We start from the raw sequence: 56705 nt of genomic DNA on the forward strand, positions 1-56705 counted from the left end.
GGGCTACACCAGCCAGAGCGAATACGACTCGGCCCAGGCCGCCCTGCGCAGCAGCCAGAGCGCCTTGAGCGCGGCCCAGGCGCAACTGGCCAATGCCCGCGAACAGCTGGGCTACACCGAACTGGTGGCCGAGGCGCCGGGGGTGATCACCGCGCGCCAGGCCGAAGTCGGCCAGGTGGTGCAGGCCACCATGCCGATCTTCAGCCTGGCTCGGGACGGGGAGCGCGACGCGGTGTTCAACGTCTACGAGTCGCTGTTGATGCAGCCGTCGGGCCAGGCAACCATCCACATCAGCCTGCTGGACAACCCCGCGGTCACCACCACCGGCAAGGTTCGCGAAGTGACCCCGGTGGTCTCGGCCCAGAGCGGCACGGTGCAGGTCAAGGTGGTGCTCGATGCACTGCCGGCGGGCATGGACCTGGGCTCGGTGGTCAGTGCCACTGCCCGGGCCAAGGGCAAGGCCAGCGTGGTGCTGCCCTGGTCGGCGTTGACCAAGAATCTCAGCGAACCGGCGGTGTGGCTGGTGGGCGAAGACGGCAAGACGGTGCTGCACAACGTCAAGGTCGGGCGTTACCTGACCGGCAAGGTGATCATCAGTGATGGCCTCAAGGGCGGCGATAAGGTGGTGGTGGCGGGTGGGCAGTTGTTGCATCCGGGGATGAGGGTGGAGATTGCCGCCAGCGGCGACGATCAGGGAGCGCAACCATGAAGCGCCTGCTGCCATTGTTGTGCGCCGCCGTCCTGCTATCGGGCTGTTCCAAGGAAGAGGCGGCGCCTGCGCCGGTGCGTCCGGTGCTGTCGATCCGGGTGGTGGCGCAGTCCGAGGAAAGCCTGGGGCGCTTTGCCGGCAACATCCAGGCCCGTTATGAAACCAACCTGGGCTTCCGGGTGCCGGGGCGCATCGCCAACCGCACGGTCGATGTCGGCGCCGAAGTCGGCCCCGGTGACCTGCTGGCGACCCTCGATCCCACCGACCAGCAGAACCAGCTGCGGGCCGCCCAGGGCGACCTGGCCAAGGTCGAGGCGCAATGGATCAACGCCCAGGCCAATGCCCGACGCCAGCAGGAACTGTTCGACCGTGGCGTCGGCGCCCAGGCGCAACTGGACATCGCCCAGACCGACCTGAAGACCACTGGCGCCGCCCTGGACCAGGCCAAGGCCGCGGTGCGCCAGGCTCAGGATCAGCTCAACTACAGCCAGCTGCACAGTGATCACGGGGGCGTGGTCACTGCCTGGAACGCCGAAGCCGGGCAGGTGGTGACGGCCGGCCAGCAGGTGGTGACCCTGGCCCGGCCGGAGATCAAGGAAGCGGTGATCGACCTGCCGGCGACCCTGGTGGACCAACTGCCGACGGACGTGGAATTCAAGGTCGCCGCGCAACTGGACCCGAGCATCAGCACCACCGCCACGGTGCGCGAGATCGAGCCTCAGGCCCAGAGCGCGACCCGCACCCGACGCGCGCGCCTGACCCTCAAGGACACCCCCGAGGCTTTCCGCCTGGGCACCGCCATCAGCGTGACCCTGAGCTCGGCCATCGAACCGCGCACCGAGTTGCCCCTGAGCGCCCTGCAAGAGGTGGATGGCCAGACCCGGATCTGGGTCATCGATCCGCAGAGCCAGACCGTCGCCCCGCGTGCAATCAAGGTGCTCAGCCGCGACGGCGATTCGGCGCTGATCGGCCAGGGCGTCAAGCCCGGTGAGCGGGTGGTCAGTGCCGGGGTCAACAGCCTCAAGCCGGGGCAGAAAGTCAAAATCGACGAGGATCGCGCGCAATGACGCCTGCCAGCAAAGCAAGCTTCAACCTCTCCGAATGGGCGATCAGGCATCAGTCCTTCGTCTGGTACCTGATGTTCGTCGCGCTGCTGATGGGGGTGTTTTCCTACCTGAACCTGGGGCGTGAGGAAGACCCGTCCTTCACCATCAAGACCATGGTGATCCAGACCCGCTGGCCCGGCGCGACCCAGGAAGAAACCCTGAAGCAGGTCACCGACCGCATCGAGAAGAAACTCGAAGAGCTGGATTCGCTGGACTATGTGAAAAGCTACACCCGCCCCGGCGAGTCGACGGTGTTCGTCAACCTGCGCGATACCACCGCCGGCAAGGACATTCCGGAGATCTGGTACCAGGTGCGCAAGAAGATCAACGACATTCGCGGCGACTTTCCCCAGGGCTTGCAGGGGCCGGGTTTCAACGATGAGTTCGGCGATGTGTTCGGTTCGATCTACGCCTTCACCGCCGACGGCCTGAGCATGCGCCAGCTGCGCGACTACGTGGAACAGGTGCGCGCCGAGATCCGCGAAGTGCCGAACCTGGGCAAGGTAGAGATGGTCGGTGAGCAGGACGAAGTCATCTACCTGAACTTCTCCACCCGCAAGCTGGCGGCCCTGGGCATCGACCAGCGCCAGGTCCTGCAAAGCCTGCAAGCGCAGAACGCGGTGACCCCGGCCGGGGTGATCGAGGCCGGGCCGGAGCGGATTTCGGTGCGCACTTCCGGGCAGTTCGCCTCAGAGAAGGACCTGGCCACGGTCAACCTGCGGCTCAATGACCGCTTCTATCGCCTGGCCGACATCGCCGATATCAGCCGCGGCTACGTCGACCCTGCCACACCGCTGTTCCGCTTCAATGGCCAGCCGGCCATCGGCCTGGCGATTGCCATGAAGAAGGGCGGCAATATCCAGGACTTCGGCAAGGCCCTGCATGCGCGCATGAATGAGCTGACCGCCGACCTGCCGATCGGCATCGGCGTGCACAAAGTGTCGGATCAGGCCGAGGTGGTGCAGGAAGCGGTGGGCGGTTTCACCAGCGCCCTGTTCGAAGCGGTGATCATCGTCCTGGTGGTGAGCTTCGTCAGCCTCGGGATGCGCGCCGGGCTGGTGGTGGCGTGTTCGATCCCGCTGGTGCTGGCCATGGTCTTCGTGTTCATGGAGTACAGCGGCATCACCATGCAGCGGATCTCCCTGGGGGCGCTGATCATCGCCCTCGGGCTGTTGGTGGACGACGCCATGATCACCGTGGAAATGATGGTCACGCGTCTGGAGAAGGGCGAGAGCAAGGAGCAAGCCGCGACCTTCGCCTACACCTCCACCGCATTCCCGATGCTCACCGGGACCCTGGTGACCGTGGCCGGCTTCGTGCCCATCGGCCTCAACGCCAGCTCCGCCGGCGAGTACACCTTCACCCTGTTCGCGGTGATCGCCGTGGCCATGCTGGTGTCGTGGATCGTCGCGGTGCTGTTCGCCCCGGTGATCGGCATCCACATCCTCAGCACCGAGGTCAAACCTCACTCCGAGGAGCCGGGGCGCGTCGGTCGGGCCTTCAATGGCGGCCTGCTGTGGGCCATGCGCAACCGCTGGTGGGCGATCGGCATCACCGTGCTGCTGTTCGTGGCTTCGGTGTTCGGCATGCGCTTCGTGCAGAACCAGTTCTTCCCGTCATCCGACCGGCCGGAGATCCTGGTGGACCTCAACCTGCCGCAGAACGCCTCGATCAACGAGACCCGCAAGGCCGTCGACCGGTTGGAAGCGACCCTCAAGGACGACCCGGACATCGAGCGCTGGAGCACCTACATCGGCGAGGGCGCGATCCGGTTCTACCTGCCCCTGGACCAGCAGTTGCAGAACCCCTACTACGCCCAGCTGGTGATCGTCAGCAAGGGCCTGGAGCAGCGCGAGGCCCTGAGCGAGCGCTTGCGCAAACGCCTGCGCGAAGACTTCGTCGGCATCGGCAGCAACGTGCAGGCCCTGGAAATGGGCCCGCCGGTGGGGCGGCCGATCCAGTACCGGGTCAGCGGCAAGGACATCGACCAGGTGCGCAAGCACGCCATCGACCTGGCCACCGAGCTGGACCGGAACCCGCACATCGGCGAGATCATCTACGACTGGAACGAGCCCGGCAAAGTGCTGCGCATCGACATCGCCCAGGACAAGGCGCGGCAGCTCGGGCTGTCATCGGAGGATGTGGCGCGGCTGATGAACAGCATCGTCAGCGGTTCCACCGTGACCCAGGTGCATGACGACATCTATCTGATCAACGTGGTCGGCCGCGCCGACGACAATGAACGCGGCTCCCCGGAAACCCTGCAGAACCTGCAGATCGTCACCCCCAATGGCACGTCGATTCCGCTGCTGGCTTTTGCCACCGTGGGCTACGAGCTGGAGCAGCCGCTGGTGTGGCGCCGCGACCGCAAGCCGACCATCACCATCAAGGCCGCGGTGCGCGACGCGATCCAGCCCACCGACCTGGTCAAGCAACTCAAGCCGAGCATCGAGCGCTTCGCCGCCAGCCTGCCCGCCGGTTATTCGGTGGCCACCGGCGGCACCGTGGAGGAAAGCGGCAAGGCCCAGGGCCCGATCGCCAAGGTGGTGCCGCTGATGCTGTTCCTCATGGCGACCTTCCTGATGATCCAGCTGCACAGCGTGCAGAAGCTGTTCCTGGTGGCCAGCGTCGCGCCCCTTGGGCTGATTGGCGTGGTCCTGGCCCTGGTGCCCACCGGCACGCCCATGGGCTTTGTGGCGATCCTCGGGATCCTCGCGCTGATCGGCATCATCATCCGCAACTCGGTGATCCTGGTGACCCAGATCGACGAATACGAGCGCGACGGCTATCACCCCTGGGACGCGGTGCTGGAAGCGACCCCCCCCCGCCGCCGGCCGATCCTGCTGACTGCCGCGGCGGCCAGCCTGGGGATGATCCCGATTGCCCGGGAAGTGTTCTGGGGGCCGATGGCCTACGCCATGATCGGCGGCATCATCGTTGCCACCTTGCTCACCCTGCTGTTCCTCCCGGCGCTGTACGTGGCCTGGTACAAAATCAAGGAGCCTAGCCAAGACACCCCCCGCCCCACGGCCATGTAGGCGCTGGCTTGCCAGCGAAGAGGCCCGTGAGCCGTGCACCTGACCCGCAATCGCCTTCGCCGGCAAGCCGGCTCCTACCGGGTTGGCGGTGTGGCGGGGGGGGGGTCAGGCCTTGCGCCAGACGCTGGCCAGCCAGGGTTGCTGTTCACGGGGCAGGCCGGCGGGGCGGTAGTAATGCTCCAGTTCGACAAAGCCTGCTTCGGCCAGCAGTGCCTGCCAGGCCGCGAGGTCGTGGTAGGCGCCGTAGCGCGGGCCGTTCCAACCTTCCTGGTTGTCGCCGCGTGGGTTGGAGCTGAACAGTACGCCGCCGTCCTTGAGGCTGGCGTGCAGTTGCTTGAGCACCCGTGGCAGTTCCTGGCGGGGAATGTGAAACAGCACCGCGTTGGCGAAGATGCCGTCGAAGTGGCTCGCCGGTAGATCGAGCTTGAGAAAATCCTGTTGCCACACCTCGCAGCCGCTGTCGTCCCGGGCCATCTGGGCGAAGCGTTCGCAGCCGTCGAGGCCGATGGCGATATGGCCGAGGCGGGTGAAGGTCTGTAGATCGCGCCCCGGGCCGCAGCCAAAATCCAGCACGCGGAACGGCGCCGGGCCTCGGATATGCCGCAGCAGCGCGTCGATGTTCTGGCTGACGTCGTGGTCGCGGGTGCCTTGGCGAAAGTCTTCGGCCACTTGCTGGTAGTGGCCGAGGGTTGTGGCGGTGATGCTGTCGAGATCGTCGGGGGCGAGTTTCATGGCGGGCTGCGGAGGTCGAGGGCAGGGTGGCCAATATAACGCCAATGGCGGCCTTGAGGGCCCTATCGCGAGCAAGCTCGCTCCTACACAGGGCATCCGAACGGACACCCCCGTCCCTCAACGCTTGTTCAGCACCCGCGCCAGGCGGTCGCCGCCCAGCTGGATCGCCGCCACCAGGATCACCAGCAGCACGATCACCGTGAGCATGATCTGGCTGTCGAAACGCTGGTAACCGTAGCGGTAGGCAATGTCTCCCAGGCCTCCCGCGCCAATCGCGCCGGCCATGGCCGAGGAGTTGATCATGGTCACCAGGGTGATGGTGAAGCCGCCGACGATGCCCGGCAGCGCTTCCGGCAGCAGCACATGCCAGACGATGTGCCAGCGGCGGCAGCCCATGGCCTGGGCCGCTTCGATCAGGCCGTGATCGACTTCCCGCAGGCTGACTTCGGCAATCCGCGCGAAGAACGGCGTGGCGGCGATGGTCAGTGGCACCACCGCGGCCCACACGCCGTAGGTGGTGCCGACGATCAGCCGGGTAAAGGGGATCAGCGCCACCATCAGGATCAGGAACGGGATCGAGCGGAACAGGTTCACGAAGGCCCCCAGTACCCGGTTCAGGTTCGGCGCCTCATAGATTCCGCCCTTGCCGCTGGTGACCAGGATCACCGCCAGGGGAATCCCCGCCAGCAGGGCGATCAGCGAGGACACGCCGACCATCAGCAGGGTGTCGAGAATGCCCTGCAACAAGCGATCAAACCACATAGCCCAGTACCTCCACTTGCTGTGCCCATTGCTCCGCGCGCTGGCGCAGTGCTTCGGCGTCCAGGGGCGATCCCTGGACCGCCAGCAGCAGTTGCCCCAGGGCGTGGCCCTGAATGCGTTCCACGCCACCTTGCAGCAGGCGCACGCGGCCCCCGAGGGCGCTGAACAGCGCCGCCAGGTCCGGTTCATCATGGCTGCTGCCGGTGAAGCGCAGGCTCAGCACCACGGCCGCCGCGGACGATTCGGGGTGACTGCGCAGGCGGTTTTGCAGCTCTGGCGGCAGGCCATGTTGCAAGGGCGCCAGCAGGGTCTTGCTGACCTCGTGCTGGGGGTTGCCGAAGACTTCCCAGACCGGCCCCTGTTCGACGATGCGCCCGTGTTCCAGCACCACCACGCGGTCGCAGATCTCGCGGATCACCGCCATCTCGTGGGTGATCAGGATGATGGTCAGGCCCAGGCGCTGATTGATCTCCTTGAGCAGGCCGAGGATCGACTGGGTGGTTTCCGGGTCCAGGGCCGAGGTGGCTTCGTCGCACAGCAGGATCTCGGGATCGTGGACCAGGGCCCGGGCGATGCCCACCCGCTGCTTCTGGCCGCCGGACAGTTGCGCCGGGTAGGCCTGGTGCTTGTCCTTGAGGCCCACCAGTTCCAGCAGCTCGCGGACCTTGCGCTGGCGCTCGGCCTTGGGCACCCCGGCCACCTTCAGCGGCAGCTCGACGTTGTGCCATACGGTCTTGGCCGACATCAGGTTGAAGTGCTGGAAGATCATGCCGATGCGCCGGCGCAGGGCCACCAGGCGGTCTTCGTCGAAGTCGCCGATGTCCACTTGATCGATCAGCACCCGGCCGCTGCTGGGCTGTTCCAGGCGGTTGATGGTGCGGATCAGTGACGACTTGCCGGCGCCGCTGCGGCCGATGATGCCGAACACTTCGCCGCGCTGGATCGAAAGATCGATGCCGTGCAGGGCCTGCACCGGACCCTGCTGGCCCTGGTAGGTCTTGCCCAGGCCGATGAAGCGCACCTGGGCGCGGTTCAGTTCGGGGTGCAGCTCGGTCTGCTCGGCACGCTGGGGCGCAGGTTCCGACAGCTTGCGCTGTAGCGTCGCGGCACTCATGTCAACCTTCCCAGCCGGCTTGGTAGAGCTTGCCGTGGGCTTTGTCCAGGGCCGCGCGAACGGCGGGCGAATGCTGGTAGATATCGACGAACTTGATCAGCCGCGGGTCGTTCTTGCTCTTGGGCTGGATCACGAACTGGATCACGTATTCCTTGTGGTCCAGGCCGTCGAACAGCAGCGCCGAGCCGGCGTCGAAGGTCTTGGCCAGGCGGATGTAGGCCGGGTAGCCCTGGACCAGATCGGCGTCGTCATAGGCGCGTACCAGCTGCACGGCTTCGACCTGGAGGATCTTGAGCTTCTTCGGGTTGCTGACGATGTCTTCTTCGGTGGCCTTGTAGCCGACTCCCGGCTTGAGGGTGATCAGCCCGGCCTTGGCCAGCAGTTGCAGGCCGCGTCCGCTGTTGATCGGGTCATTGGCGATGGCCACGCTGGCGCCTTGTGGCAGTTCGTCGAAGCTTTTGTATTTTTTCGAGTACAGGCCGACGTTGTTGATGATCCCCGGGGCGAAGGGCACCAGGTCGAAACCGGCGGCGGCCTTGGCGTTTTCCAGGAACGGAATGTGCTGGAAGTAGTTCACGTCGATATCGCCGGCGGCCAGGCTGACGTTGGGCGCGATCCAGTCGGTGAATTCCACCAGCTCGACTTTCAGGCCCTGCTTGCCGGCCTCTTCCACGGCGGCCTCCAGGGGAATGGCGAAGGCGGCGGTGGTGCCGACCTTGAGCGGCGCGTCGGCGGCGAACAGGGCGCCGCTGAACAGGCCGAGGGCGAGGGCCAGGGCTTTGACCGGGTGGCGCAGGAGCGTGGTTTTCATGATGGTTACTTCCAGTCAATCCGAATGATGAGGTTGAACAATTGCCTTTGGGTGTGGCGAAGACCGCTGTCTGTGGCGAGGGGGGTTGCTCCCGCTGGGCCGCATGGCGGCCCCGGACCCAGGCGCTGCGGTGTTGCAGGCGTACCGCTCCGTCTGGGTTTGGGCTTGCCTGGCAAGCCAGCGGGAGCAAGCTCCCTCGCCACTAGAGTTCCTGCTACCTCGTCTCAGCGGCGGTAGGCCGCGCCGGTGTGTCGCTCCGGCAGTTTGCGGCCTTCGTGGAACAGTTTTTCCCGCAGGGTGCCGTCGTCGTAGGCGGTCTTGTAGGAGCCGCGACGCTGCAGTTCGGGGATCACCAGGTCGATGAAGTCGACATAGCTTTCCGGGGTGACGATGCGGGTCAGGTTGAAGCCGTCCAGACCGGTCTCGGCGATCCAGGATTCCAGCTCGTCGGCCACCTGTTGCGGCGAGCCGACCACGGTGAAGTAGCGGCCGCCCAGGGCGTGCTGCTCCAGCAGCTTGCGCCGGGTCCAGTCGTTGTTCTGCAGGTTCTTGGTGGCCGACTGGATGGCGTTGCTTTTCACGTACTGGATGGGTTCGTCGATCTCGTACTGGGAAAAGTCGATCGCGGTGGACGCGGAGAAATGCGCCACGCCGGCTTCGGCGCTGGCATGGCTGCGGTACTCGGCATGCTTCTGCCAGGCCAGCTCCTCAGTCTCGCCAACGATCACGTTGAGGCCCATGAACACCTTGATGTCCTCTGGGTTGCGTCCGGCGGCCACGGCGCTGGCACGGACCTTGTCCACCTGGGCCTTGGTCGCGGCCTTGTTCTGCCCGCTGATGAACACGCACTCGGCGTGGCGCCCGGCGAACAGCAGGCCGCGATCCGAGCTGCCGGCCTGGAACAGCACCGGGGTGCGCTGCGGCGACGGCTCGCACAGGTGATAGCCGCTGACCTGGTAGAACTCGCCCTGGTGCTCGACCTTGTGCACCTTGTCCGGCTGGGCATAGACGCGCTGCTCGCGGTCATTGAGGACCGCGTCGTCTTCCCAGCTGCCTTCCCAGAGTTTGTACAGCACCTCCAGGTACTCGTCGGCCTGGTCGTAGCGGCGGTCGTGTTCGATCTGCTCCTTGAGCCCCATGGCCTGGGCGGCGCTGTCCAGGTAGCCGGTGACGATGTTCCAGCCGACCCGGCCACGGCTCAGGTGGTCGAGGGTGGAAAGGCGCCGGGCGAACAGGTAGGGCGCCTCGTAGGTGAGGTTGGCGGTGAGGCCGAAGCCCAGGTTCCTGGTGACTGCGGCCATGGCCGAGACCAGCAGCAGCGGGTCGTTGACCGGCAGTTGGATCGACTCCTTGAGGGGCATGTCCACCGAGTGCTGGTAGACGTCGTAGACCCCGACGATGTCGGCGATGAACAGCCCGTCGAACAGCCCGCGCTCCAGCAGTTGGGCCAGTTCGGTCCAGTATTCCAGGGTCTTGTACTGGGTCGAGTTGTCCCGCGGATGAGTCCACAGGCCGTGGTTGATGTGCCCGACGCAGTTCATGTTGAAGGCGTTGAGCAGGATCTTCTTCTTGGCGGTTTCTGGCGCGGCCATCAGATGGTCCCCCGCAGTGGCGGGTTCTGCTGGTTGAGGTAGTAGTTGCCCACCGCGTGGTACTTCCAGCGCACCGGATCGTGCAGGGTGTGTACCCGGGCGTTGCGCCAGTGGCGGTCCAGGCCGTGCTCGGCCAGGGTCGCCTGGCTGCCCGCCAGTTCGAACAGGGTGCTGCCGGCGGCCAGGGATATTTCCGTGCTCATGGCGCGGACCTCGGCCACGGCGATGGACGCGGCGGCCACGGTGTCGGCGTTGGTCTCGGCCTGGGCCTTGTCGAGGAATTCCCCGGCGCGTTCCAGCAGGGCCTCGGTGGCGTGCAGGCGGATGCTCAGGTGGCCGAAGCTCTTGATGGTCAGCGGGTCTTCGGTGGCCTTGTCGGTGCCGGAGTCGATCCACGGCCGGGTCTTGGTGCGCACGAAGCGCAGGGCGTCCTCATAGGCGGCGCGAGCAATGCCGGTGTCGATGGCGGCGTGGAGGATCTGCGCCAGGGGGCCGACCGGGGTCGGGCGTTCGAAGGCGCTCTGGAACGGCACCACATCGGCCTCGTCCACCGCGACGTTGTCGAACAGCACCGAGCCGCTGCCGGTGGTGCGCTGGCCGAAGCCGCTCCAGTCGTCGATCACGTTCAGGCCCGGGGCGTCGGCGGGGACGAAGGCCAGTTGCTGCACGCCGTGTTCATCCACCACCGAGGTGGGGATGCGCTGGGCGTAGATGGCGCCGGTGGCGTAGAACTTGCGCCCGTCGATGCGGTAACCCTGGCCGCTGCTGTCGCGGCTCAGGCGGGTGGTGCGGTCGTGGGCGGTCTTGGTGCCCAGTTCGGCCAGGGCGTTGCCGAAGCGGCGGCCGGCCAGGACTTCGGCGTACAGCCGTTGTTTCTGCGCTTCGCTGCCGTTCACCCGCAGCACTTCCAGGGCGTAGAAATGGTTCTGCGGGATCTGCCCCAGGGAGGCGTCGGCCTCGGCGATCAGGGCGATGACCTTGGCCAGGGTGACGTTGGACACCCCGGCGCCGCCGTATTCCTTGGGCACGCTGATGCCCCACAGGCCGGAGCGGGTGAAGGCTTCCAGTTCCGGGTGCGGCAGGCGCCGTTCGCGGTCGCGCAGGGCGCTGTCGCGTTTGAAATCTTCCGCCAGGTCGCTGGCGACAATCAGGGCTTGCTCATCGCTGGTGATGACCGCGACGTGTTGGGAAAGAGACATGTGTTTCTCCAGAGATCTGGTCAAAAGCGTTCTGGGCGGTTAAATCCAGGAGTGCCGGGCCGGCAGCGTGCCGTTCAGGTGGTAGGCGCCGACGGCGTGGTACTTCCAGCGCACCGGGTCGTGCAGGGTGTGCACCCGGGCGTTGCGCCAGTGACGATCGAGGTTGAATTCGGCGAGGGTGGCGCGGCTGCCGGCAAGCTCGAAGAGCTTTTCGCTGGCCAGCAGCGAGATCTCGGTGGTCAGCACCTTGGCCTCGGCCACGGCGATCGAGGCACGGGCCGCGGACTCGGCGGTGATCGGCGCCGCGCTGACCTGGTCCAGCACCTGCCCGGCCTTGCGCAGCAGGGCCTCGGCGGCGTGCAGTTCGATCTGCAACTTGCCGATGTCGGCGATCACGTACAGGTCGTCGCTGGCGCGCTCGACGTTGGCGTCGATCCACGGGCGGGAGCGTTCACGGACAAAGGCGATGGCGTCGGCCACGGCTTCCCGGGCGATGCCGGCATCGATGGCGGCCTGGATCAGTTGCGACACCGCGCCCTGGATATTCGGCGATTCGTTGATCCGCCAGTTGTCCAGCACCAGCTCGGACTCGACCCGCACATCGTTGAGCAGGATGGTGCCGCTGGCGGTGGTGCGCTGACCGAAGCCCGACCAGTCGTCGACGATGCGCAGGCCTGGTGTGCCGCGACGGACGAAGGCCAGTACCTGGCGGCCTTCTTCGTTCAGCGCCTTGACCGCTACCCAGTGGGCGAACAGCGCGCCGGTGGAGTAGAACTTCTGGCCGTTGAGCAGATAGCCGTCGGCATCTTTGGTGATTCGCGCCTTGAGTTCCAGGGTATTCTTGGTGCCGCGTTCCGGGCCGGCATTGCCGATGCGCCAGCCTTCCAGGACGCTTTGCAGCAGCTGTTTCTTCTGCCGCTCGGTGCCGCAGCCGAGAATCAGGCCGAGGAGGCCGAACTGGTTCTGCGGGATCTGCCCCAGGGCCGGGTCGGCCGCGGAAATGATGGCGAAGACTTCGGCCAGGGTGACGAAGGACACCTGTGGCCCGCCGTAGGCGCGGGGCACGGAAATGCTGCCCAGGCCGCTGCGGGTGAATTGTTCGACCTGCGCCCAGGGCAGCTTGCGCTGACGGTCGCGTTGGGCGGCTTGCTGACGGGCTGCGTCGGCCAGTTCATGGGCAGCCTGAAGGGCTTCGGCGTCGTTGCGCAGTACCCGAGCGGGCAGCAAAAGGGGAGCAATATCCAGGTCACTCTGGACCTGGGCTTCGATCAGACTGGACATCAGCGCCACTCCTTGGCTGCACGCAATGCCCTGGCGATCTGCACTGGGGTGATTGTGTTCCGGACCATACCTACCTCACATCTTTTGGATAGGCCGCGTTGTGCGGCGAAATCAGAATCAAGAATGTCCGGTGGTCCGGTGCATATACCCTATGCGCGTATAAAAATTAAATAAACTAACTTTTAGGAATATGAATAGAAGGGTTGAATCGGAGCCCGCAGGCGTTATGGATCAAGGCCTTAGAGTGCTTCTACGGCCGTGGTTCTGGCGACGAATGCCCCCCAAAACCACCTGTATCTGCACGTAGGAGCTGGCTTGCCAGCGAAGACGCCCGCGAGGGCGGTGCAAGGCTTGAGGGCCCTTTCGCCGGCAAGCCGGCTCCTACGGTGGGTGTGGTGAGGGGGGACGTCAGGCGGGGGACTGGCCGGGGTTGAGGAACTTGCTGAGAAACTGTCGGGTGCGTTCGTGCTGGGGGTTGGCGAACAGCGCCTTGGCTTCGCCCTGTTCGACGATCACCCCCTTGTCGAAGAAGATCACCCGGTTGGCCACGTCCCGGGCAAAGCCCATTTCGTGGGTGACGATGACCATGGTGCGTTTCTCTTCGGCCAGGCTACGGATGGTGGCCAGGACTTCGCCCACCAATTCCGGGTCCAGGGCCGAGGTCGGCTCGTCGAACAGGATCACTCCGGGTTCCATGGCCAGGGCTCGGGCAATCGCCACCCGCTGTTGCTGACCACCGGACAGGCGCCTGGGGTAGCTGTCTTCCTTGCCCGCCAGGCCAACCTTGGCCAATAGCTTGCGGCCCAGGGCCAGGGCTTGCTCCCGTGGGGTTTTCTTCACCACCAGCGGGCCCTCGATGACGTTTTCCAGGGCGGTGCGGTGGGGGAACAGGTTGAAGTTCTGGAACACGAAACCCACGTGCTGGCGCAATTGGCGTATCCGCCCCTGCTGCTGGCTCAGGGGGATGTTGCTGTCGATGGCGATGTCGCCGATGCGGATGCGTCCGCTGGTCGGTTCTTCAAGAAAGTTCAGGCAGCGCAGGAAGGTGGTCTTGCCCGAACCGCTGGGGCCGATGATGGCGACCACCTCGCCTTCCTTGACCTGCAGGTCGATGCCATTGAGCACCGTCTGGCCCTTGAACTGCTTGGTCAGTTTTTCCACCACGATCATGGTTTCAAGACTCCTGGTCGTGCCGATTGACCCGCTGTTCCAGACGGTTCTGCAGGTGCGCGAGCACGCTGGCGAGAATCCAGTAGATCAGCGCGGCGGCAAGATACATGGTGAATATTTCGAAGGTACGGGCAGTAATCAGCTGCGCCTGGCGGAACAGTTCCGGTACCTGGATGGTGGCTGCCAGGGCGGTGTCCTTGACCAGGGAAATGAAGCTGTTGCCCAGCGGCGGCAGGGCCGTGCGCATGGCTTGCGGGAGGATCGCCCGGCGCAGGGTCTGGGCCCGGGTCATGCCGATGCTGGCGGCCGCTTCCCATTGACCGCGTTCGATGGAACCGATGGCGGCCCGAAGGATTTCACAGGCGTAGGCCGCCATGTTCAGCGAGAAGCCGATCAGCGCGGCGGGCAATGGGTCCAGTTCCAGCCCCAGTTGCGGCAGGCCGTAATAGATCACGAACAGTTGCACCAAGAGCGGTGTACCGCGAAAGAACGACACGTAGACCCGGGCAATCCAGCTCACCAGCTTGAGGCGCGACAGGCGCATCAAGGCCAGGCCAAAGCCCAGCAGCAGTCCGAAGAACATGCCGCCGAGGCTGAGGATCACCGTGTAATACGCACCCTTGAGGAGAAATGGCGCTGAATCCAGCGCCAGTTGCAGACCTGCTTCCATTATTGGGTGACGTCAGCGTTGAAGTATTTCTCCGAGAGTTTTTTCAGCGTGCCATCGGCCCGCAGCTCTTCGATCGCCTTGTTCACCGCGGCCAGCAGTTCAGGTTCGCCCTTGCGCAGGGCAACACCGGCTTCCTGGCGGGAGAAGGGTTCGCCGGAAACCACCAGGGTGTCCTTGGTTTTCTTGATCAGTTCGAAGGCCGCCAGGCGGTCCACCAGAATGGCGTCGATACGGCCTACGCGCAGGTCTTGGTATTTGGTCGGATCATCGTCGTAGGTCTTGATGATGGCGTTCGGCACATTGTCCTTGAGCCATTGCTCGTAGTTGGTGCCCAGGCCCACGCCGACCTTGTGGCCACCCAGGTCGGCGGCCGTCTTGAACTTGCCTTCGTCCTTTTTCTGGGTCAGGGCCTGGATCCCGGAGACGGTGTAGGGGGTGGAGAAATCGTACTTTTTCTTGCGCTCTTCAGAGATGGTCACCTGGTTGATCACCGCGTCCAGGCGCTTGGATTCCAGGGCCGCGAGAATGCCGTCCCACTTGGTCGGCTGCAGCTTGACCTTGACCCCGAGCTTGTTCGCCAGGGCTTCGGAGAATTCCACTTCGAAGCCGGCCAGCTTGCCGTTTTCATCGACATAGCTGAAGGGTGGGTAGGTGCCTTCCAGGCCGACGTTGATCACGCCTGCATCCTTGATCTTCTGCAGTTGCTCGCCGGCAACCGCTTGTCCCATCAGTCCGGCACCGAGGGCCAGGCCCAGTGTGCCAATCAGCAGATTGCGACGCAGTACGGAAAAATTCATGACAAGCCCCTGTGATGTTCTTATGCACGATGCGGGTGGGAGATGCAGGCCAATCGGTGAGCCGGGAGTGACGCCTTATCCTGCCTTAATGCAGCGTATGCGTCTTTTGCCAAATCAGCCTGCGGCGCGACTATAAGGCGACGTTGATAGGATTAAAAATAATATAAATTCACTTTATTATTCGTTTTTGTTTGGTTTTCCTTGGTCAATCCCCTGTGTGGTAGCTGGCTTGTCAGCGAAGGCGTCCGTGAGGGCAATACAAGGCCAGCGGGCCTCTTCGTCGGCAAGCCGGCTTCTGCGGTTCAGGCGAAGGCGCCGGGGTAGGCGAACAGCGCCGGGGCGCCACCGGTGTGCAGGAAGATGATCGGGCCATCGTTGAAACGCTGGCGGCCAACGCCATCCAGCAGGCCGGCCATGGCCTTGCCGGTGTAGACCGGGTCCAGCAACAGGCCTTCCTGGCTGGCCAGCAATTTGACCGCGGCCAGCGTGCCGGCATTGGGTTCGCCGTAACGGGGAGCGAAGTATTCGTCCCACAGTTGCACGTTGAAGCTATCCGGCAGGGTGACCCCCAGCAGCTCGGCGGTGCGTTCGGCCAGGCCCTGGACCTTGGGCCGCTGATTTTCGTCGCTGCGCGAGACGGTCACGCCGATCACCGGCAACTGCGGCAGCACTTCGCTCAAGGCCAGGGCCAGGCCACTGTGGGTGCCGGCGCTGCCGGAGGCCAGGACCACCGCCGCGAATTCCAGGCCGCTGTCTTCGATCTGCTGGGCCAGCTCCAGGCCAGCCCTTACGTAACCCAGGGCCCCCAAGGCATTGGAGCCGCCGATGGGCACCAGGTAGGGTTTCTTGCCGTTGCTGCGCAGGCGCGCGGCCAGTGCCTGCAACTGTTCGTCGGCCTGGTCGAGGTTCTCCACCAGCTCGACCTTGGCGTCGAACAACTCCAGCAGCAGGCGGTTGCCGTTGCCCAGGTAGCTGGGGTCTTCGGTGCCGATGGGGTTTTCCAGCAGGGCCACGCAACCCAGGCCGAGCTTGGCGGCCAGGGCCGCGGTCTGGCGCACGTGGTTGGACTGGATCGCGCCAGCGGTGATCAGGGTATCGGCGCCCTGGGCCAGGGCGTCGGCGGCCAGGTATTCGAGTTTGCGCAGCTTGTTGCCGCCCATGGCCAGGGGCGTGGTGTCGTCGCGCTTGACGTAGATATCGCGGCCGATCCAGGACGACAGGCGTTCGAGTTTTTCCAGGGCGGTGGTAGACCCGAGCAGGTCGAGACGGTGAAAGCGGGCAAGCTGTTGTTTGATCATGAGTTCGCACGGAACAGGAAAGGTGCAAGGACTATAGGCAGCGATATTTGCCCGGGCAACCGCCAATCGCTTATGCGAAAAAGTGTTGTGAACCGAACAATTAGTTCTTAAACCCCGCCCTGGCGGGGCGTAAAGTGATCGCCGTTTACGCGGCCCGATTGTCCGGCCGCCCGAGTAAGGAGTCTTATCGTGAGCGAGCGTTCCAGCCATTGGCAATTGCAGACCATCGTTGGCCAACTGCGCGATGCCCGTGACCAGTGGCGTACCCGCAACGGTCGGGTCAGCGGCGAGCAGGGCGGCCGTGAATTGCCCTCGCGAGCAGCCATGGCGGAGATCCTTGAGGCCCTGTGTGGTGCCCTGTTTCCCATGCGCCTGGGGCCGGTGGACCTGCGTGAAGAGAGTGAAGACTTCTACGTCGGCCACACCCTGGACGCCGCCCTCAACTCGTTGCTGGCCCAGGCGCGCCTGGAGCTGCGTTATGTGGCCCGGCAGAACGGCGAGGCGGATGCCGAGGTCGATGCCAAGGCGATTCGCCTGATCCAGGATTTCGCTCTGGCCCTGCCGGGCCTGCGGGTGTTGCTCGACACCGACGTGCTGGCCGCCTACCACGGTGACCCGGCGGCCCGCAGCGTGGATGAAGTGCTGCTGTGCTACCCGGGCATCCTGGCGGTGATTCACCACCGCCTGGCGCATCATCTGTACCGCGCTGGCCTGCCGTTGCTGGCGCGGATCAGCTCGGAGATCGCCCACTCGGCCACTGGCATCGACATTCACCCGGGGGCGCAGATTGGCCGCAGTTTCTTCATCGACCATGGCACCGGCGTGGTGATCGGCGAGACCGCGATCATCGGCGAGCGGGTGCGCATCTACCAGGCGGTGACCCTGGGCGCCAAGCGCTTCCCGGCGGACGAGGACGGCCAGTTGCAGAAGGGTCACCCGCGCCACCCGATCGTCGAGGACGACGTGGTGATCTACGCCGGCGCGACCATTCTCGGGCGCATCACCATCGGCAAGGGCTCGACCATTGGCGGCAACGTCTGGCTGACCCGCAGCGTGCCGGCCGGTTGCAACCTGACCCAGGCCAACCTGCAGCACGACGACGGCTCGCAGAAGTAGGAGCTGGCTTGCCAGCGAAGGCGTCCCTGAGAGCGGTGCAGATCTTGTGGGCCTCTTCGCCGGCAAGCCGGCTCCTACGGAGGGGGGACGTTTTGTTCTGCTGAACGATTCCGTTCGACATCCGTCATACCCTTCCTTGAGCTAGCGTACTGAACGGTACCGCTGAGCCCTGCGATTAGTCCTGAAACGCCTATCCATGTTTAACTTGAACGCTCGTTCAAGTTAAACCGGCGGTTCGCTGCCCGCTCACAACAGGAGGCTTGCCTTTGCTGAGTCCGTACATTTCAGCCATGTTTCATCCCTTCGAGGTGCACCGATCATGAGTGCGCCATCCAGCTCCGCGAATACTCTGATTCGCATGAACCCCCCGGTGTTCTACTTCGCCGCGAGCTTTATCCTGATCTTTGGCGTGGTGGTGATTTCCATGCCGGAACAGGCCGGCGCCTGGCTCCTGGCCGCGCAGAACTGGGCGGCCAATACGGTCGGCTGGTACTACATGCTGGCCATGACCCTGTACCTGGTCTTCGTGGTGGTCACCGCCTTGTCCGGCTACGGCAAGATCAAGCTCGGTGCCGACCACGACGAACCCGAGTTCAGTTACCTGTCCTGGGCCGGCATGCTGTTCGCCGCCGGGATCAGTATTACCCTGTTCTTCTTCTGCGTTTCCGAACCCCTGACCCATATGCTGCAACCGCCTCAGGGCGAGGCCGGCACCGCTGAGGCGGCGCGCCAGGGCATGCAGTTGCTGTTCCTGCACTGGGGCCTGCACGGCTGGGGGGTGTTCGCTTTCGTCGGCATGGCCCTGGCCTATTTCGCCTACCGGCATAACCTGCCGCTGGCCCTGCGTTCGGCGCTGTATCCGCTGATCGGCAAGCGCATCAACGGCCCCATCGGCTACGCGGTGGATGGCTTCGGCATCATCGCCACGGTGTTCGGCCTGGGCGCCGACATGGGCTTTGGCGTGCTGCACCTGAACTCCGGTCTCGATTACCTGTTCGGCATTGCCCATACCCAGTGGATCCAGGTTGGCCTGATCACCCTGATGATGGGCGCGGCGATCATTGTCGCGGTGTCCGGAGTCGATAAGGGTGTGCGGGTGATGTCCGACATCAACATGCTGCTGGCGGTGGCGCTGCTGCTGTTCGTGCTGTTCGCCGGTCCGACCCAGCACTTGCTCAACACCCTGATCCAGAACCTCGGTGACTATCTGGGGGCGTTGCCGACCAAGAGTTTCGATGTCTACGCCTACAACAAGCCCAGTGACTGGCTGGGCGGCTGGACCGTGTTCTACTGGGCCTGGTGGATTGCCTGGTCGCCGTTCGTGGGGTTGTTCATCGCGCGGATTTCCCGTGGCCGGACCATCCGCGAGTTCGTCTTCGGCGTGCTGCTGATTCCCCTGGGCTTCACCCTGGCGTGGATGTCGATCTTCGGCAACAGTGCCATCGATCAGGTGCTCAACCACGGCATGAGCGCCCTTGGCCTTTCGGCCATCGACAACCCATCGATGACCCTTTACCTGCTACTGGAAACCTACCCCTGGAGCAAGACCGTGATCGCGGTCACGGTGTTCATCAGCTTCGTGTTCTTCGTCACTTCGGCGGACTCCGGCACCGTGGTGCTCTCGACCCTGTCGGCCAGGGGCGGCAACGCCGACGAAGACGGGCCGAAATGGCTGCGGGTGTTCTGGGGCGCGATGACCGCGCTGGTCACCAGCGCGCTGTTGTTCGCCGGCAGCATCGACTCGCTGAAGTCGGCGGTGGTGCTGACCTCGCTGCCGTTCTCGCTGATCCTGCTGCTGATGATGTGGGGGCTGCACAAGGCGTTCTACTTGGAATCGCAGCGGCGCATTGCCCAGCTGCACTCCCTGGCGCCGGTCGCGCCTTCGCGGCGCGGCAAGGGCGGCTGGCGCCAGCGCCTGAGCCAGGCGGTGCATTTCCCGTCCCGCGATGAGGTGTATCGCTTCCTCGACCAGACGGTGCGCCCGGCCATCGAAGAAGTGACCGCGGTGTTCGCCGAGAAGGGCCTGAACGTGGTGACCCAACCCGACCCGGCCAATGACAGCGTCAGCCTGGAGATCGGCCATGGCGATCAGCACCCGTTCATCTACCAGGTGCAGATGCGCGGCTACTTCACTCCGTCTTTCGCCCGTGGCGGCATGGGCCCGAAGGAGCTGCGCAACCGCCGCTACTACCGGGCCGAAGTGCATCTGGCCGAGGGCAGTCAGGATTACGATCTGATGGGCTACAGCAAGGAGCAGATCATCAACGACATCCTCGACCAGTACGAACGCCACATGCAGTTCCTGCATCTGGTGCGCTGAGCCAGGTGCTCAGGCCCTGGTGAGCAGCAGGTAGAGCACCAGGGCCAGCACCGGCACGGCAAACACCAGGCTGCCGACCATCAGTTCCGACCTCAGGGGCTGATGGGCGGTGACCATCCCCACGGCGCCGTTGATCACCGTCAACGCCAGCCACAACCCGGTAAATCCGTAGCTCAATGTCGCTCGGGAAAAGCCCAGCCGCTCGCCGATGAACAGCAGCAGCGCCAGCAGAATCAGGCCGAAGGTGATGATGATGGTGGTGTGCATGGAAAGCGTCTCCTGCAGGAGCGGTCGGACGATGTCGCGCCAGCCGGCTCGGGGTGTTTGCCGGCCTGTTCATGGAGCATAGGCGGCAAACCGGCTCGCTTGCGGTCGGTGCAAGGCTTGAGCAAATCTTCGCCGACAAGTCGGAGTTCGCGTTCCGGCATTGTGCTCGGCGCTGCGCGAACTGCCGGCCTGAGGCTAGGTGCTTTCGCGCTCTATCACTTGGCATTGCAGCAGGTTCAGGCGCTGCACTGGCGCGCGGGTTGGCAGCACCCCGAGGCTTTCCAGGACTCGGGTCGCGGCCAGCACGCCGATCTCCAGCGCCGGTGGCTGGATGGTGCTCAGGCTGGGCAGCAGCATCTGGGCAAAGGGGTAGTCGCCAAAGCCCAGCACCGCACAGTCTTGGGGAATCTTCAGCCCGGCGCGTTGCCCCGCCAGCAGGCCGCCGGCGGCCAGATTGTCGTTGGCGAAGATGATGGCGTCGGGGCGCGTTGAGGCGCTCATCAGGGTCTGCATGGCCTGTTTCCCTGCTTCGAAGGGTGGCAGGTCGGGTTGCGGGGCAAACACCCTGGGGGGCAACTCCAGCGCTTCCAGGGTGGCGAGATAGCCGTCGCGGCGCTCCAGGGCACTGTAGTCGCCGGGGGCGCTGTTCTGCACGAAGGCAATGCGCCGGTAGCCTTTGGCGTGCAGGTGGCGAACCGCGCTGACCCCCACCTGAAAGTGAGAAAAGCCGATCTGCATGGGCTGGCGCTGTGGCTGGTAGTCCCAGGTTTCGATCAGCGGGATCTCGGTTTCGGCGAGCATCTTTTCCGTGCCTGGGCTGTGGAAGTGGCTGGTCAGCACCAGGGCTGCCGGCGACCAGCCGAGAAAGGCCCGTACCGCGCTCTCTTCCTGTTTCTCGTCGAAGTAGCTGGAGGCCAGCAGCAACTGATAGCCATGGCGGCTGAGGGTGTCGCTGAAGCCCTGGATGGTCTGGGCGAAGATCGGTCCGGAAATGTTCGGAATGACCATGGCGACGATTCTGCCCCGGGCCGAGGCCAAGCCGCCGGCCACCAGATTGGGCACGTAGCCGAGTTCCGCCACCACGGCGGCGATGCGTTCCCGACGTTCGGGAGAGACGCTCTCGGGCTGGTTGAAGTAGCGCGACACGGTGATCGCCGAGACTCCGGCCTGGCGCGCCACGGTGTTCAGGGTCACGCGGCCGGCGCCGCGGCGTTTGCGGCCAGGCGCTGGGTCAGTGGTCATGAGGGCATTCCTTGAACTGAACCAAAAGGCATATAAAAGTAATTTTTCAGTATTGGACGCTCTATGCAGAGCCTGTCGATACTGGCGATGTTAGCGCTAACAAGGCGTCATGTCTGCTACTCGCTCGAGCGAATGTCCAAGACAGATTTCAGGCACTGCCGGCGCAGATCGGCAGCGGTTCGGGGCATTTTCCAGCAGGTGCAGCATGCAGAATTTTCTTGGGGAGCAGCACAGACTTGCGCGGTCGATCCGTGGCACCACTTCATCTCGGCCGCATCTGGGCTGGTTGCTGGCGGGGCTGGCGGCCCTGCCGTTGCCCGCGGCCCATGCCGCCGTCGACGGCGGAGTAGGCGCGCAGGATCAGGAGCCGACGCTGAAGTCGGTGACCGTCACCGCCACCCGCCGCGAAGAGTCGCTGCAGAAGGTGCCGGTAGCGGTTTCAGTGGTGGATGGCGAGCAGTTGGAGCGGGACAACCGCAACGGCGTGGCGAGCATCGTGCAGCAGGTGCCGTCGCTGAATTTCCGTACCGGGGCGTCGAACAAGGACACCTCGCTGTTCATCCGTGGCGTGGGGACTATTTCCACCTCGCCGGGCGTCGAACCGACGGTGGCCACCGTGATCGACGGCGTGGTCTACGGGCGGCCCGGACAGGCCACCCTGGATCTGCTGGACCTGGAGCGCATCGAGGTGCTGCGCGGTCCCCAGGGCACCCTGTTCGGCAAGAACGCTTCGGCCGGGGTGCTGAATATCGTGACCAAGGCGCCTTCCGCCGAGACGCACGGTTACATCGATCAGTCCTACTACAGCGGCAACGAAAGCCGTACCCGTTTCGGTATTGGCGGCAGCCTGATTCCCGACACCCTCAAGGGTTCGGTCACCGCCTTGTTCGGCAGTTACGACGGCAATGTGGACAACCTGCACAACGGCCAGGAGGTCAACGGCTACAACCGCAAGGGCGTGCGCGGCAAGCTGGAGTTCACTCCCAGCGAGGATCTCAAGTTCACCCTGGCCGCGGACTACATGCAGGCCCACGACGACGCACCCAATGGCGTGGTGAGCAAGGCCCTGACCCCGGCATTCGCCAATGCCCTGCACCCGGTCCGGGCCAGCAGCGACAACCGCGACATCAACACCGATACCCGCACCCACGTGGACGACATCAACAAGGGCCTGTCCGGCCAGCTGGACTGGAACCTGGGCGATTACACCCTGACCTCCATCACCGCCTGGCGTGGCTGGAACAACACCCAGTATCAGGATGGCGACCGTCTTGGCACGGTCACCGCGGCGTTTCCCGGGACCGCCGACAAGGGCGACCTGGACTACAACCAGTACTCGCAGGAGCTGCGCCTGGCCTCGCCCAAGGGGCAGTTCCTGGAGTACGTCGGCGGCCTGTTCTACATGCACGGCAAGGACCAGGAAACCTACCGGCGCACCCTGACCACCACCACCAGCGTCAACCGTGGCGTCGCCGACTACAGCACCACCAACGACAGTTACGCCGTGTTTGGCGAGAGCACTCTGAACTTCACTGGGGACTTTCGTGGTATCGCCGGTTTGCGCTGGACCCACGATGACCTGAAATACGACCACCGGCGGGTGTCGACTTCACCCACCACGGTCAGCGGGATCCAGCCGGGTACCCAGAGTTCCGGCTCGGTGGACGAGGACGGCTGGTCCGGTCGCCTGGGCCTGCAATACGACCTCAGCGACACGGTCACCAGCTACCTGACCTATTCCCGCGGCTACAAGGGCCCGGCCTACAACGTGTTCTTCAACATGCAGCCGCGGGACACCGGCGCGCTGAAACCCGAGACCTCCAATACCTGGGAGGCGGGGATCAAGGCCAGCACCTGGAACAATCGTCTGACCACCAACCTCGCGGTGTTCCACAGCGAGTACGACAACTACCAGGCCAACTTCTTCGACACCGTGGCCGGGCAGGTGGTGACCCGCCTGATCAATGCCGGCAGCGTCAGCAGCGAGGGTGTCGAGCTGGATTACGCCTTGCAGGCCACCCAGCAACTGAAGCTCTCCGGAGCCCTGGCCTACACCCGGGCGCGGATCGACGAATTCGCCTGCCCGGCGGGGGCGGCGGCCTCCTGCAACGTCAATGGCAAGCCGTTGCCCTTCAGCCCGGATTGGAAAAGCTATGTGCGGGCCGACTACAGCATTCCCCTGGACAACGGCCTGGATATCGAACTGGGCACTGACTACAGCTGGCAAAGCGAAGTGCAGTACGACATCAGCCAGAACCTCGACACCAAGCAAGGCGCCTACGGCATCTGGAACGCCAGCATTGCCCTGGCCGACTACAACGATGGCTGGCGCGTGGCGTTGCTGGGCAAGAACCTGGCTGACAAGTCCTATTCGCCGCTATTGGCCAGTGGCGGCAACTACATCTACCGCGCGGTGCCCCGGGATGACGAACGTTATTTCGGCGTGCAGCTGCGCAAGGACTTCTGATGCCTGCCCGACTGTAGGAGCCGGCTTGCCGGCGAAGGGGCTGCGAGATGGACGTAGGTCTTGCGGATGCTTTCGCTGGCAAGCCAGCTCCTACGGCGGGTGTTGGGGTGTTCCTTTTGCAGCATGAACCAGGAGTGATCCATGTCTCGTTCCACTCGCCAGCTCAAGCTCGGCGCTTTTCTCATGGCCACCGGTCATCATGTTGCCGCCTGGCGGCATCCGCAGGTTCCGGCCCAGGCAGGGCTGGATTTTGCGGTCTATAAAGAACTGGCGCAGATCGCCGAAGCCGCATGCTTCGATGCGCTGTTCGTCGCCGACAGCCTGGCAGCGCCTACCGGCGTCATTGCCAGCCGCATGGCGCGCTCCGATTACTTCGAGCCCTTGACTTTGCTCTCGGCCCTGGCCGCCGTGACCGAGCGGATAGGGCTTATTGCCACTACTACTACGAGCTATAACGTACCGTACCACGTAGCACGTAAATTCGCTTCGCTGGACCATCTTTCAGGGGGCCGGGCGGGGTGGAACCTGGTGACGTCGGACAATGCCGCCGAAGCGCAGAATTTTGCTCGGGATGAGCATTTCGGGCACGCCGAACGGTATCGCAGAGCCCGGGAGTTCTATCAGGTGGTCACCGGGCTCTGGGACAGTTGGGAGGACGACGCCTTTGTCCGGAACAAGGCCAGTGGCGAGTATTTCGCCCCGAACAAGCAGCATTTACTGGATCATCGCGGCGAATTCTTCCAGGTCAAAGGGCCCTTGAATGTGCCGCGCCCACCGCAGGGTTACCCGGTGATCGTGCAGGCCGGCTCCTCGGAAAGTGGCCGCGACCTGGCGGCGCAGACGGCCGAGGTGGTGTTCACCGCGCAACCGTCCCTGGCCGCTGCACAAGCCTTTTATGGGGACCTGAAAGGGCGTCTCAAGCAGTACGGTCGTAGTACGGAATCGCTGAAAATCATGCCCGGGGTGTTCGTGGTGGTGGGCGACAGCGAAAGTCAGGCCCGGGAAAAATTCGAATCGTTCCAGGCACTGGTGGAGCCCGAAGTGGGGGTGGCCCTGCTCGGACGCATGCTGGGCAATTTCGATTTATCCGGTTTTCCGCTGGATGGGCCTTTGCCGCCATTGCCGCTGACCGAAAGTGGGCAGCAGAGTCGTCAGCGGTTGCTCACTGAACTGGCCGGCAAGGACAACCTGACCCTGGCCCAACTGGGGCGCAAGATTGCCGGCGGCCGTGGGCACTACAGCCTGATCGGCACGCCGGCGCAGATTGCCGACGAGCTGCAGGCCTGGTTCGAGGAGGGTGCCGCCGATGGTTTCAATGTGCTGGTGCCGCATCTGCCGGATGGCCTGCGGGATTTTGCCGACGGGGTGATCCCGGAACTGCGGCGGCGCGGGCTGTTCAGAACTGAATATGAAGGCCGCACGTTGCGGGAAAACCTGGGGCTGGCACGGCCCAAGAATCAGTTTGCGTGACTGTAGGAACTGGCTTGCCAGGGAAGGTGCTGGTGAGGGCGGTGCGCGGCTTGAAGGTCTGTTCGCCGGCAAGCCGACTCCTGCGGGGCGTATTTATCGACGTTAGTTGTTTTGCAAAGACCTGACCCAGAGAGGATTCGATGACCTACATAGCTGCCGAAAACCGTTACGACTCCATCCCCTATCGCCGTGTCGGCCGCAGTGGATTGGTGCTGCCAGCGCTGTCCCTGGGGCTTTGGCACAACTTTGGCGACAGCACGCCAATCGATACCCAGCGGGCCTTGCTGCGCACCGCCTTTGACCTGGGAATCAACCACTTCGATCTGGCCAACAACTACGGCCCGCCCTATGGCAGCGCCGAGATCAATTTCGGTCGTCTGCTGCGCGAGGACTTCAAGGCCTATCGCGATGAGCTGATCATCTCCAGCAAGGCCGGCTGGGACATGTGGCCCGGGCCTTACGGGCAGGGCGGCGGTTCGCGCAAGTATGTGCTGGCCAGCCTCGATCAGAGCCTGCAGCGCCTGGGCCTGGATTATGTGGATATCTTCTATTCCCACCGCTTCGACCCTGATACGCCGCTGGAGGAAACCGCCAGCGCCCTGGCCACCGCGGTGCAGCAGGGCAAGGCCTTGTACATCGGCATTTCCTCCTATTCCGGGGCGAAGACCCGGGAAATCGCCGCCTTGTTAAAGGAATGGAAGGTACCGCTGCTGATCCATCAGCCGGCTTACAACATGCTCAATCGCTGGGTGGAGAAGGACCTGCTGGAGACCACCGATGAGCTGGGCGTGGGGGTGATCGCCTTTACTCCGCTGGCCCAGGGGCTGCTCACCGATAAATACCTCAATGGCATTCCCGAGGATGCGCGGGTCAATCGTCCGGGCGGCGGCTCGCTGCAGGCTTCGCACCTGTCAGAGGCCAACCTGGCCCATGTGCGGGCTCTCAACGAGATCGCCAGGAACCGCGGCCAGAGCCTGGCGCAACTGGCCCTGGCCTGGACCCTGCGCGATCCGCGGGTGACTTCGGCCTTGATCGGTGCCAGTCGTCCCGAGCAGATCGTCGAGAACGTCGGGGCCTTGCAGAACCTGAGTTTCAGTGTGGAGGAGCTGGCGCAGATCGATCATTTCGCCAAGGAGGGGCGGATCAACCTGTGGGAAAAACCCTCGCTGGCGCAATAGCGGCGTTGGCGGACGGCAATCATCCAGCCCCCGGCAGAGTGATCTGCCGGGGGCTGTTGCTCTGGTGCTTCAAAGCTTGCTTTGCGCAGGCTGGGTGGGAGCTTTGCTCAGGCCATGACATTGGCTTTGCGTTGAAAATATTATGAATATAATATTAGTATGTCGATCGAAATTCCAAAGGCAGGTGTCTGCCACGGCTGCAAGCTCGACAGCCCATCTCGACCGAGGCCTTTAGCCGGTCCGTGATCGGTAGCAGCGCAGATGACGACCCTTCGCGATCAGGGCCTGCCGCGGGTGCGTGGCGTAGACCGGTAACCGGATCGTGGCGCCTGGGCTGTTCGCCGCGCCGTCACTCATGGCCACGGTGGCTGTGGCCGAATTCGTTTGCATGAAGGACGACAACCTATGAATGAGCAATACGATGTGATCGTGATCGGCGCGGGTCCCGGCGGCTATGTCGCGGCGATCCGGGCGGCGCAGTTGGGATTGAAGACGGTCTGTATCGAGCGCTACCAGGGCAAGGACGGCAAGACCGCCCTGGGTGGCACCTGCCTCAACGTCGGCTGCATTCCTTCCAAGGCGCTGCTGGACAGCTCCCATCACTATGACGAAGCGCGCAACCGCTTTGCCGTGCACGGCATTGGCATCAGCAATCCGCAGATCGATGTGCCGGCCATGCTGGCGCGCAAGGACAACGTGGTGCGCAATTTCAACGCTGGCATCGCCTCATTGTTCAAGGCCAATGGCGTGGTCCTGCTGGAAGGTCACGGCAAGCTGCTGGCCAACAAGCAAGTGCAAGTCACCGCGGCCGATGGCAGCACCCAGCACATCAGCGCCACCAGCATCATCCTCGCCCCCGGCTCACGGCCCATCGATATTGCCGCAGCGCCGCTGACCGACCCAGTGATTGTCGACTCCACCGGAGCCCTGGAACTCACCCGGGTGCCCCAGCGCCTCGGCGTGATTGGTGCAGGTGTCATCGGCCTGGAACTGGGCTCGGTCTGGGCCCGCCTGGGCGCCGAAGTGACGGTGCTCGAAGCCCTCGACAGCTTCCTGCCGGCAGTGGACGTACAGATCGCCAAGGAGGCGCAGAAGATCCTCGGCAAGCAAGGCCTGGATATCCGCTTGGGGGCCCGGGTGACGGCCTGCGAAGTGCAGGGCGACAGCGTCACGGTCAGCGTCAGCGAAGGCGGCGAGGACAAGCAGCAGACCTTCGATCGCCTGATCGTCGCCGTGGGGCGTCGGCCCCTGACCGCCGACCTGTTGGCTCCCGACAGCGGCGTGCAACTGGACGAGCGCGGCTTCATCCACGTCGATGGCCAGTGCCTGACCAGCGTGCCTGGGGTGTTCGCCATTGGCGACGTGGTGCGCGGCCCGATGCTGGCGCACAAGGCGTCGGAGGAAGGGGTGATGGTCGCCGAGAGCCTTGCCGGGCATCAGCATCCGCTCAATTACCCGCTGATTCCGTCAGTGATCTATACCCATCCGGAAATCGCCTGGGTCGGCCAGACCGAACAGGCCCTCAAGGCTCAGGGCGTCGAGTTGAACATCGGCACCTTCCCGTTCTCCGCCAGCAGCCGCGCCATGGCCGCCAACGACACCGCCGGGCTGGTCAAGGTGATTGCCGACGCCGCCACCGACCGGGTACTTGGGGTGCATGTGATCGGGCCGGGCGCTGCGGAACTGGTCCAGCAAGGCGCAATCGGCATGGAATTCGGCACCAGCGCCGAAGACCTGGGGATGATGGTGTTCTCCCACCCGACCCTGTCCGAAGCCCTGCATGAGGCGGCGTTGGCGGTGAATGGCCAGGCGATTCATATCGGCAATCGCAAGAAAAAAGCGCCTGCCAGCGTCAAATAGCTGCTGTCCCCGGCTTCGCTCATCCAGCGCGGCCGGGGTCTGCAGCATCTCCCCGCGTTTCAGCGAAAGAACGGCACATCCCCAAGAATGGTCGCGCGGTGCATGACTCGGCGCTGGGGACGGTAGTCGTCCACGGCATAGTGCTGGGTTACGCGGTTGTCCCAGAAGGCCACGTCGTTTTCCTGCCAGCGCCAGCGAATGGTGAATTCCGGGCGGGTGGCGTGGGCGAACAGCAGCTTGAGGATGGCCTCGCTCTCGCTCTCGGACAGTTCGTTGATGCGGGTGGTGAAGCCGTCGTTGACGAACAGCGACTGGCGCCCGCTCACCGGGTGGGTGCGGATCACCGGGTGCGACAGCGGCGGATTCTTGCGCCGGGTTTCCTCCCAGCGCGCCAGGTCTTCTGGGGTGTTGCCGAAGCGCTCCAGAGGGAAGGACTTGATGAATTCGTGGGTCGCGGTCAGGCCCTGCAACAGGCGCTTCAGCGGCTCGGACAAGGCCTCGTAGGCAGCGATGCCGCTGGCCCACAGGGTATCGCCGCCGAACGCCGGCAACTGCTTGGCGCTGAGCACCGCGCCCAGGGCCGGGGTTGGCAGGAAGGTCACATCGGTGTGCCAGATGGCGTTGTCGCGCACGTCGGTTTCGGCGGTGTCGAGAATCAGCACTTCCGGCTGCTCCGGCACATTGGGGTAGATCGGGTGAATGTGCAGGTCACCGAAGTGGGCGGCGAAGCGCGCCTGCTGCTGCGGGGTGAGCGGCTGGTCGCGGAAGAACAGCACCTGATGGTTGAGCAGCGCCTGCTCGATGGCGTCGCGCTGTTCGACGCTGAGCGGCTGGCTGATGTCGACGCCGCTGATCTGGGCGCCGAGGGCGGAGCTTAAGGGGGTAATGGTCAGGCTCATGGTCATTCTCGTATTCGCTGTGTGCAGGAGCCGGGCGGCGTTCCGCTCGCTGGCGCAGGCCGCCGAGAGGATGGTCCGAGGCTTGAGGGCCTTTTCGCTGGCGAGCCAGCTCCTACGCAGGAGAGGGGATCCGTTGTGGTCAGTGGGATTGGCCGTGCCAGGGCACCAGCTTGCGTTGCAGGGCGCGCAGGCCCATCTCCATGGCAAAGGCGATCAGGGCAATCACCAATATCCCCAGCACCACCACATCGGTGACCAGGAACTGCGCGGCGGATTGCACCATGAAACCCAGGCCGCTGGTGGCGGCAATCAGCTCCGCCGCCACCAGGGTCGACCAGCCCACGCCCAGGCCGATGCGCACGCCGGTGAGGATGTCCGGCAGGGCGCTGGGCAGGATCACGTGGCGAATCAACTGCGCATGGGTGGCGCCCAAGGACTGCGCGGCGCGCAGCTTGGCCGGGTCGACGGTACGCACGCCGGTGGCGGTGGCGATGGCAATCGGGGCGAAGATCGCCAGGTAGATCAGCAGCACCTTGGACAGCTCGCCGATACCGCACCAGATGACGATCAGCGGCAGGTAGGCCAGGGGCGGAATCGGCCGGTAGAACTCGATCAACGGGTCGAGCACGCCGCGGGCAACGCGGTTGGCGCCGATGGCGATGCCCACCGGAATGGCCGTCAGCACGGCAAAGCCCAGGGCCAGGCCGATGCGTTCAAGGCTCGCCGCCAGGTGCTGCCAGAGGGTGGAATCCATATAGCCGCTGGTGGCCAGCAACCAGCCTTTTTGCAGCACGGCGGCCGGTGGTGGCAGGAACAGCGGTTCAATCAGGCCGCTGGCGGTGACCGCCCACCACAGGGCGAGCAAGGTGACCAGGGTCAGGACGCTGATCCAGCGGGTGCTCAGGCTGCGGCGCACGGCTTGTGGTGCTTTCGGGTTGGCGTCGCGGGTCGCAGTGGCGGGAATCTCGTAGCTGCTCATGGGCGCTCCTGTTGCTGGGTGGCGCTGCGTTGGGAGAACACCCGGGACAGCACATGTTCGCGGGTTTCGATGAACAGCGGGTCGGACTTGATCGCCCGGGCCGACTCGCCGGCGGCGTAGCGCTGGCCGAAGTCCAGGTTCAGGCGTTCGACGATCTGTCCCGGGTTGGGCGCCAGGAGGATCAGGTCGGTGGCGAGGAATACCGCTTCCTCGATGTCGTGGGTAATCAGGAACACCGGCTTGGCGGTGCGCCGCCAGACTTGCAGCAACAGCTCCTGCATCTGCTCGCGGGTGAAGGCATCCAGGGCGCCGAAGGGTTCGTCCATCAGCAGCACTCGCGGGTCGGCGGCCAGGGCGCGGGCCAGGCCCACGCGCTGTTTCTGTCCACCGGAAAGCTGCCAGATACGGCGTTGGTCGAAGCCGGCCAGGTCCACCAGGGCGAGCATCTCCCGCGCCTTCGCTTCACGCAGTTCGCGGGCGACGCCGGCCAGTTGCAGGCCGAAGGCAACGTTGCCCAGCACATCCTGCCAGGGCAGCAGGGCATCGTCCTGGAACACCACGCCGCGCTCGGCGCTGGGGCCCTTGACCGGCACGCCGTCGAGGCTGATGCGCCCGGCGCTGGGGTCGACGAAGCCGGCAATCAGGTTCAGCAGCGAGGTCTTGCCGCTGCCGGAGGGACCCAGGGCGACCAGCAGTTGCTGTGGCCCCAGGGTCAGGGAAATATCCGCCAGCACCGGTTCGGCGGCGCCGGGGTACTGTGCGCTGATGCGCTCCAGTTGTAGCAAGGCCATGACGGCTATCTCCTGTCCGGTCGCGGGTTATTCAGGGATGAACTTGGCGCTGACGTAGGGGGCGTAGTCCGGCAGCACCGCTTCGACCTTGCCTTGCTCCTTGAGGAACACTGCGGTGTCGGTGATGGCCTTGGTGGTCGGGGCGCCGAGACTGACCACCTGATCGGCGGCCAACGGGTAGACGTTGCCTTGCAGCAGCAGCGGGATATCGCTGGCCTTGGCCCCGGAGAGCTTCACCAGCTTGTCGACGTTGCCCTGGTTGGCGAGCCAGGCTTGTGGATCCTTGCGGTATTGGGCGTAGGCATCCAGGGTCACCTTGGCGAAGGCGGTGACGATCTCCGGGTGCTTCTCGGCGAAGTCCTTGCGCACGATCCAGGCGTCGAAGGTCGGCGCGCCGAACTTGGCCAGCTCGCCGGAGGTGATCAGCACCTTGCCGTTTTCCTTGGCCACGCCCAGGGCCGGGTCCCAGACGTAGGTGGCATCGATATCACCGCGCTTCCAGGCGGCGATGATCGCCGGTGGCGCGAGGTTGAGAATCTGTACTTTCGACGGGTCGATGTTCCAGTGCTTCAACGCCGCCAGCAGGCTGTAGTGGCCGGTGGAAACGAACGGCACGGCGACCTTCTTGCCGATCAGGTCCTGAGGGCTGTTGATCCCGGAACCGTCACGGGCTACCAGGGCTTCGGCGGCGCCGATCTGGGTGGCGATGAGGAAGGTCTGCACCGGCACCTTGCGGGTGATGGCGGCGGTCAGCGGGCTGGAGCCCAGGTAGCCGATCTGCACATCGCCGGAAGCGATGGCGGCGATGACGTCGGCACCGTTATCGAATTTGCGCCAGTTGATCTTGGCCTGGGTGGCTTTTTCGTAGCTGCCGTCGGCCTGGGCGACCTTGGCCGGGTCGACGGTGGTCTGGTAGGCGACGGTGACGTCGGCGGCCTGGGCAAAGAAACTCGCAGCAGCCAGGGACGCGGCCGCCAGGAGGCGAAGGGGGAAGTGCAGTTTCATGGGGGGCTCCTCGTGGGCGGCCGGTGATCGGCGTGTGAGGAGACTAAATGATCTAAGAATGCAGAAATAAATAACTTATTTGCATTAGCTTATGAGGGGAAATCTACGGGGATGGCCCGGTGGCTGTTGTGGCGAGGGAGCTTGCTCCCGTTGGGGGGGCGCAGCCGCCCTCAGACCTGGCGACTGGATATTCCTGAATAACCGCGCCGCCTGAGCTGAGGGCTACTTTGCAGCCCAGCGGGAGCAAGCTCCCTCGCCACTCTAGTTGCTGATGGCCAGGATGCTGGCCTGGTAGGCGCCGACGAACACGTCGAAATCACCCACTTCGTTCTGTTCCAGCTCGGTCTGCTGTTCCAGGGATTTGCGCGCCGCGTCTTCGAAGGCGGCTTGTTCTTCCTTGGCCAGGGGCTGGTTGCGGAAGTATTCGGCATGCACCTGGCTCTGGCGCAGGGAGAACTGGCTGAAGCTCTCCTTGTGCTCGCTCATGGCCGCCAGCACCTGGGCCGACGGGGTCAGGGACGAATCCTTGACCTTGGCCCGCTGGGCGTCCAGCGCCTTGCTGTGCACATCGCTGCCGTGGCTCTGGTCGAGCAGGGCGGCCAGTGGCGCGATCTGCTCCAGCAGTTCGGTGGCCCACTCCTTCATTTCCACCGGCTGGCCCTGGCGTTGCAGTTGCAGGCCCGGACGCCGGCCTTCCTTGACCACGGCGAGGAAGTTCGAGGTGGCATTGCCGCACTCGTTGTTCTCGAACAGCGGGCTTTCGTTGAGCGCGCAATACAAGAGGAAGGCGTCGAGGAAGCGGGCTTCCTGAATGTCGATCCCCAGGGGCAGGAACGGGTTGATGTCCAGGCAACGGGCTTCGACGTACTGGATGCCTCGGGCCATCAGCGCCTGGATCGGCCGTTCGCCGGTGTAGGTCACGCGCTTGGGGCGGATGTTGGAGTAGTACTCGTTTTCGATCTGCAGGATGTTGGTGTTCAGTTGCACCCACTCGCCATCCTTGTGGGTGCCGACCGCCACGTAGGGCGCGTAGGGCGTGGCCACGGCCTTGCGCAGGCTGTCGGTGTAGCTGTTCAGGTCGTTGTAGCAAGGGGTCAGGCCGGCCTGGGCCTTGCTCTGGTAGCCCAGGTCGCTCATGCGCAGGCTGGTGGCGTAGGGCAGGTACAGGGTTTCGGCGTCCAGCTGTTCCAACTGGTGCGAGCGGCCACGCAGGAAGCCCGCGTCCAGGGCCGGCGAGGCGCCGAACAGGTACATCAGCAGCCAGCTGTAGCGGCGGAAATTGCGGATCAGGGCGATATAGGCCGAGGACTGGTAGTCACGGTCGCTGCCGACGAAGCCTTCTGCTTCCTTGAGCAGGGGCCACAACTGTTCCGGCAGGGAAAAGTTGTAGTGGATCCCGGCAATGCACTGCATGGTCTTGCCGTAGCGCAGGGCCAGGCCCTTGCGGTACACGTACTTGAGCTGGCCGATGTTGGAGGTGCCGTAGTAGGCGATCGGGATGTCTTCCTCGGCCGGCAACGGGCACGGCATCGATGGACTCCACAGGTACTCGTTGCCGAGCTTGCTGTAGGCGAAGCGATGAATCTTGTCGAGGCTGGCCAGGGTATCCGCCGGGTCCGCGAGGGCCGGGGTGATGAACTCCAGCAGCGACTCGGAATAGTCGGTGGTGATCTGTTCGTTGGTCAGCGCGGAACCCAGTTCTTCCGGGTGCGGGGTCTGTGCCAGGCGGCCTTCGCCGGTGACACGCAGGCATTCACGTTCGATACCGTGCAGGCACTGCTCGAGCAGGGAGAGGTTAGCGCGCTCGCCGAGCAGAGCCAGGCGGCGGTTGAGAAGTTCGCTCAAGTTGGATTCCTTCACGCGTCAGTCGCCCCAATATGGGGGTGGGCAGGACGGTCTACAAGGGTGAAGTTAAAACTGGCGTTTTCGCCTGGTTTTTGAGTCAAGCCGACTCGCTTGAAAACGCCAACACTCCATCCTTGAATCTGGCTTCAGCGCAGGCAAGAAAATTCCGACGCCGCTTTCGCAGCGCCGAAATTAACCCAAATTCATGACGGGGAGCTATAGGACCGCGAAGGTGCCTTGTGCTTTAGCGACCAGTTTGTCGCCCTGGATCACGTCCGCTTCGACCACCAGGGTGCGGCGGCCAGGGTGGATCACCTTGGCCCGGCACAGCACCTCGCCCTCGGCCACCGCGCGGATGTAGTTGATCTTGCACTCGATGGTGGCGCTCTGCTGGTCAAAGCCGTGGGTGCTGGAACAGGCCAGCCCCATGGCAATGTCCACCAGGCTGAAGATCGCCCCGCCGTGCAGCTTTTGCCCGCGATTGCGCAACTGCGGGGTCAGCTCCAGGGCGACGTCCGCCTCGCCGGTTTCCAGGCGTTGCAGACGGCAGCCGAGCAATTGGCTGAAGGCGCTTTCGGTCAGGCCGGCAGGGATTTGCATCAGCGCTTCTTCAACTGCTTGGCATTGGCGAACAGCGAGGCCATGGCGTTGTTGCTCGGAGCGGCTGCGGTGGTTTCCTTGCGTGGCGCATTGCCTTGGGAGGAGCGTGGCGTGGAGCCTGGGCGGGAGCCGCGAGCACCGTCGATCTTCTCGCCCGGGGTGTCGCTCATGCGCATCGACAGGCCCACGCGTTTGCGCGGGATGTCGACTTCCATGACCTTGACCTTGACCACGTCGCCGGCCTTCACCGCTTCACGCGGGTCCTTGATGAACTTCTCCGACAGCGCCGAGATGTGCACCAGGCCATCCTGATGCACGCCGATGTCGACGAAGGCGCCGAAGTTGGTGACGTTGGTCACCACGCCTTCGAGGATCATTCCCAGTTGCAGGTCCTTGAGGTCTTCGACGCCATCCTGGAACTCGGCGGTCTTGAACTCCGGACGCGGGTCGCGGCCCGGCTTGTCCAGTTCCTGGAGGATGTCGGTGACGGTGGGCAGGCCGAAGGTTTCGTCGGTGAATTTCTTCGGATCCAGGCGCTTGAGGAAGCCACTGTCGCCGATCAGCGAGCGAATGTCGCGGCCGGTGTCGGCGGCGATGCGCTGTACCAGCGGGTAGGCTTCCGGGTGCACCGCCGAGGCGTCCAGCGGGTTGTCGCCGTTCATCACCCGCAGGAAGCCGGCGGCCTGCTCGAAGGTTTTTTCACCCAGGCGCGCGACCTTTTTCAGCGCGGCGCGGGTCTTGAACGCGCCGTGTTCGTCGCGGTGGCTGACGATGTTCTGCGCCAGGGTCGCATTCAGGCCGGAGATCCGCGCCAGCAGCGCCACCGAGGCGGTGTTGACGTCGACGCCCACGGCGTTCACGCAGTCTTCCACCACCGCGTCCAGGCCGCGAGCCAGTTTCAGCTGCGAGACGTCGTGCTGGTACTGGCCGACACCGATGGATTTCGGATCGATCTTCACCAGTTCCGCCAGCGGGTCCTGCAGGCGGCGGGCGATGGACACCGCGCCTCGGATCGATACGTCCAGGTCGGGGAATTCCTTGGCCGCCAGTTCCGAGGCCGAGTACACCGAGGCGCCGGCTTCGGACACCATGACCTTGGTCATCTTCATGGCCGGGTATTTCTTGATCAGTTCGGCGGCCAGCTTGTCGGTCTCGCGGCTGGCGGTGCCGTTGCCGATGGCGATCAGGTCCACCGAGTGCTTGGCGCACAGCGCGGCCAGGATGCCCAGGGTCTGGTCCCACTTGTTGTGCGGTACGTGGGGGTAGACGGTGGCGTGATCGAGCAGCTTGCCGGTGGCATCCACCACCGCCACCTTGCAGCCGGTGCGCAGGCCCGGGTCCAGGCCCAGAGTGGCGCGCGGGCCGGCCGGAGCGGCCAGCAGCAGGTCGTGCAGGTTGTGGGCGAAGACGTTGATCGCCTCGGTTTCCGCGTTGTCGCGCAGCTCGCCCAGCAGGTCGGTTTCCAGGTGGGTGTAGAGCTTGACCTTCCAGGTCCAGCGCACCACTTCGCCGAGCCATTTGTCGGCAGGGCGGTTCTGGTTCTGGATGCCCACGTGCTGGCCGATCATGCCTTCGCAGGGGTGCATGGTGCCCGGCAGCTCGTCACCGACTTTCAGCGCGGAGCTGAGAATGCCTTCGTTGCGGCCGCGGAAAATTGCCAGGGCACGGTGCGACGGCATGCTTTTCAGTGGTTCATCGTGTTCGAAGTAGTCGCGGAACTTGGCGCCTTCCTCTTCCTTGCCGGCGACCACGCGGGCGCTGAGGGTAGCTTCCTGCTTGAGGAAGTTGCGCAGCTTGTCCAGCAATCCGGCGTCTTCGGCGAAGCGCTCCATGAGGATGTACTTGGCGCCTTCCAGCGCCGCCTTGACGTCGGCCACGCCCTTCTCGGCGTTGACGAAGCGCGCGGCTTCGGCTTCCGGAGCCAGGTTGGGGTCGTTGAACAGGCCGTCCGCCAGTTCGCCGAGGCCGGCTTCCAGGGCGATCTGGCCCTTGGTGCGGCGCTTCTGCTTATAGGGCAGGTACAGGTCTTCGAGGCGGGTCTTGGTGTCGGCCAGTTTGATGTCACGGGCCAATTCCGGGGTCAGCTTGCCCTGCTCTTCGATGCTGGCCAGGATGCTGATCCGCCGTTCGTCGAGTTCTCGCAGATAGCGCAGGCGCTCTTCCAGATGACGCAGTTGGGTGTCATCGAGGCTGCCAGTGACTTCTTTCCGGTAGCGGGCGATGAAGGGCACGGTGGAGCCTTCATCCAATAGAGCGACGGCCGCTTCGACCTGTTGTGGGCGTACACCGAGTTCCTCGGCAATGCGGCTGTTGATGCTGTCCATAAAACCACCTGACAAATTGTGAAAGCAGGCCCGCGGGCACGGAAATGGGGTCCGGCGAGTCTGGTTGAGCGGCCTGACACGCGCCGCCACCTGGATCAAAAGGCTGGCTGTTGACCCGTGAAATCGAAAAAATACTGCCGGCCGAGGTAAAAAAATAAACCGGCCGAAGTCGTACTGATCAGATATTGCCCAACACAAAAGGCGGCGCATTATACCCAGCGTTAGCGGTTGCGGGGTGATCGCCGGCCTCAGGCCGACAGCGGGTTTGCTGGCGATAGAGGAAAAATCTGCTAACAATGCACACGGTGCGTATAACGGCAGCTACGCCATAATGCGCACCGAGATTAGAGGAGCATCCAATGAGCAGCACTGCACAAACTGCTGAAGGCGAAAAAATTCTTATTGTTGACGATGACCCGGGGCTGAGCAGCCTGCTGGAGCGTTTCTTCGTCAGCAAGGGCTACCGTGCCCGCGCTGTACCGAACACCGAGCAAATGGACCGTCTGCTGGGTCGCGAAGTGTTCAACCTGGTGGTCCTCGACCTGATGCTGCCTGGCGAAGACGGCCTGACCGCTTGCCGCCGCCTGCGCAGCGCCAACAACCAGATCCCGATCATCATGCTCACCGCCAAGGGCGACGAACTGAGCCGCATCAAGGGCCTGGAACTGGGCGCCGACGATTACCTGGCCAAGCCGTTCAACCCTGACGAGCTGATGGCGCGGGTCAAGGCCGTGTTGCGTCGTCAGTCGGCTCCGGTGCCGGGTGCGCCGGGCAGCGAAGACGAAAGCGTGAGCTTCGGTGACTACGAACTGTCCCTGGCCACCCGCGAGCTCAAGCGCGGCGATGAAGTGCACATGCTCACCACCGGTGAGTTCGCGGTGCTCAAGGCCCTGGTGATGAACGCTCGTCAGCCGCTGACCCGCGACAAGCTGATGAACCTGGCCCGTGGCCGCGAGTGGGACGCCCTGGAGCGTTCCATCGACGTGCAGATTTCCCGCCTGCGGCGGATGATCGAGCCCGACCCTTCCAAGCCGCGCTACATCCAGACCGTCTGGGGCGTGGGTTATGTCTTCGTGCCGGATGGCACCGCGACCAAGTGATAAGTGATTTGTAGGAGCGAACGCCCGGGCCGGCAACGACCCGGGCGTTCGCATTCCGCAACTGTGCGAGCGCGAGCCGCTCCTGCAAAGTGTGTAGTGGCTGTTATGAAAACCCCGCTGTGGTTCCCCCAGAGTTTCTTCTCCCGCACCCTGTGGCTGGTGCTGATCGTGGTGCTGTTTTCCAAGGCATTGACCCTGGTTTATCTGTTGATGAACGAGGACGTGCTGGTGGACCGGCAGTACAGCCACGGCGTGGCCCTGACCCTGCGCGCCTACTGGGCCGCCGACGAATCCAACCGCGACCAGATCGCCGAGGCCGCCGGTCTGATCAAGGTGGTGGGTAGCGGCGTGCCGGCCGGCGAGCAGCACTGGCCCTACAGCGAGATCTACCAGCGGCAGATGCAGGCCGAGTTGGGCGCCGACACCGAGGTGCGCCTGCGCATGCATGCGCCGCCGGCGCTCTGGGTACGGGCGCCGAGCCTGGGGGATGGCTGGCTCAAGGTGCCGCTGTATCCGCACCCGCTGCGGGGGCAGAAGATCTGGAGCGTGCTGGGCTGGTTCCTGGCCATTGGCCTCTTGTCCACCGCCTCGGCGTGGATCTTCGTCAGCCAGCTCAACCAACCGCTCAAGCGCCTGGTCTACGCCGCCCGGCAACTGGGCCAGGGGCGCAGTGTGCGCCTGCCGATCAGTGATACACCGAGCGAGATGACCGAGGTCTATCGCGCCTTCAACCAGATGGCCGAGGACGTGGAACAGGCGGGGCGCGAACGCGAGCTGATGCTGGCGGGGGTGTCCCACGACCTGCGCACGCCACTGACCCGCTTGCGCCTGTCGCTGGAGCTGATGGGCGCGCACACCGACCTGACCGACGACATGGTCCGGGATATCGAGGACATGGATGCGATCCTCGACCAGTTCCTGGCGTTTATCCGCGACGGCCGCGACGAGTCGGTGGAAGAGGTGGACTTGAGCGATCTGGTGCGCGAAGTGGCCGCGCCCTACAACCAGAACCAGGAGCGGGTGCACCTGCGCCTGGAGCCGATCCAGCCGTTCCCGCTGCGTCGGGTGTCGATGAAGCGCCTGCTCAACAACCTGATCGGCAACGCCTTGAATCACGCGGGGACGGATGTCGAGGTGGCGGCCTATGTGTCCGGAGACACCAAGGCGCCGTATGTGGTGCTGAGCGTGATGGACCGCGGCGCGGGGATCGACCCTTCGGAACTGGAAGCGATCTTCAACCCCTTCACCCGTGGCGACCGTGCCCGGGGTGGCAAGGGCACCGGCCTGGGCTTGGCCATCGTCAAGCGGATTGCCGCCTTGCATGGCGGCAACGTCGAACTGCGCAACCGTCCCGATGGCGGCCTGGAAGCGCGGGTGCGCCTGCCGCTGGGGCTGCTGCTGCCGCGCGATGCAGACTAAAAGCAGCTGGAAGCTTCAAGCTTCAAGCGACAAGTGAGGCTCAGCGCTTCTGCTTGCCGCTTGTAGCTGGAAACTTGCCGCTGCTTTTAACCTTTGCCTTTGGTGCGGGTCATGTTCGGGCCGCCGTTCTTTTCGATGTGCTCGATGATGATTCCGGCGACGTTCTTGCCAGTGGTGGTCTCGATGCCTTCCAGGCCCGGGGAGGAATTGACTTCCATCACCAGCGGCCCGTGATTGGAGCGCAGGATGTCCACCCCCGCCACGCTCAGGCCCATGACCTTGGCTGCCCGCAGCGCGGTCATGCGTTCTTCCGGGGTGATCTTGATCAGGCTGGCGCTGCCGCCGCGATGCAGGTTGGAGCGGAATTCCCCCGGCTTGGCCTGGCGTTTCATCGCCGCAATTACCTTGTCGCCCACCACGAAGCAGCGAATGTCGGCGCCGCCGGCTTCCTTGATGTATTCCTGGACCATGATGTTCTGCTTCAGGCCCATGAAGGCCTCGATCACCGACTCTGCTGCCGTGGCCGTTTCACAGAGCACCACGCCGATGCCCTGGGTGCCTTCCAGCACCTTGATCACCAGGGGCGCGCCGTTGACCATCTCGATCAGGTCGGGAATGTCGTCCGGCGAGTGGGCAAAGCCGGTCACCGGCAGGCCGATGCCACGCCGCGACAGCAGTTGCAGCGAACGCAACTTGTCCCGGGAACGGGCGATGGCTACCGACTCGTTGAGAGGGAAGACCCCCATCATTTCGAACTGGCGCAGCACCGCGCAGCCGTAGAAAGTCACCGAGGCGCCAATCCGCGGGATCACCGCATCGAAGCCTTCCAGGGGCTTGCCGCGGTAGTGGATCTGCGGCTTGTGGCTGGCAATGTTCATGTAGGCGCGCAGGGTGTCGACCACTACCATTTCATGGCCACGCTCGGTGCCGGCCTCGACCAGACGACGAGTGGAATACAGACGCGGGTTACGCGACAGCACAGCGATCTTCATGCAACACCTGTGGCAGAGGTAGTGGATACCGGGAACACCGGTTTGTCTTGTACGTATTTGATGCCCGGATTGACCACCAGCTGGCCGTCGATCAGGGCCTTGGAGCCCAGCAGCAGGCGATAGCGCATGGCCTTGCGGCAGGCGAGGGTAAATTCCACCCGCCACACGCGATCGCCCAGGGCCAGGGTGGTGCTGATGACATAGCGCACTTGGGCCTGGCCGTTGGAGCTTTTAATGGTCTTCATCGCCACCAGCGGTGCTTCGCAACGCCGGTGCCGCAACTGCACCACACTGCCCAGGTGGGCATTGAAACGCACCCACTGCTCACCGTCGCGCTCGAACGGCTCGATCTCGGTGGCATGCAGGCTGGAGGTACTGGCTCCGGTGTCGATCTTGGCACGCAGGCCGGCCACTCCCAGATCAGGAAGCGCCACCCACTCGCGCAGACCGACAACGGTCAAATGGTCAAAAGTCTTCAAATAGGGGAAATCCGCAATTAGCTTTTCCAGGCCGCGGCCGAAACCTCGGCCAGGGCTTTGAATGCAGGTTTGGCGAACCAGTAACCCTGCATCAGGTAAATTCCACAGTCGCTGAGAAAGTCTCGTTCACCGGCGCTTTCAATGCCTTCGGCAATGACTGTAACCCCCAACTCCGCACAGATTGTGACAATCCCGCGGATGATCGCCTGGCGTACGCGATCCTGGTCGACATCGCGAATCAGCGCCATGTCGAGCTTGATCAGGTCGGGTTGGAAATTCGCCAGCAAGTTCAGCCCCGAGTATCCCGCGCCGAAGTCATCGATGGCGGTCTTGAAGCCGAATTCGCGGTATTCACGCAGAATATGGGTCAAATGGCGACTGTTATCTACGTGCTGGCTTTCCAGGGTTTCGAAAATCAGCCGGTCCAGGGGAAAGTGCTGGGCCCGGGCGGCTTCCAGGGTGCTGCGGATGCACAGTTCCGGACGGTAAACGGCGTTGGGCATGAAGTTGATCGACAGGTGGCTGCGCATCCCCAACTGCGCCGCCGTGGTGATGGCCAGGGTTCGGCAGCGTTGGTCGAAGCGATAGCGGTTGCTGTCGTCGACCTGGTTCAGCACGGTGTTGGCGCCTTCGCCATTGACCCCGCGCACCAGGGCCTCATGGGCAAAGATCGAGCGGTCGCGCAGATCGACTATGGGTTGATAGGCGAAGGAAAAATCGAAGCCCAGTGGCGGGCTTTTCTGGCAGCCTTCGCAGCGGTTGCCCGGCGAGGTCAGGGATGTGGGGAAATCAGTCACGGGGACTCCTCGCGTATCAGGGCGCAACCTGGGTTACTTTAGTTGAGCGGCAGGGTATATGAGAGCCCGGTCGCAGGCTCTACCGTTGCGACATTTTTCAGCAAGAGGAATTCCAGTGGCGCACAAGCAGGAAGAAGAGGACAAGGTTCGTCTGGATAAATGGCTGTGGGCGGCGCGCTTCTACAAGACCCGTGCCCTGGCCAAGGCGGCCATCGAAAGCGGCAAGGTGCATCACCGTGGCGAACGCTGCAAACCGGGCAAGGAACCGCGGGTAGGCGATGAATACCAGATTCGCGCCGGCTTCGATGAGCGCACCGTGGTGGTCCAGGCCCTTTCCATCGTCCGTCGGGGGGCGCCCGAAGCGCAGACCCTCTACACGGAAACCGAAGCCAGCATCGCCAAACGCGAAGCCGCCGCGGCCCAGCGCAAGGCTGGCGCCCTAGGGGTCAGCACCGACGGCAAGCCCACCAAGAAACAGCGCCGGGACCTGTTCAAGTTCCACGACAGCAGCCACGAATGAAACCGTAGGAGCCGGCTTGCCGGCGAATGGGCCCTTGAGGACGCCTTCGCCGGCAAGCCGGCTCCTACAGGGCTTTTTAGCGCAGCAGGCTGCTGGCGCGGACCACGTTCATGCGCGACAGCAGCGGCATCCGGCTCATCAGCTTGAACAGCGGGTGCGTCAGGCGCAGCAGGAAGTTCGACATCCGCGCCGCATACGGTGTGTAGTAGCCCCAGCCCAGGGCCAGCACTGCCAGCAGCACGCCGCCGATGTAGTCGTCCTGGCCCCAATGCGCGCCCGCCACCAGGCGCGGCATCATGAACAGCAGGGTCAGGCCCCAGACGATCAGGAACTGGCCGACACTGCGGCTGAACAGGCCCATGAACAGCCCCCAGATCAGCAGCACCGAAGCGTGGTCGCCGGGGAAACTCTGGCTGGAGCGGTCCTTGAGTTCCCAGGTCTTCTCCCAGGCGGGGAAGTAGTCGCTCATGTGCACGGCGCCTTCAAGCACCATGGACGGGCTGTTGTGTTGCCAGTTCATCAGCGTCACCAACTTGGAAAACAGCGCGCGAATCACCACCATAAGAATCAGGATCGACAGGAAGCCGAAAAACGCCCGGCGCACGTCCACCGCCTTGAATACCCAATCACCGCGAATCAGCAGGCCGAGCATGATCAGGCCCACCACGATATCGAAGGGGCGCAGGCTGGCCACGGCCCAGATATGCAGCCAGGTAGGGTTTGTCGCGAGGGGGGTGTTGAGGTGACGGAACAGCCACTCGTCGAACATCAGGCAGTACATCTGCCCGGTCGGCCACAACCAGAATCCCAGCAGGACCAAAGGGAGTAAATTGCATAGAACCAGCTTGCCGAGGTTCCACCTTGCTTGGAACAAACCCGGATTGTTCATAAAATATCTCCAATCACCGCAAAAACTGCACCCTTATGGTGCAAAACCGCAATTTTCGGTGCTTGTAACCTTTTTGTCATCATTCAGATACCCAGACCTATGACTGATTTGCCGGATACCGACTTCACTCAACGCTTCATCTTCGATGAGAGCGACGCCCGCGGCGAGCTGGTGGCGCTGGAGCGCAGTTACGCTGAAGTCCTCGCCAAACACGCCTATCCCGAGCCGGTGGCACAACTGCTCGGTGAACTGATGGCGGCGGCATCGTTGCTGGTTGGCACCTTGAAGTTCGATGGCTTGCTGATTCTCCAGGCCCGCTCCGAAGGCCCGGTGCCGCTGCTGATGATCGAGTGCTCCAGCAACCGCGAGATCCGTGGCCTGGCTCGCTACGATGCGGCGCAGATCGCCCCTGATGCGACCCTCGCCGACCTGATGCCCAATGGCGTCCTGGCCCTGACCGTGGACCCGACCCAGGGCCAGCGCTACCAGGGCATCGTCGATCTGGACGGCGCCACCCTGGCCGAATGCTTCACCAACTACTTCGTCATGTCGCAACAGACCGGCACCCGTTTCTGGCTCTACGCCGACGGCCGCAATGCCCGCGGCCTGCTCCTGCAACAACTGCCTGCCGACCGCCTGCGCGACCCAGAAGAGCGCGAGGCCAACTGGCAGCACCTCACCGCCCTGGCCAGCACCCTGACCGCCGATGAACTACTGAGCCTGGACAACGAAACCGTGCTCCACCGCCTGTACCACGAAGAGGCCGTGCGCCTGTTCGACGTGCAACCGCTGCGTTTCCGCTGCAGTTGCTCCCGCGAGCGCTCGGGCAACGCGCTGGTCAGCCTGGGGCTGGAAGATGCGCAGGAACTGGTGGTGGAACACGGCGGCAGCATCGAGATCGATTGCCAGTTCTGCAACGAACGCTACCTGTTCGATGCCGCCGATATTGCGCAATTGTTTGCCGGAGCGGGCGTCGACACGCCGTCAGATACTCGTCACTAAAACGGTTCAGCGCAGGTAAATCACCTGGCAAACGCCGGAATTACGCCGTACTGACGGGAGGGCCCTACTATTTTTGGGCTTTTCTGGCATAATCCGGCGCACTTTTTTCGCGGTAGTAGTGCGCGAGTTTCTACTACAAAACGTTTGGAGCACTCGGCCACTGGCCGACGGGGAACCTCATGACGCAAGCCAATAACGCCGTGTACACCGATCTGAGTGTGGATGATCTGGTCAAAGAAGCCCTGAACCGCGGTGAGGGCGAACTGGCCGATACCGGCGCTCTGGTGGTTCGCACCGGTCATCGTACCGGCCGTTCGCCAGTGGACCGTTTCATCGTTGAAGAGCCCACCACCCAGGACGCCATCGCCTGGGGCCCGATCAACCGCAAGTTCCCGGCGGCCAAGTTCGACGCCCTGTGGGACCGCGTCGAAGCCTACCTGGGCGAGCGCGAGCGTTTTGTTTCCCATGTGCATGTAGGTTCCGATCCGGCGCACTACCTGCCAGTGAAAATGACCACCGAGACTGCCTGGCACAACCTGTTCGGCCGTTGCCTGTTCATCAACCCCGAGCAGTACAACGCCGGTGGCAAGGATGAATGGCAGATCCTCAACGCCCCGAACTTCGTCTGCGAGCCTGAGCGCGACGGCACCAACTCCGACGGCACCGTGATCCTCAACTTCGCGGCCAAGAAAGTGCTGATCGCCGGCATGCGCTACGCCGGTGAAATGAAGAAAGCCCTGTTCTCCGTGCAGAACTTCCTGCTGCCGGCTGCCGACGTACTGCCGATGCACTGCGCCGCCAACATGGGCGAAGACGGCGACGTGACCCTGTTCTTCGGTTTGTCGGGTACCGGCAAGACCACCCTGTCGGCCGACGAAAGCCGTTACCTGATCGGTGACGACGAACACGGCTGGGGCGTGGGCGTGGTGTTCAACATCGAAGGCGGTTGCTATGCCAAGTGCATCGACCTGTCGGAAAAGAACGAGCCGGTGATCTGGAAAGCCATCCAGCACGGCGCCGTCCTGGAAAACGTGGTGATCGACCCGGTCACCAAGAAAGCCGACTACGCCGACGACAGCCTGACCCAGAACAGCCGCGCCGCTTACCCGCGCGAGCTGATCGAAAAACGCGCACCGAAGAACCTCGGTGGCGAGCCTAACGCTGTGATCTTCCTGACCTGCGACCTGACCGGCGTACTGCCACCGGTGTCGATCCTCAGCGAAGAACAAGCCGCCTACCACTTCCTGTCCGGCTACACCGCTCTGGTGGGCTCGACTGAAATGGGTTCGGGCTCGGGCATCAAGTCGACCTTCTCCACCTGCTTCGGCGCCCCGTTCTTCCCGCGTCCAGCGGGCGAATACGCCGAGCTGCTGATCAAGCGCATCCGCGGCTTCGGCTCCAAGGTTTACCTGGTCAACACCGGCTGGACCGGCGGTGGCTACGGCGTGGGCAAACGCTTCAACATCCCCACCACCCGTGGCGTGATTGCAGCGATCCAGAGCGGCGCGCTGATCGGTGCCGAGACCGAGCACCTGGACATCGTCAACCTGGACGTACCTAAAGCCGTACCGGGCGTCGAAACCGGCCTGCTCAACCCACGCAACACTTGGGCTGACAAAGCCGCCTACGACGAAGCCGCCAAGGCCCTGGCTGGCCTGTTCATCGAGAACTTCAAGAAGTTCGACGTGAGCGACGCGATCAAGGCTGCCGGTCCGAAGCTGTAAGCTTCGACCTGCCATGAAAAAGCCGCCCATCGGGGCGGCTTTTTTATGCGTGCTGCACCTGTCGCTGTTGCCGCAGGCTGCGAACAGATGCACCGTCTACCTACCCACTACCTCACGTCTTCAGGTGCAACACCAACGCCCCCAGCAACACCAGCACCACGCCGCTCACTTGCACCGCCGTCAGCCGCTCCTTGAAGAACACATAGCCCAGCACCGCGGCGATGCCGCCGGACAGGGTGCTGATCACCGTCACCACCGACACCGAGCCGCTCATGGCGCCCCAGGAAAAGGCGAAGAACGCGCCGAGGTTCATCAGGCTGGTGGCGGCCAGCAGGCCGCAGTTCTTCAGCGGCGGGATCTTCAGCCCGTCCGCGACTTTGAGCACCATCAGCAGCATCACGCCGCTGCCCACCGCGTAACCCAGCCAGAGCATGCTGATCGGCCCCAGTTGCGGCAGGGTGTAGCGGCCCTGTAGCCAGAAGCTGGTGCCGTACAGAACGGCCGAGAGCAGGGCGAAGAAGATTGAGCGCCCGGCGGCGGTGCTGTGGGGCAGCTTGGGGTCAGAGTGCAGGCTGGAGAGGATGACGCCGATCACGCACAACAGGATGCACATGAGCTGCAGCAGGCTGATCTGTTCGCCGCTGGCCCAGGACAGCAGGGTGGTGACCACGCCGTAGGAGGTCACCAATGGGGCGACGATGGAGGCTTTGCCCAGGGCGAAGGCCTTGCCCAGGGCCAGGGCGCCGGAGACGGTAAAGGCCGCGGCGACCACTCCCATCAGCCAGACTTGCGCGGGCGCGGCCAGGGCCTTGTAGAGGATGGCGGGAAAGATCACCAGCAGCAGGCTCATCAGGCTGAACCCCAGGCCCTGGCTGAAGAACACCGCCCGTTTCACGCCCACGGCGCGGACATTGAGCCCCACGAGAAAATCGGTGCTGCCCCAGAGCAGGGCGGCGAGCAAGCCCATCAATACGTCCACTGACTGTCCTTGTCGATTGACGGGTTGGCTTAGTCCAACGGCCGTGCTGTTTACTGCTGTGCGAGTCGAAACGCCGGCGCCATGCGTTCTTGCTCACGCCGGGACAGCCCCAGGGCCTGGGCCAGGGTCGGCCATTGGCGAACCACGCTCTGGCAGTGTTCGATGATGCCTTCGGCCTCTGCACGACTGAGGCGGAAATATGCCGCTACTTCCCGTGCCAGTTCAAGGTCCAGCGCGTTGTCGGCTTCGGTGATGTTGAGTTTCAGCCCGCTGGCGTGGGCGCAGGGGTTCATGTCATAGGCCGGTGACAGGCGCCAGCCGCGCCCGGGTTCGAGCAGGAAGCCATGGTTGCGCAGGTGGTCGTCGCTGTTGCACACCAACAGGTTGAAGACCATCCGCGACCACAACTCACGCAGGTCGGCACGGGTTTGTGCGCCGTGGGCGATCAGCACTTCGGCCAGCTCCAGGTAGCTGGCGCCGGTGGAGGCGTCGTCGCCGTCGCTGCGGTCGGTGAGGGTCATGGCCGAGGCAAAGTGCAGTCGGCCGCCCGTTTCGGTACGGTCGAAGCGCTTGACCATGAAACAGTGCTGGTCGCTGGCGAAGCGTTGCGCCATGGCCCCGGGCACCCGCAAGCCGCAGTGGCTGGCCAGGGCGTTGACCAGCATCTCCCAGGCGCCAACGTCATGTTCGTCGCGGACGCTGGGAAACTTGGCGATCCACAGGTGGCCCTTGTCGTCAGCGACGCTGGCTTTGGGGCGGGCGCCGCCCAGTGATCCACCCGGGGCGATTAGCATGCGCAGCCATTGGCCACCGTCGGCGGCGCTGTTGTGGGGATCGTTTTCCAGGGCGCGGCTAGCCTGTTCCAGGGCCCGCAGTTCGACGAAGGGCGGCGCGGCGAGGCCATCGCGATCATCGAGGAACGGGCCTTGGTCATCGAGGCGGTAGCGCAGCGCGCCGACCCGATACAGGTCATGCACGCCCAGCAGCAGGTCGGCGTCTTGCAGGCGCGTGCCGGCGGGCGCCAGGCCTTCGCGAATGTCCCGTTCCAGCCGGCGTTGCATCAGCAGATGGCCCCAACGATCGGGGCTGGAGTCGGCAAACAGTCCAAAGCGGTTTTGTTGCTGGCCGCTGAATTGCCGGCCGGCGAAGCGCCCGATGCGCGGGTCCAGGGCGATCTGGGTGAGCTCGGGATCGAGCAGCGCTGCGGGGTCATATTCGAATTCGAAGACGCTGGCGGCGCGGACTGTCCTGACATGCAACCAACCCAGGCGCCTTGGCCCGCCCAAGGATTCCCAGTCGGCATGGACGGCGATCAGTGTCATGACTCATCCATCCTGGGCGTGGTTTTTTCCGCTGGCTGCAGCAGGCTGCTCAGGGACTGGGTATTGATCGGAAAATCAGCCGAGGGCGGTGCTGGAGTGAGCGGCTCGGCCGCAGTTTCATGCAGCGTCAGGCCGGCAGCCGGCGCCTTGGCCGAACGCAGGCTGGGGGCGCGGCGTGCCTTGCCTGGCGCGTCGTTATCTTGCGGCAAGAGCCGGGCATCTTGCAACTGGCGGCCCAGCTCATCGCGGGCCGCCAGTTGCTCCAGGTCCCGTTCCAGCCCCAGCACCTGCATCACCGACAGGTAGGCACCGATGGTCACGCCGGACCCACCCGACTCCAGGGAGCGCAATGTGGTCAGTGACATGCCTGCTCGTTCGGCCACTTGCTTGGCGGTCAGCTTGCGCCGCAGGCGAGCCAGTTTCAGGCGTTCGCCAAAGGCATTGAGCAGCTTGTTTGTGGCAGGCAGGAGTGGGGCGGTCTTCTTAGCCATATGCCATTATTCCTGAGTTTTTCAGCGTTAACTGCCAGAATATTAGCACTTAATGTCCGATGCGCCAGTGTGCTCCAAGGCTGGGCAGGTCGCCGCTGCGGATGTTGTTCGAGGGTGGATTGACCCCTGCCGGGCTTAGAGCGCTTCCAGCGCCTGGGTGTCCCAGCGCTGTTGCCTGATCGCCTGGTACAGCATGCCGATGGTCAGCGGCACCTTGTCGCCACGGCCCTTGGCTCGGCGTTTCTGGAACGGGTCGAAGCCTTCGGGCTGGAAGTAGCGGTAGCTGTCGAAGTCGACAAAATCGATGCCGAACTGCTCTTCCAGGGCCAGCAGCAAATGCCGGGCTTCGGCGCCGTCGCAGCCCAGGTCGAGGTTGATGGCGGTGCTCAGGCGCAGGGTCTTGCGCTCGGGCAGGCCGATTTCCTCATGCAGCAGTTGCATCAGTTGACGCATGACGGCGTCGTCGGGAAAACCGGGGGCCAGTTGCATGATCGGGTTCGCTTGCGGTGTTTGAGAAGGCGCAGTGTACGGCGATTCTGCGGCAGCTTTGCAACCAGCGGGCGGCTGGGCAAGCCGTTCATTGCTCGACGGCTCTGGCGCCTTTTTGCCCGCGGTTTCCCAGGTTGGACCGAGCATTGGCGGGCAAAACTGTGTATGGTTCGCCGCTGGCTGGTGGGCCGGGATAGAGGCCCGGTCACCCTTATCTACAGGGATTTTGTTATGGCTTTTTTTCGCCTCGCGGCGCTGTTGTGGCTAGGGATGCTGTCGGTTTCGGTACAGGCCCAGGCCGTGTCGATTCAGGTGCTGGACGCGGTGGCCAAGGGCGCGCCGCTGGCCGATGCCCAGGTGCAGCTGCAACAGGGCGCGACTCAGGTTGCAGGCAGCACCGATGCCCAGGGCCGGGTAAGCCTGACGACCCAGGTGGCCGATTCGCCGGCCAGTGAGCTGCTGATCCGTAAGGCCGGTTACGCCGACCTGCGGGTCAAGTGTCCTTGCCAGGGGCTCAACTACGCCCTGAGTCCGCTGCTGGACAACCCGGAAAGCCTGCGCATAGTGCTGAGCTGGAGCGCGCCGGGGCAAGACCTCGATGCCCACCTGAGTTATCCCCACAAGTTGTTGTACTTCGCCACCGGCAAGGGCCCCGGAGCTCGCCTGGATTCGGACAGCAGCGACAGCAGCCGGCCGGAAACCATCACCATCGACCAGCGTGTGCCGGGCGACGCCTACGTCTTTGCCGTGCACGACTTCACCAACAGCACCAGCTACGAAGCGTTGTCCCTGGGCCGCAGCCAGGCGCGGGTCTTCGTCTATAAAGGCGCTGCGCTGATCCGCAGCTACCGGGTGCCGCAGAACCGCAAGGGCAATCTGTGGGTGGTGTTTCGCCTGACCGCCGATGGCCGTTTGCAGGATATCGACCGGCTGCTGCAAGGCAGCGAGGAGCCGGAATCGGTCATGAGCGCGCTCGACCCGCTGCTGGAAAATGCCAAGTCCATCGATGAAGTGGTGGCCAAGGACTTCGGGCCGGTGGATGCCAAGAGCCTCAACCTCAAAGGTGAGGAGTCTTACCGCAAGGGCGATTTCGGCGGGGCACGGATCTTCTACAGCGAAGCCATCGAGCTCGAGCCAAGCTTTGCCCAGGCCTACAGCAACCTGGCCCTGGCCAATCGCAAGAACAGTCGCCCAGACGAGGCCATCGCCGCGGATCGCAAGGCCATCGCCCTGGCCAGCGGCCCGGCCGCATCGACCATTCGCGCCAGTGCCTACTACGACATGGCGCGCATCTACGAGGACGCCGGGCAGTTGGCCACGGCGCTTGAGCACTACCAAAAAGCCCGGGAGCAGAAGGCCAACCCGGTGTACGACAAGGCCATAGAGCGGCTGCAAAACCGCTGATCACACAGGCAGAAGTTATCTCCACAACGCGCCGGCAGTGGCGCGTTGTGCATTTATGGAGGTTGATATGCGATTTCGTGTTTTCCCCTGGTTGCTGGCGCTGTGCCTGTCCGGCGGTGTGGCACAGGCGGCCGGGCCGCAGATGTTCGCCACCATCGACCGCAGTGGCTGGCCCAATTCCCTGACCCGCCCAGAGGATTTTGACAGCGCTTCACGGGGCGAGATTCTGATGTTCGGCAAGGCGTTGCTGGACAGTGAAGCCTTGGACGAGCCGGCCTTGAAGCAGCGCCTGGGCGTCAGGCAGCTGGACCTGAAGTCGGTGAATCAGGTGCGCCAGCGCTTCTGGGAACTGTTGCTGAACAACTATCGCCTGGCCAGCCAGGGCTGCGAGGGCATGCCGTTCTGCCTGCCGGTGCGCAACCTGGGGGAGCTGCGCCAGTTGGTGGCCAGCTTCACCGCCGGCAGCAAGGTCAGCTATGAGCGCTGGGCCGAGGCCAGCGCTGTGTTTCACCAGCAGTACCTGAACGAGCAGTTGCGTTTGGCGGCGCTGTTTCCCACGGTCAGCAGCGAGATCCAGCGTATGGATCCGGCGGAGCAGTTGGGGGACGAGCTGGCGGACCGGCAGTTCATGCTGACGTTCGATGACGGCCCGACTGCGCGCGGTGGACGTACCGATTCATTGATCGATGTGTTGCGTGCCCAGGATCTGCACAGCCTGTTCTTTGTGCTGGGGGACTCTTTCCAGGCACGCCTGAGCCAGTCCTCGGCCTTGCAGATGCGTGAGCTGTATGACGGCCAGTGCGTGGGCATACATGGCTGGGAGCACAAATCCCATTCCTCGTGGCGTGATTGGCAGAGCTCGGTGATCCACAGCGCCAACCTGGCCAATCGCACGCTGGCGGACCAGTACCAGCCCTTGTTTCGCCCGCCCTACGGCCAGCGCCGCAGCGACAGTGCCGGGTTCTTTAAGGCTCAGGGGCTACAGGTGATGCTGTGGAACATCGACTCCCAGGACTGGAGCAAGAAGGTCAGTGCCACGGCCGCCGTCCAGCGGGTGCAGACCCTGATGCTGCTCTGGCGCCGCGGCATCATTCTGTTTCATGACACCCACGCCAAGGCCGCCCGGGCGGTGCCGGCACTGCTTGAGGCCAATCGGCACAATGGCGTGCAATGGCTGGACTGTCGGAACCTGCGTTAGGTTTTGCCACTTGCTTCGCCGGCCCGCCGGCTCCCAGGGGCGGACTTGCGAGGCAAAGCGCTATCACCCGGTATCATCCGGTATCCGTTTTTGCGCGACCTTTTCTCGACCCGCCGACCTGTGCCGCTAGTCTTCAACACAGGTCGGCGGTCAAAGGAGTGACCCTTATGCACAGCACCCTCGAACAGGTCTTCGGTTATCCACAGTTTCGTCCAGGCCAGGAAGCCGCGGTCAGTGCGGTACTGGCCGGACGCTCGGCGGCGGCGATCTTTCCCACCGGCTCCGGCAAGTCCCTGTGCTACCAATTGCCGGCCCTGCTGCTGCCGCACCTGACCCTGGTGGTTTCGCCGCTGCTGGCGCTGATGCAGGATCAGCTGGCCTTTCTCCAGCGTCACGGCATTGCCGCCGCCAGCATCGATTCGGCCCAGGGCCGCGATGAAGCCAATGACGTCATGGCCCGGGCCCGCAGCGGTGAGCTGAAGATCCTGATGATCTCGGTGGAGCGCCTGAAGAACGAGCGCTTTCGCAACTTTCTGCAGCAGGTGCCCATCTCCCTGCTGGTGGTGGACGAGGCCCACTGCATTTCCGAGTGGGGCCACAACTTCCGTCCCGACTACCTGAAGCTGCCGGACTACCAGCGCCAGTTCAATATTCCGCAAACCCTGCTGTTGACCGCCACGGCCACGCCCAAGGTGATCGCCGACATGCAGGCCAAGTTCGCCATTGCCCCGCAGGATGTGGTGACCACCGGCTTCTACCGGCCCAATCTCAACCTGCTGGTGGAGCCGGTGCGCGGCGCTGACAAGCGCCAGCGCCTGGTGCAGTGGATGGGTGAGCGGGCCGGGCAGCCGAGCATTGTCTATGTGACCCTGCAAAAGACCGCCGAGCAGATCGCCGAGCATTTGAGCCGCCAGGGCATCGCCGCCGAGGCCTACCATGCCGGTTTGCCCCACGAGCAGCGCGAGTCGATCCAGCGCCGCTTCATGGAAGGGCGCAGTAACTGCATCGTCGCGACAATCGCCTTCGGCATGGGCATCGACAAAAGCGACATCCGTAACGTGGTGCATTTCGACTTGCCCAAGTCCATCGAAAACTACAGCCAGGAAATCGGCCGCGCCGGGCGCGACGGCCAGCCTTCGGACTGCCTGGTGCTGGCCAACCGCGACAGCCTCAACGTGCTGGAGAATTTCGTCTACGGCGACACCCCGGAACTGAGCGGCATCCGCTGCGTGCTGGATGAGTTGCAAGCGTCGGCGCCGGAGGGGCAGTGGGAGTTCCTGCTTGGGCCCCTGGCGGATCAGAGCAACATTCGCCAGTTGCCGCTCAAGACCCTGCTGGTGCAGTTGGAACTGCGCGGCCTGATCGCTCCGCGCTACGCCTATTTCGCCGAATACCGTTTCAAGTTCGTTGAGCAACCGCAGGCCCTGCTGGCGCGTTTCGAAGGCGAGCGCCGGGACTTTGTCGAAGCCATCATCAACACCTCCAGCCGGGCCCGGACCTGGGCCACGGTGAATTTCGACGCGCTCTACGAGCAGTACCAGGCACCGCGCACCCGGGTGGTCAAGGCCTTGGATTATTTCCAGGAAAAGGGCTGGGTGGAGCTGGAAAGCAAACAGATGACCGAGGTCTACAGCCTGCTGCAAACCGACTTCGACGCCGGGGCCTTGAGCACGGACTTGCACGCCTATTTCACCCGGCACGAGGGCGGCGAGATTGCGCGGATTCACGCCATGCTCGACCTGTTCGCCACCGAGCAGTGCCTGGGGCATCGCCTGGCGCAGTATTTTGGTGACGCGCAGGCGCCCCGGCGTTGTGGGCATTGCTCGGTCTGTCATGGCCAGGTGGCGCGATTGCCGGAACCTCCCGCGTTGCCCGCGCTTGTGGATAAACACTTCGACGGGCTGTGCGGCGATTTTATTCACAGGCACCAGCAGCACACCGGCGACGTGCCGGGAGCGGAGCGGCTGACGCGCTTTCTCTGCGGCATCAGCGTGCCCTTGTTCACCCGGCTCAAGGCCCGCAGTATTCCCGGTTTCGCGGCGTTGGAGGATTACCCTTACGCCGCGGTGCGTGAGTGGTGCGAGGCCCATCTGGCTGCCTGACAAGCCACCGGCGCTATCGATGCAAAAGGGTTTGCGAAGGCTTGGGCGTCTGCGGTGAAATGCCGGGCGATCAGCCGATCAGCCATCCAAGGGAGAGAGCCCCGATGTCCGAGCCTATGCCGCAACGCGGCGACTATCGCCATTTCCAGCCGATCATCACCCGCTGGCACGACAACGACGTCTATGGCCATGTGAACAACGTCACCTACTACAGCTTTTTCGACACGGCGGTGAATACCTACCTGATCGAACAGGGCGGCCTGGATATTCATGGGGGCGAGGTGGTGGGATTCGTGGTCAGCTCGGCCTGCGACTACTTTGCGTCGATCGCCTTCCCCGAACGAATCGAGATCGGCCTGCGGGTCGGCAAGCTGGGCAACAGTTCGGTGCAATACGAACTGGCGGTGTTCAAGGCGGGAGAGGCCGACGCCTGTGCGGCGGGACGTTTCGTCCATGTGTTCGTGGATCGGGGATCGAACCAGCCGGTGCCGATTCCGCCCGCGTTGCGCGCGGCTCTGGAGCGTCTGCAGCTGGTTTGATCCCGATAGCTGTCACGACCGATCAGTCGCGATAGTGATGGTGTTTGCGATGCCCGTAGGCATGGCCACGGCCACGGTGGCCGTCGCGGTAGTAGCGGCGGTCGTCGCGGCCACGATAGTCGCGATCTTCCCGGGCGCTTTCGTTGCCCATGTAGTTGCCCAGTGCGCCGCCGGCGCCACCGCCTGCCGCGGCACCGATCAGGCTGCCGGAGTTGCCGCCCATGCTGCGGCCGACCACGTTGCCGCCGGCTGCGCCCAGGGCACCGCCAATGGCTGCCTGGCCACGGCTGCGTTTGTCCGCACCCACTGCGCTACCGCCGGCACCGCCCAGGGCCGCACCAATGGCCGAACCGGTATTGCCGCCGATCTGCTGACCGACCACCGAACCTAGAACCCCGCCCAATGCGCCGCCCACACCTGCTTCAACGGTGCCACCGGCAGAGGCGACGCCGCTGACCAGGCCAAGGGACAACAAGAGAATCGAGGAGAACTTCATGGGGGAACCTCAAAGGGATGACGGCGCGATCCTGAGGCTGTACCGCGATGCTTACAAACGAAATCCGACGAGTAGCACGACTGCCGCAAAATCTCATAACTTGTTGTTTTTATAGCGGAACTTAAGTGGTTTTTACGGGTCTTTAGCTACTTCGCAGAGGCCGCTTTTATACAAAGGCGGCCTTTTTTGTGCCTGCGATTCAGCCCCGTGGGGAGGCGTTCGCCGGCAAGCCGGCTCCTACCCTAGCCGTAGGAGCTGGCTTGCCAGCGAAGAGACCCTCAAACCAGGCGTCAGGCCGAACGCGCCATGATCAGGCCGTTGTCGCTGGCCGCCTCCAGGCGGATGGCGATGAACTTCGAGGTCGGGGTGTGGCTGCCGTCACCGGTGCTTTCCAACGGTACCAGCGGGTTCACTTCCGGGTAGTAGGCCGCGGCCTGGCCGGCCGGAATGTCGAAGGCCAGCAGGGTGAAGCCCTTGACCCGACGCTCGCGGCCGTCATCCCACAGGGAAACGATGTCGGCTTTCTGCCCCGGCTTGAAGCCCAGGCGGATGATGTCCGCCTCGTTGGCAAACAGGACGTCGCGCTGGCCCTTGACCCCGCGGTAGCGGTCATCGAGGCCGTAGATGGTGGTGTTGTACTGGTCGTGGGAGCGCATCGATTGCAGGATCAGGTCCGGCAACTGGCCGGTGGCCCGGGTGCGTTCGTGGATCAGGTCCTTGGGCAGCAGGTTGGCGCGGAAGTTGGCCCGGCCCGAAGGGGTGTTCCACTGGCGCGAACCGGCGCTGTTGCCCAGGTAGAAACCGCCCGGGTGCTTGAGCCGTTCATTGAAGTCCTTGAAGCCGGGAATGGTGTCGGCGATCAGGTCGCGAATGCGCCCGTAATCCGCCGCCAGCCAGCTCCAGTCCACCGGCTGGCTGCCCAGGGTCGCGGCGGCGATACCGGCAATGATCCACGGCTCGGAGCGCATCTGCACCGACAGCGGCTGCAACTGGCCATTGGAGGCGTGGACCATGCTGAAGGAGTCTTCCACGGTCACCGCTTGCGGGCCGCCGGCCTGCAGGTCGATGTCGGTGCGACCCAGGCACGGCAGGATCAGTGCGTCCTTGCCGTGGGCCAGGTGGCTGCGGTTGAGCTTGGTGCTGATCTGCACGGTGAGGTCGCAATTGCTCAGGGCCTGGAAGGTCCGCGGGCTGTCCGGGGTGGCTTGGGCGAAGTTGCCGCCCAGGCCGATGAATACCTTGGAGCGGCCTTCGAGCATGGCGTGGATTGCCTCGACCACGTTGTGGCCGTTGTCGCGCGGCACTTTGAACTGGAAGCGCCGTTCCAGGGCATCGAGGAAGGCCACCGGCGGGCGTTCGTTGATGCCCATGGTGCGGTCGCCTTGCACGTTGCTGTGGCCGCGTACCGGGCACAGGCCGGCGCCAGGCTTGCCGACGTTGCCGCGCAGCAGCATCAGGTTGGCGATTTCCTGGATGGTCGGCACCGAGTGGCGATGCTGGGTAATGCCCATGGCCCAGCACATGATCACGTTCTTGCCCTTGGCGTACATGCGCGCCGCTTGCTCGATCTCCACCAGGGTCAGGCCGGACTGCTCGACGATCTGCTCCCACGGGGTGTCATCGATCGTGCCCAGGTAATCCAGCACGTGAGCGGTGTGGGCGTTGAGGAAGTCGTGATCGAATACCGATGCTGCGCCGGCTTTCTGTGCGTCGCGTTCCCACTGCAGGAGGAACTTGGCCATGCCCCGCAGCAGCGCCATGTCGCCGCCCAGGGCCGGGCGGAAGTAGGCGGTGTTGGTCGGGCGGTTGCCGTTGGTGAGCATTTCGATCGGGCTTTGCGGGTGCTGGAAGCGTTCCAGGCCACGCTCCTTGAGCGGGTTGATGCAGACCACCTGGGCGCCGCGCTTCACTGCTTCGCGCAGAGGTTCAAGCATCCGCGGGTGATTGGTGCCGGGGTTCTGGCCCCAGACGAAAATCGCATCCGCGTGTTCGAAATCATCGAAGGTCACCGTGCCCTTGCCGACTCCGACGCTCTGCGCCAGGGCCACGCCGCTGGCCTCGTGGCACATGTTCGAGCAGTCGGGAAAGTTGTTGGTGCCGTAGGCGCGCACGAACAGCTGG

Annotated in this window: 48 protein-coding genes (2 of these 48 running past the window's edge); 18 read left to right on the forward strand and 30 right to left on the reverse strand. The window is 64.0% G+C overall.

What is annotated here, in order from left to right:
* The 3 genes in view from DNK59_RS05815 to DNK59_RS05825 are tightly spaced (each overlapping or abutting the next) and all read left to right on the forward strand, a layout consistent with a single transcriptional unit that may run on beyond the window.
* On the forward strand, positions 1 to 709 hold the 3' portion of the coding sequence (locus tag DNK59_RS05815) for an efflux RND transporter periplasmic adaptor subunit (RefSeq protein WP_110722570.1). Its footprint begins 386 nt before the window's first position; the window shows 709 of its 1095 coding nt (coding positions 387–1095); the start codon falls outside the window, past its left edge; it ends in the stop codon at positions 707 to 709.
* Positions 706 to 1776: an efflux RND transporter periplasmic adaptor subunit gene (locus DNK59_RS05820; RefSeq protein WP_092318564.1), complete on the forward strand. Its 1071-nt coding sequence runs from the start codon at positions 706 to 708 to the stop codon at positions 1774 to 1776. The genes DNK59_RS05815 and DNK59_RS05820 overlap by 4 nt, the downstream gene beginning before the upstream one ends.
* The gene (locus DNK59_RS05825; protein WP_110722571.1) at positions 1773 to 4853 is read left to right on the forward strand and encodes an efflux RND transporter permease subunit; all 3081 of its coding nucleotides are present in this window, start codon (positions 1773 to 1775) and stop codon (positions 4851 to 4853) included. Before DNK59_RS05820 ends, DNK59_RS05825 begins: the two co-directional genes overlap by 4 nt.
* A gap of 105 nt (positions 4854 to 4958) precedes the next feature.
* Here DNK59_RS05825 and DNK59_RS05830 read toward each other — a convergent pair whose 3' ends face one another.
* From DNK59_RS05830 to DNK59_RS05885, 11 genes are all read right to left on the reverse strand, one after another.
* Positions 4959 to 5585: a bifunctional 2-polyprenyl-6-hydroxyphenol methylase/3-demethylubiquinol 3-O-methyltransferase UbiG gene (locus DNK59_RS05830; protein WP_110722572.1), complete on the reverse strand. Its 627-nt coding sequence runs from the start codon at positions 5583 to 5585 to the stop codon at positions 4959 to 4961.
* A 117-nt stretch (positions 5586 to 5702) separates the two neighbouring features.
* Positions 5703 to 6347, reverse strand: coding sequence for a methionine ABC transporter permease (locus tag DNK59_RS05835; protein ID WP_092318570.1), 645 nt, complete (start codon positions 6345 to 6347; stop codon positions 5703 to 5705).
* The gene (locus DNK59_RS05840) at positions 6337 to 7461 is read right to left on the reverse strand and encodes a methionine ABC transporter ATP-binding protein (RefSeq protein WP_110722573.1); all 1125 of its coding nucleotides are present in this window, start codon (positions 7459 to 7461) and stop codon (positions 6337 to 6339) included. Before DNK59_RS05840 ends, DNK59_RS05835 begins: the two co-directional genes overlap by 11 nt.
* Position 7462: 1 nt before the next feature.
* Positions 7463 to 8272, reverse strand: coding sequence for a MetQ/NlpA family ABC transporter substrate-binding protein (locus DNK59_RS05845; protein WP_110722574.1), 810 nt, complete (start codon positions 8270 to 8272; stop codon positions 7463 to 7465).
* A 224-nt stretch (positions 8273 to 8496) separates the two neighbouring features.
* Positions 8497 to 9864 carry an LLM class flavin-dependent oxidoreductase gene (locus DNK59_RS05850; protein ID WP_110722575.1) on the reverse strand — a complete coding sequence of 456 codons (1368 nt, stop codon included), beginning with the start codon at positions 9862 to 9864 and terminating at the stop codon, positions 8497 to 8499.
* A complete protein-coding gene (locus tag DNK59_RS05855; protein ID WP_110722576.1) occupies positions 9864 to 11063 on the reverse strand; it encodes an SfnB family sulfur acquisition oxidoreductase in 1200 nt (399 codons plus the stop codon). The genes DNK59_RS05850 and DNK59_RS05855 overlap by 1 nt, the downstream gene beginning before the upstream one ends.
* A 39-nt stretch (positions 11064 to 11102) precedes the next feature.
* Positions 11103 to 12344: an SfnB family sulfur acquisition oxidoreductase gene (locus DNK59_RS05860; protein ID WP_110722577.1), complete on the reverse strand. Its 1242-nt coding sequence runs from the start codon at positions 12342 to 12344 to the stop codon at positions 11103 to 11105.
* Between the two features lie 408 nt (positions 12345 to 12752).
* Positions 12753 to 13514 carry an L-cystine ABC transporter ATP-binding protein TcyN gene (gene tcyN, locus DNK59_RS05870; protein WP_110722578.1) on the reverse strand — a complete coding sequence of 254 codons (762 nt, stop codon included), beginning with the start codon at positions 13512 to 13514 and terminating at the stop codon, positions 12753 to 12755.
* 4 nt (positions 13515 to 13518) lie between these two features.
* A complete protein-coding gene (tcyL, locus tag DNK59_RS05875; protein ID WP_110722579.1) occupies positions 13519 to 14184 on the reverse strand; it encodes a cystine ABC transporter permease in 666 nt (221 codons plus the stop codon).
* The gene (tcyJ, locus tag DNK59_RS05880; RefSeq protein WP_110722580.1) at positions 14184 to 14981 is read right to left on the reverse strand and encodes a cystine ABC transporter substrate-binding protein; all 798 of its coding nucleotides are present in this window, start codon (positions 14979 to 14981) and stop codon (positions 14184 to 14186) included. Before tcyJ ends, tcyL begins: the two co-directional genes overlap by 1 nt.
* Before the next feature lie 302 nt (positions 14982 to 15283).
* A complete protein-coding gene (locus DNK59_RS05885; protein WP_092318586.1) occupies positions 15284 to 16279 on the reverse strand; it encodes a D-cysteine desulfhydrase in 996 nt (331 codons plus the stop codon).
* Between the two features lie 189 nt (positions 16280 to 16468).
* Between DNK59_RS05885 and epsC the strand changes: the two genes are divergently transcribed.
* Positions 16469 to 17395, forward strand: coding sequence for a serine O-acetyltransferase EpsC (gene epsC / locus DNK59_RS05890; protein WP_092318588.1), 927 nt, complete (start codon positions 16469 to 16471; stop codon positions 17393 to 17395).
* 358 nt (positions 17396 to 17753) lie between these two features.
* Complete coding sequence (gene betT / locus DNK59_RS05895) at positions 17754 to 19715, forward strand: choline transporter BetT (RefSeq protein WP_177431209.1); 1962 nt, start codon at positions 17754 to 17756, stop codon at positions 19713 to 19715.
* 9 nt (positions 19716 to 19724) lie between these two features.
* Here the strand turns inward: betT and DNK59_RS05900 are convergent, their stop codons facing one another.
* Both DNK59_RS05900 and DNK59_RS05905 read right to left on the reverse strand, forming a co-directional pair.
* Complete coding sequence (locus DNK59_RS05900) at positions 19725 to 19982, reverse strand: hypothetical protein (protein WP_092318592.1); 258 nt, start codon at positions 19980 to 19982, stop codon at positions 19725 to 19727.
* Between the two features lie 195 nt (positions 19983 to 20177).
* Positions 20178 to 21224: a LacI family DNA-binding transcriptional regulator gene (locus DNK59_RS05905; protein WP_110722582.1), complete on the reverse strand. Its 1047-nt coding sequence runs from the start codon at positions 21222 to 21224 to the stop codon at positions 20178 to 20180.
* A 205-nt stretch (positions 21225 to 21429) separates the two neighbouring features.
* Here DNK59_RS05905 and DNK59_RS05910 point away from each other — a divergent pair, with 205 nt between their 5' ends.
* The 4 genes from DNK59_RS05910 (at position 21430) to lpdA (ending at position 28199) form a co-directional block, all read left to right on the forward strand.
* A complete protein-coding gene (locus DNK59_RS05910) occupies positions 21430 to 23691 on the forward strand; it encodes a TonB-dependent receptor (protein ID WP_110722583.1) in 2262 nt (753 codons plus the stop codon).
* A gap of 141 nt (positions 23692 to 23832) precedes the next feature.
* Positions 23833 to 25161 (forward strand): LLM class flavin-dependent oxidoreductase, encoded by a 1329-nt coding sequence (locus DNK59_RS05915; protein ID WP_110722584.1) that lies wholly within the window; start codon positions 23833 to 23835, stop codon positions 25159 to 25161.
* 140 nt (positions 25162 to 25301) lie between these two features.
* Positions 25302 to 26339 (forward strand): L-glyceraldehyde 3-phosphate reductase, encoded by a 1038-nt coding sequence (gene mgrA / locus DNK59_RS05920; RefSeq protein ID WP_092318600.1) that lies wholly within the window; start codon positions 25302 to 25304, stop codon positions 26337 to 26339.
* 405 nt (positions 26340 to 26744) lie between these two features.
* Positions 26745 to 28199: a dihydrolipoyl dehydrogenase gene (gene lpdA / locus DNK59_RS05925; RefSeq protein WP_110722585.1), complete on the forward strand. Its 1455-nt coding sequence runs from the start codon at positions 26745 to 26747 to the stop codon at positions 28197 to 28199.
* Between the two features lie 59 nt (positions 28200 to 28258).
* Here lpdA and tauD read toward each other — a convergent pair whose 3' ends face one another.
* The 7 genes from tauD to DNK59_RS05960 all read right to left on the reverse strand — a co-directional run bounded on the left by tauD (position 28259) and on the right by DNK59_RS05960 (position 36642).
* Positions 28259 to 29098, reverse strand: coding sequence for a taurine dioxygenase (gene tauD / locus DNK59_RS05930; RefSeq protein WP_092320564.1), 840 nt, complete (start codon positions 29096 to 29098; stop codon positions 28259 to 28261).
* 139 nt (positions 29099 to 29237) lie between these two features.
* Positions 29238 to 30077, reverse strand: coding sequence for a taurine ABC transporter permease TauC (gene tauC / locus DNK59_RS05935; protein WP_110722586.1), 840 nt, complete (start codon positions 30075 to 30077; stop codon positions 29238 to 29240).
* Positions 30074 to 30868 (reverse strand): taurine ABC transporter ATP-binding subunit, encoded by a 795-nt coding sequence (gene tauB / locus DNK59_RS05940; RefSeq protein WP_092318605.1) that lies wholly within the window; start codon positions 30866 to 30868, stop codon positions 30074 to 30076. The genes tauC and tauB overlap by 4 nt, the downstream gene beginning before the upstream one ends.
* A 27-nt stretch (positions 30869 to 30895) precedes the next feature.
* Entirely contained in the window at positions 30896 to 31873 is a 978-nt protein-coding gene (gene tauA / locus DNK59_RS05945; RefSeq protein ID WP_092318607.1) for a taurine ABC transporter substrate-binding protein, read from the reverse strand.
* 261 nt (positions 31874 to 32134) lie between these two features.
* A complete protein-coding gene (gene gshA, locus DNK59_RS05950; protein ID WP_092318609.1) occupies positions 32135 to 33718 on the reverse strand; it encodes a glutamate--cysteine ligase in 1584 nt (527 codons plus the stop codon).
* Between the two features lie 216 nt (positions 33719 to 33934).
* A complete protein-coding gene (locus DNK59_RS05955; RefSeq protein WP_011058654.1) occupies positions 33935 to 34318 on the reverse strand; it encodes a PaaI family thioesterase in 384 nt (127 codons plus the stop codon).
* Positions 34318 to 36642, reverse strand: coding sequence for a Tex family protein (locus DNK59_RS05960; protein ID WP_110722587.1), 2325 nt, complete (start codon positions 36640 to 36642; stop codon positions 34318 to 34320). Before DNK59_RS05960 ends, DNK59_RS05955 begins: the two co-directional genes overlap by 1 nt.
* Positions 36643 to 37001: 359 nt before the next feature.
* Between DNK59_RS05960 and ompR the strand changes: the two genes are divergently transcribed.
* Both ompR and DNK59_RS05970 read left to right on the forward strand, forming a co-directional pair.
* Entirely contained in the window at positions 37002 to 37742 is a 741-nt protein-coding gene (gene ompR / locus DNK59_RS05965) for a two-component system response regulator OmpR (protein ID WP_092318613.1), read from the forward strand.
* 105 nt (positions 37743 to 37847) lie between these two features.
* Positions 37848 to 39161, forward strand: a complete 1314-nt coding sequence (locus DNK59_RS05970) for an ATP-binding protein (protein ID WP_110722588.1) — start codon at positions 37848 to 37850, stop codon at positions 39159 to 39161.
* A gap of 86 nt (positions 39162 to 39247) precedes the next feature.
* Here DNK59_RS05970 and rimK read toward each other — a convergent pair whose 3' ends face one another.
* The 3 genes from rimK to DNK59_RS05985 are packed head-to-tail and all read right to left on the reverse strand — an operon-like array spanning position 39248 to position 41429.
* Entirely contained in the window at positions 39248 to 40153 is a 906-nt protein-coding gene (gene rimK / locus DNK59_RS05975) for a 30S ribosomal protein S6--L-glutamate ligase (RefSeq protein WP_007931744.1), read from the reverse strand.
* Complete coding sequence (locus tag DNK59_RS05980) at positions 40150 to 40614, reverse strand: ATP-dependent zinc protease (protein ID WP_370505884.1); 465 nt, start codon at positions 40612 to 40614, stop codon at positions 40150 to 40152. Before DNK59_RS05980 ends, rimK begins: the two co-directional genes overlap by 4 nt.
* 35 nt (positions 40615 to 40649) lie before the next feature.
* Positions 40650 to 41429: an EAL domain-containing protein gene (locus DNK59_RS05985; protein ID WP_092318617.1), complete on the reverse strand. Its 780-nt coding sequence runs from the start codon at positions 41427 to 41429 to the stop codon at positions 40650 to 40652.
* 115 nt (positions 41430 to 41544) lie between these two features.
* Between DNK59_RS05985 and DNK59_RS05990 the strand changes: the two genes are divergently transcribed.
* The gene (locus DNK59_RS05990) at positions 41545 to 41949 is read left to right on the forward strand and encodes an RNA-binding S4 domain-containing protein (protein WP_110722589.1); all 405 of its coding nucleotides are present in this window, start codon (positions 41545 to 41547) and stop codon (positions 41947 to 41949) included.
* 76 nt (positions 41950 to 42025) lie between these two features.
* Here the strand turns inward: DNK59_RS05990 and DNK59_RS06000 are convergent, their stop codons facing one another.
* Complete coding sequence (locus DNK59_RS06000; RefSeq protein ID WP_110722590.1) at positions 42026 to 42838, reverse strand: phosphatase PAP2 family protein; 813 nt, start codon at positions 42836 to 42838, stop codon at positions 42026 to 42028.
* Between the two features lie 99 nt (positions 42839 to 42937).
* Between DNK59_RS06000 and hslO the strand changes: the two genes are divergently transcribed.
* Positions 42938 to 43840, forward strand: coding sequence for an Hsp33 family molecular chaperone HslO (hslO, locus tag DNK59_RS06005; protein WP_092318623.1), 903 nt, complete (start codon positions 42938 to 42940; stop codon positions 43838 to 43840).
* A gap of 179 nt (positions 43841 to 44019) precedes the next feature.
* Positions 44020 to 45564, forward strand: a complete 1545-nt coding sequence (locus DNK59_RS06010) for a phosphoenolpyruvate carboxykinase (protein WP_060837041.1) — start codon at positions 44020 to 44022, stop codon at positions 45562 to 45564.
* Between the two features lie 112 nt (positions 45565 to 45676).
* Here DNK59_RS06010 and DNK59_RS06015 read toward each other — a convergent pair whose 3' ends face one another.
* From DNK59_RS06015 to DNK59_RS06030, 4 genes are all read right to left on the reverse strand, one after another.
* The gene (locus tag DNK59_RS06015; RefSeq protein ID WP_177431210.1) at positions 45677 to 46531 is read right to left on the reverse strand and encodes a DMT family transporter; all 855 of its coding nucleotides are present in this window, start codon (positions 46529 to 46531) and stop codon (positions 45677 to 45679) included.
* A 62-nt stretch (positions 46532 to 46593) separates the two neighbouring features.
* On the reverse strand, positions 46594 to 47865 hold the full coding sequence (locus DNK59_RS06020; RefSeq protein WP_110722592.1) for a type II toxin-antitoxin system HipA family toxin: 1272 nt from the start codon (positions 47863 to 47865) through the stop codon (positions 46594 to 46596).
* Positions 47862 to 48356 carry a helix-turn-helix domain-containing protein gene (locus DNK59_RS06025; protein WP_110722593.1) on the reverse strand — a complete coding sequence of 165 codons (495 nt, stop codon included), beginning with the start codon at positions 48354 to 48356 and terminating at the stop codon, positions 47862 to 47864. The genes DNK59_RS06020 and DNK59_RS06025 overlap by 4 nt, the downstream gene beginning before the upstream one ends.
* Before the next feature lie 135 nt (positions 48357 to 48491).
* The gene (locus DNK59_RS06030; protein ID WP_110722594.1) at positions 48492 to 48845 is read right to left on the reverse strand and encodes a DUF1493 family protein; all 354 of its coding nucleotides are present in this window, start codon (positions 48843 to 48845) and stop codon (positions 48492 to 48494) included.
* 231 nt (positions 48846 to 49076) lie between these two features.
* Between DNK59_RS06030 and DNK59_RS06035 the strand changes: the two genes are divergently transcribed.
* The 4 genes from DNK59_RS06035 (at position 49077) to DNK59_RS06050 (ending at position 54088) form a co-directional block, all read left to right on the forward strand.
* Positions 49077 to 50249, forward strand: a complete 1173-nt coding sequence (locus DNK59_RS06035; RefSeq protein WP_110722595.1) for a tetratricopeptide repeat protein — start codon at positions 49077 to 49079, stop codon at positions 50247 to 50249.
* 67 nt (positions 50250 to 50316) lie between these two features.
* Complete coding sequence (locus DNK59_RS06040) at positions 50317 to 51447, forward strand: polysaccharide deacetylase family protein (protein ID WP_110722596.1); 1131 nt, start codon at positions 50317 to 50319, stop codon at positions 51445 to 51447.
* A 167-nt stretch (positions 51448 to 51614) separates the two neighbouring features.
* Positions 51615 to 53549 carry an ATP-dependent DNA helicase RecQ gene (locus DNK59_RS06045; protein WP_110722597.1) on the forward strand — a complete coding sequence of 645 codons (1935 nt, stop codon included), beginning with the start codon at positions 51615 to 51617 and terminating at the stop codon, positions 53547 to 53549.
* Between the two features lie 104 nt (positions 53550 to 53653).
* Positions 53654 to 54088 (forward strand): thioesterase family protein, encoded by a 435-nt coding sequence (locus tag DNK59_RS06050; RefSeq protein ID WP_110722598.1) that lies wholly within the window; start codon positions 53654 to 53656, stop codon positions 54086 to 54088.
* 22 nt (positions 54089 to 54110) lie between these two features.
* Here the strand turns inward: DNK59_RS06050 and DNK59_RS06055 are convergent, their stop codons facing one another.
* Entirely contained in the window at positions 54111 to 54584 is a 474-nt protein-coding gene (locus tag DNK59_RS06055) for a YMGG-like glycine zipper-containing protein (RefSeq protein WP_060837050.1), read from the reverse strand.
* A 290-nt stretch (positions 54585 to 54874) separates the two neighbouring features.
* Positions 54875 to 56705, reverse strand: the 3' portion of a protein-coding gene (locus DNK59_RS06060) for an FdhF/YdeP family oxidoreductase (protein WP_110722599.1). Its footprint extends 518 nt past the window's final position; the window shows 1831 of its 2349 coding nt (coding positions 519–2349); the start codon falls outside the window, past its right edge; the stop codon is at positions 54875 to 54877.

This window comes from Pseudomonas sp. TKO26, assembly GCF_003225665.1.
Taxonomy (GTDB): Bacteria; Pseudomonadota; Gammaproteobacteria; order Pseudomonadales; family Pseudomonadaceae; genus Aquipseudomonas; species Aquipseudomonas saponiphila.

What these genes read in the sequence shown, in the direction of transcription:
- DNK59_RS05820 (WP_092318564.1), top strand. Translation starts at nt 706, where the DNA reads ATGAAGCGCCTGCTGCCATTGTTGTGCGCCGCCGTCCTGCTATCGGGC.
- DNK59_RS05970 (WP_110722588.1), top strand. Translation starts at nt 37,848, where the DNA reads ATGAAAACCCCGCTGTGGTTCCCCCAGAGTTTCTTCTCCCGCACCCTG.
- DNK59_RS05960 (WP_110722587.1), bottom strand. Translation starts at nt 36,642, where the DNA reads ATGGACAGCATCAACAGCCGCATTGCCGAGGAACTCGGTGTACGCCCA.
- ompR (WP_092318613.1), top strand. Translation starts at nt 37,002, where the DNA reads ATGAGCAGCACTGCACAAACTGCTGAAGGCGAAAAAATTCTTATTGTT.
- DNK59_RS06015 (WP_177431210.1), bottom strand. Translation starts at nt 46,531, where the DNA reads ATGGGCTTGCTCGCCGCCCTGCTCTGGGGCAGCACCGATTTTCTCGTG.
- DNK59_RS06025 (WP_110722593.1), bottom strand. Translation starts at nt 48,356, where the DNA reads ATGGCTAAGAAGACCGCCCCACTCCTGCCTGCCACAAACAAGCTGCTC.
- DNK59_RS05840 (WP_110722573.1), bottom strand. Translation starts at nt 7,461, where the DNA reads ATGAGTGCCGCGACGCTACAGCGCAAGCTGTCGGAACCTGCGCCCCAG.
- hslO (WP_092318623.1), top strand. Translation starts at nt 42,938, where the DNA reads ATGACTGATTTGCCGGATACCGACTTCACTCAACGCTTCATCTTCGAT.
- DNK59_RS06000 (WP_110722590.1), bottom strand. Translation starts at nt 42,838, where the DNA reads ATGAACAATCCGGGTTTGTTCCAAGCAAGGTGGAACCTCGGCAAGCTG.
- DNK59_RS06010 (WP_060837041.1), top strand. Translation starts at nt 44,020, where the DNA reads ATGACGCAAGCCAATAACGCCGTGTACACCGATCTGAGTGTGGATGAT.
- DNK59_RS06040 (WP_110722596.1), top strand. Translation starts at nt 50,317, where the DNA reads ATGCGATTTCGTGTTTTCCCCTGGTTGCTGGCGCTGTGCCTGTCCGGC.
- DNK59_RS06050 (WP_110722598.1), top strand. Translation starts at nt 53,654, where the DNA reads ATGTCCGAGCCTATGCCGCAACGCGGCGACTATCGCCATTTCCAGCCG.
- DNK59_RS06030 (WP_110722594.1), bottom strand. Translation starts at nt 48,845, where the DNA reads ATGCAACTGGCCCCCGGTTTTCCCGACGACGCCGTCATGCGTCAACTG.
- DNK59_RS06035 (WP_110722595.1), top strand. Translation starts at nt 49,077, where the DNA reads ATGGCTTTTTTTCGCCTCGCGGCGCTGTTGTGGCTAGGGATGCTGTCG.
- DNK59_RS05885 (WP_092318586.1), bottom strand. Translation starts at nt 16,279, where the DNA reads ATGATCAAACAACAGCTTGCCCGCTTTCACCGTCTCGACCTGCTCGGG.
- betT (WP_177431209.1), top strand. Translation starts at nt 17,754, where the DNA reads ATGAACCCCCCGGTGTTCTACTTCGCCGCGAGCTTTATCCTGATCTTT.
- DNK59_RS05825 (WP_110722571.1), top strand. Translation starts at nt 1,773, where the DNA reads ATGACGCCTGCCAGCAAAGCAAGCTTCAACCTCTCCGAATGGGCGATC.
- tauB (WP_092318605.1), bottom strand. Translation starts at nt 30,868, where the DNA reads ATGGCCTTGCTACAACTGGAGCGCATCAGCGCACAGTACCCCGGCGCC.
- DNK59_RS05860 (WP_110722577.1), bottom strand. Translation starts at nt 12,344, where the DNA reads ATGTCCAGTCTGATCGAAGCCCAGGTCCAGAGTGACCTGGATATTGCT.
- DNK59_RS05910 (WP_110722583.1), top strand. Translation starts at nt 21,430, where the DNA reads ATGCAGAATTTTCTTGGGGAGCAGCACAGACTTGCGCGGTCGATCCGT.
- lpdA (WP_110722585.1), top strand. Translation starts at nt 26,745, where the DNA reads ATGAATGAGCAATACGATGTGATCGTGATCGGCGCGGGTCCCGGCGGC.
- DNK59_RS06045 (WP_110722597.1), top strand. Translation starts at nt 51,615, where the DNA reads ATGCACAGCACCCTCGAACAGGTCTTCGGTTATCCACAGTTTCGTCCA.
- tcyJ (WP_110722580.1), bottom strand. Translation starts at nt 14,981, where the DNA reads ATGAATTTTTCCGTACTGCGTCGCAATCTGCTGATTGGCACACTGGGC.
- tauD (WP_092320564.1), bottom strand. Translation starts at nt 29,098, where the DNA reads ATGAGCCTGACCATTACCCCCTTAAGCTCCGCCCTCGGCGCCCAGATC.
- tauC (WP_110722586.1), bottom strand. Translation starts at nt 30,077, where the DNA reads ATGAGCAGCTACGAGATTCCCGCCACTGCGACCCGCGACGCCAACCCG.
- DNK59_RS06020 (WP_110722592.1), bottom strand. Translation starts at nt 47,865, where the DNA reads ATGACACTGATCGCCGTCCATGCCGACTGGGAATCCTTGGGCGGGCCA.
- DNK59_RS05830 (WP_110722572.1), bottom strand. Translation starts at nt 5,585, where the DNA reads ATGAAACTCGCCCCCGACGATCTCGACAGCATCACCGCCACAACCCTC.
- DNK59_RS05850 (WP_110722575.1), bottom strand. Translation starts at nt 9,864, where the DNA reads ATGGCCGCGCCAGAAACCGCCAAGAAGAAGATCCTGCTCAACGCCTTC.
- tauA (WP_092318607.1), bottom strand. Translation starts at nt 31,873, where the DNA reads ATGAAACTGCACTTCCCCCTTCGCCTCCTGGCGGCCGCGTCCCTGGCT.
- tcyN (WP_110722578.1), bottom strand. Translation starts at nt 13,514, where the DNA reads ATGATCGTGGTGGAAAAACTGACCAAGCAGTTCAAGGGCCAGACGGTG.
- tcyL (WP_110722579.1), bottom strand. Translation starts at nt 14,184, where the DNA reads ATGGAAGCAGGTCTGCAACTGGCGCTGGATTCAGCGCCATTTCTCCTC.
- DNK59_RS05855 (WP_110722576.1), bottom strand. Translation starts at nt 11,063, where the DNA reads ATGTCTCTTTCCCAACACGTCGCGGTCATCACCAGCGATGAGCAAGCC.
- DNK59_RS05900 (WP_092318592.1), bottom strand. Translation starts at nt 19,982, where the DNA reads ATGCACACCACCATCATCATCACCTTCGGCCTGATTCTGCTGGCGCTG.
- DNK59_RS05845 (WP_110722574.1), bottom strand. Translation starts at nt 8,272, where the DNA reads ATGAAAACCACGCTCCTGCGCCACCCGGTCAAAGCCCTGGCCCTCGCC.
- mgrA (WP_092318600.1), top strand. Translation starts at nt 25,302, where the DNA reads ATGACCTACATAGCTGCCGAAAACCGTTACGACTCCATCCCCTATCGC.
- DNK59_RS05835 (WP_092318570.1), bottom strand. Translation starts at nt 6,347, where the DNA reads ATGTGGTTTGATCGCTTGTTGCAGGGCATTCTCGACACCCTGCTGATG.
- DNK59_RS05905 (WP_110722582.1), bottom strand. Translation starts at nt 21,224, where the DNA reads ATGACCACTGACCCAGCGCCTGGCCGCAAACGCCGCGGCGCCGGCCGC.
- rimK (WP_007931744.1), bottom strand. Translation starts at nt 40,153, where the DNA reads ATGAAGATCGCTGTGCTGTCGCGTAACCCGCGTCTGTATTCCACTCGT.
- DNK59_RS06055 (WP_060837050.1), bottom strand. Translation starts at nt 54,584, where the DNA reads ATGAAGTTCTCCTCGATTCTCTTGTTGTCCCTTGGCCTGGTCAGCGGC.
- DNK59_RS05915 (WP_110722584.1), top strand. Translation starts at nt 23,833, where the DNA reads ATGTCTCGTTCCACTCGCCAGCTCAAGCTCGGCGCTTTTCTCATGGCC.
- DNK59_RS05955 (WP_011058654.1), bottom strand. Translation starts at nt 34,318, where the DNA reads ATGCAAATCCCTGCCGGCCTGACCGAAAGCGCCTTCAGCCAATTGCTC.